Annotated in this window: 58 protein-coding genes and 1 riboswitch (2 of these 59 cut by a window edge); of the genes, 44 read left to right on the top strand and 14 right to left on the bottom strand. The window is 33.5% G+C overall.

What is annotated here, in order from left to right; genetic code table 11:
* The 7 genes from asnB to fsa all read left to right on the top strand — a co-directional run.
* Positions 1-674, top strand: the 3' portion of a protein-coding gene (gene asnB, locus J5Y03_RS11030) for an asparagine synthase (glutamine-hydrolyzing) (RefSeq protein WP_209405538.1). The gene continues 1,222 nt to the left of window position 1, outside the view; the window shows 674 of its 1,896 coding nt (coding positions 1,223-1,896); the start codon falls outside the window, past its left edge; it ends in the stop codon at positions 672-674.
* Between the two features lie 434 nt (positions 675-1,108).
* Entirely contained in the window at positions 1,109-1,246 is a 138-nt protein-coding gene (locus J5Y03_RS11025; protein WP_209405536.1) for a BA3454 family stress response protein, read from the top strand.
* 25 nt (positions 1,247-1,271) lie between these two features.
* Positions 1,272-1,943 carry a ribose-5-phosphate isomerase RpiA gene (gene rpiA, locus J5Y03_RS11020; RefSeq protein WP_209405534.1) on the top strand — a complete coding sequence of 224 codons (672 nt, stop codon included), beginning with the start codon at positions 1,272-1,274 and terminating at the stop codon, positions 1,941-1,943.
* Between the two features lie 703 nt (positions 1,944-2,646).
* Positions 2,647-4,164: a glucose-6-phosphate dehydrogenase gene (zwf, locus tag J5Y03_RS11015; protein WP_209405532.1), complete on the top strand. Its 1,518-nt coding sequence runs from the start codon at positions 2,647-2,649 to the stop codon at positions 4,162-4,164.
* A gap of 33 nt (positions 4,165-4,197) precedes the next feature.
* Complete coding sequence (gene tkt, locus J5Y03_RS11010) at positions 4,198-6,192, top strand: transketolase (RefSeq protein WP_209405530.1); 1,995 nt, start codon at positions 4,198-4,200, stop codon at positions 6,190-6,192.
* 123 nt (positions 6,193-6,315) lie between these two features.
* Positions 6,316-7,209: a phosphogluconate dehydrogenase (NAD(+)-dependent, decarboxylating) gene (gene gnd, locus J5Y03_RS11005; RefSeq protein WP_209405528.1), complete on the top strand. Its 894-nt coding sequence runs from the start codon at positions 6,316-6,318 to the stop codon at positions 7,207-7,209.
* 49 nt (positions 7,210-7,258) lie between these two features.
* The gene (gene fsa, locus J5Y03_RS11000; protein ID WP_209405526.1) at positions 7,259-7,927 is read left to right on the top strand and encodes a fructose-6-phosphate aldolase; all 669 of its coding nucleotides are present in this window, start codon (positions 7,259-7,261) and stop codon (positions 7,925-7,927) included.
* A gap of 405 nt (positions 7,928-8,332) precedes the next feature.
* Here fsa and J5Y03_RS10995 read toward each other — a convergent pair whose 3' ends face one another.
* Positions 8,333-8,650 (bottom strand): winged helix-turn-helix transcriptional regulator, encoded by a 318-nt coding sequence (locus J5Y03_RS10995; RefSeq protein WP_209405524.1) that lies wholly within the window; start codon positions 8,648-8,650, stop codon positions 8,333-8,335.
* A 658-nt stretch (positions 8,651-9,308) separates the two neighbouring features.
* Between J5Y03_RS10995 and J5Y03_RS10990 the strand changes: the two genes are divergently transcribed.
* The gene (locus J5Y03_RS10990; RefSeq protein ID WP_209405523.1) at positions 9,309-9,821 is read left to right on the top strand and encodes a GrpB family protein; all 513 of its coding nucleotides are present in this window, start codon (positions 9,309-9,311) and stop codon (positions 9,819-9,821) included.
* 76 nt (positions 9,822-9,897) lie between these two features.
* On the opposite strand, the gene J5Y03_RS10985 is transcribed toward J5Y03_RS10990, so the two are convergent.
* Positions 9,898-10,509: an HD domain-containing protein gene (locus J5Y03_RS10985; RefSeq protein WP_209405522.1), complete on the bottom strand. Its 612-nt coding sequence runs from the start codon at positions 10,507-10,509 to the stop codon at positions 9,898-9,900.
* 875 nt (positions 10,510-11,384) lie between these two features.
* Here J5Y03_RS10985 and zwf (J5Y03_RS10980) point away from each other — a divergent pair.
* The 10 genes from zwf (J5Y03_RS10980) (at position 11,385) to J5Y03_RS10940 (ending at position 20,166) form a co-directional block, all read left to right on the top strand.
* Complete coding sequence (zwf, locus tag J5Y03_RS10980) at positions 11,385-12,851, top strand: glucose-6-phosphate dehydrogenase (RefSeq protein ID WP_209405521.1); 1,467 nt, start codon at positions 11,385-11,387, stop codon at positions 12,849-12,851.
* 47 nt (positions 12,852-12,898) lie between these two features.
* Positions 12,899-13,792 carry a phosphogluconate dehydrogenase (NAD(+)-dependent, decarboxylating) gene (gnd, locus tag J5Y03_RS10975; protein ID WP_209405520.1) on the top strand — a complete coding sequence of 298 codons (894 nt, stop codon included), beginning with the start codon at positions 12,899-12,901 and terminating at the stop codon, positions 13,790-13,792.
* A gap of 173 nt (positions 13,793-13,965) precedes the next feature.
* Positions 13,966-14,205 (top strand): hypothetical protein, encoded by a 240-nt coding sequence (locus J5Y03_RS10970; RefSeq protein ID WP_209405519.1) that lies wholly within the window; start codon positions 13,966-13,968, stop codon positions 14,203-14,205.
* 402 nt (positions 14,206-14,607) lie between these two features.
* Positions 14,608-15,381 carry a TIGR01457 family HAD-type hydrolase gene (locus tag J5Y03_RS10965; RefSeq protein WP_209405518.1) on the top strand — a complete coding sequence of 258 codons (774 nt, stop codon included), beginning with the start codon at positions 14,608-14,610 and terminating at the stop codon, positions 15,379-15,381.
* A 262-nt stretch (positions 15,382-15,643) separates the two neighbouring features.
* Positions 15,644-16,336 carry a response regulator transcription factor gene (locus tag J5Y03_RS10960; protein ID WP_209405517.1) on the top strand — a complete coding sequence of 231 codons (693 nt, stop codon included), beginning with the start codon at positions 15,644-15,646 and terminating at the stop codon, positions 16,334-16,336.
* Complete coding sequence (locus J5Y03_RS10955; protein WP_209405516.1) at positions 16,320-17,573, top strand: sensor histidine kinase; 1,254 nt, start codon at positions 16,320-16,322, stop codon at positions 17,571-17,573. The genes J5Y03_RS10960 and J5Y03_RS10955 overlap by 17 nt, the downstream gene beginning before the upstream one ends.
* A 147-nt stretch (positions 17,574-17,720) precedes the next feature.
* Positions 17,721-18,293 carry an FMN-binding protein gene (locus tag J5Y03_RS10950; RefSeq protein ID WP_209405513.1) on the top strand — a complete coding sequence of 191 codons (573 nt, stop codon included), beginning with the start codon at positions 17,721-17,723 and terminating at the stop codon, positions 18,291-18,293.
* A gap of 31 nt (positions 18,294-18,324) precedes the next feature.
* Positions 18,325-18,516 carry a hypothetical protein gene (locus J5Y03_RS19835; RefSeq protein ID WP_245208859.1) on the top strand — a complete coding sequence of 64 codons (192 nt, stop codon included), beginning with the start codon at positions 18,325-18,327 and terminating at the stop codon, positions 18,514-18,516.
* Complete coding sequence (locus J5Y03_RS10945; RefSeq protein ID WP_245208858.1) at positions 18,504-19,262, top strand: FAD:protein FMN transferase; 759 nt, start codon at positions 18,504-18,506, stop codon at positions 19,260-19,262. The genes J5Y03_RS19835 and J5Y03_RS10945 overlap by 13 nt, the downstream gene beginning before the upstream one ends.
* Positions 19,246-20,166 (top strand): RnfABCDGE type electron transport complex subunit D, encoded by a 921-nt coding sequence (locus tag J5Y03_RS10940; protein ID WP_245208857.1) that lies wholly within the window; start codon positions 19,246-19,248, stop codon positions 20,164-20,166. The genes J5Y03_RS10945 and J5Y03_RS10940 overlap by 17 nt, the downstream gene beginning before the upstream one ends.
* 95 nt (positions 20,167-20,261) lie before the next feature.
* Here J5Y03_RS10940 and J5Y03_RS10935 read toward each other — a convergent pair whose 3' ends face one another.
* A complete protein-coding gene (locus tag J5Y03_RS10935) occupies positions 20,262-20,969 on the bottom strand; it encodes a class I SAM-dependent methyltransferase (RefSeq protein WP_209405511.1) in 708 nt (235 codons plus the stop codon).
* Positions 20,970-21,272: 303 nt separating this feature from the next.
* On the opposite strand from J5Y03_RS10935, the gene J5Y03_RS10930 reads away from it, so the two are divergent.
* From J5Y03_RS10930 to J5Y03_RS10920, 3 genes are all read left to right on the top strand, one after another.
* The gene (locus tag J5Y03_RS10930; protein ID WP_209405509.1) at positions 21,273-21,890 is read left to right on the top strand and encodes a hypothetical protein; all 618 of its coding nucleotides are present in this window, start codon (positions 21,273-21,275) and stop codon (positions 21,888-21,890) included.
* Between the two features lie 245 nt (positions 21,891-22,135).
* Positions 22,136-22,843, top strand: a complete 708-nt coding sequence (locus tag J5Y03_RS10925; protein ID WP_209405506.1) for a hypothetical protein — start codon at positions 22,136-22,138, stop codon at positions 22,841-22,843.
* A gap of 669 nt (positions 22,844-23,512) precedes the next feature.
* Positions 23,513-24,193, top strand: coding sequence for an RraA family protein (locus tag J5Y03_RS10920; RefSeq protein ID WP_209405504.1), 681 nt, complete (start codon positions 23,513-23,515; stop codon positions 24,191-24,193).
* 224 nt (positions 24,194-24,417) lie between these two features.
* Here the strand turns inward: J5Y03_RS10920 and J5Y03_RS10915 are convergent, their stop codons facing one another.
* Both J5Y03_RS10915 and J5Y03_RS10910 read right to left on the bottom strand, forming a co-directional pair.
* Positions 24,418-25,050 (bottom strand): NAD(P)-dependent oxidoreductase, encoded by a 633-nt coding sequence (locus J5Y03_RS10915; RefSeq protein WP_209405502.1) that lies wholly within the window; start codon positions 25,048-25,050, stop codon positions 24,418-24,420.
* A gap of 71 nt (positions 25,051-25,121) precedes the next feature.
* A complete protein-coding gene (locus J5Y03_RS10910) occupies positions 25,122-25,532 on the bottom strand; it encodes an Rrf2 family transcriptional regulator (protein ID WP_209405500.1) in 411 nt (136 codons plus the stop codon).
* Between the two features lie 201 nt (positions 25,533-25,733).
* Between J5Y03_RS10910 and J5Y03_RS10905 the strand changes: the two genes are divergently transcribed.
* From J5Y03_RS10905 to J5Y03_RS10875, 7 genes are all read left to right on the top strand, one after another.
* A complete protein-coding gene (locus J5Y03_RS10905) occupies positions 25,734-26,732 on the top strand; it encodes a tetratricopeptide repeat protein (RefSeq protein ID WP_209405498.1) in 999 nt (332 codons plus the stop codon).
* Positions 26,733-26,805: 73 nt separating this feature from the next.
* A riboswitch (TPP riboswitch) is annotated at positions 26,806-26,917 on the top strand.
* Between the two features lie 127 nt (positions 26,918-27,044).
* Positions 27,045-27,857 carry a bifunctional hydroxymethylpyrimidine kinase/phosphomethylpyrimidine kinase gene (thiD, locus tag J5Y03_RS10900; protein WP_209405496.1) on the top strand — a complete coding sequence of 271 codons (813 nt, stop codon included), beginning with the start codon at positions 27,045-27,047 and terminating at the stop codon, positions 27,855-27,857.
* A 256-nt stretch (positions 27,858-28,113) separates the two neighbouring features.
* Positions 28,114-28,920, top strand: coding sequence for a hydroxyethylthiazole kinase (gene thiM, locus J5Y03_RS10895; RefSeq protein WP_209405494.1), 807 nt, complete (start codon positions 28,114-28,116; stop codon positions 28,918-28,920).
* Entirely contained in the window at positions 28,917-29,549 is a 633-nt protein-coding gene (gene thiE / locus J5Y03_RS10890) for a thiamine phosphate synthase (RefSeq protein WP_209405492.1), read from the top strand. Before thiM ends, thiE begins: the two co-directional genes overlap by 4 nt.
* A gap of 261 nt (positions 29,550-29,810) precedes the next feature.
* Positions 29,811-31,238: an MBOAT family O-acyltransferase gene (locus J5Y03_RS10885; RefSeq protein ID WP_209405490.1), complete on the top strand. Its 1,428-nt coding sequence runs from the start codon at positions 29,811-29,813 to the stop codon at positions 31,236-31,238.
* Between the two features lie 16 nt (positions 31,239-31,254).
* Positions 31,255-32,454, top strand: a complete 1,200-nt coding sequence (locus J5Y03_RS10880) for a DHHW family protein (RefSeq protein WP_209405488.1) — start codon at positions 31,255-31,257, stop codon at positions 32,452-32,454.
* A gap of 436 nt (positions 32,455-32,890) precedes the next feature.
* Complete coding sequence (locus J5Y03_RS10875) at positions 32,891-33,478, top strand: LOG family protein (RefSeq protein WP_209405486.1); 588 nt, start codon at positions 32,891-32,893, stop codon at positions 33,476-33,478.
* Between the two features lie 108 nt (positions 33,479-33,586).
* Here J5Y03_RS10875 and J5Y03_RS10870 read toward each other — a convergent pair whose 3' ends face one another.
* Positions 33,587-33,823: a transporter suffix domain-containing protein gene (locus J5Y03_RS10870; protein WP_209405484.1), complete on the bottom strand. Its 237-nt coding sequence runs from the start codon at positions 33,821-33,823 to the stop codon at positions 33,587-33,589.
* 182 nt (positions 33,824-34,005) lie between these two features.
* Between J5Y03_RS10870 and J5Y03_RS10865 the strand changes: the two genes are divergently transcribed.
* Both J5Y03_RS10865 and J5Y03_RS10860 read left to right on the top strand, forming a co-directional pair.
* Positions 34,006-35,862 (top strand): methyl-accepting chemotaxis protein, encoded by a 1,857-nt coding sequence (locus tag J5Y03_RS10865; protein WP_209405482.1) that lies wholly within the window; start codon positions 34,006-34,008, stop codon positions 35,860-35,862.
* Positions 35,863-36,019: 157 nt separating this feature from the next.
* The gene (locus J5Y03_RS10860; protein WP_209405480.1) at positions 36,020-36,775 is read left to right on the top strand and encodes a protease complex subunit PrcB family protein; all 756 of its coding nucleotides are present in this window, start codon (positions 36,020-36,022) and stop codon (positions 36,773-36,775) included.
* A gap of 145 nt (positions 36,776-36,920) precedes the next feature.
* On the opposite strand, the gene J5Y03_RS10855 is transcribed toward J5Y03_RS10860, so the two are convergent.
* Positions 36,921-37,103 (bottom strand): DUF1272 domain-containing protein, encoded by a 183-nt coding sequence (locus tag J5Y03_RS10855; protein ID WP_209405478.1) that lies wholly within the window; start codon positions 37,101-37,103, stop codon positions 36,921-36,923.
* A 99-nt stretch (positions 37,104-37,202) separates the two neighbouring features.
* Entirely contained in the window at positions 37,203-37,787 is a 585-nt protein-coding gene (locus tag J5Y03_RS10850) for a TetR/AcrR family transcriptional regulator (protein WP_209405476.1), read from the bottom strand.
* A gap of 159 nt (positions 37,788-37,946) precedes the next feature.
* Between J5Y03_RS10850 and J5Y03_RS10845 the strand changes: the two genes are divergently transcribed.
* From J5Y03_RS10845 to J5Y03_RS10810, 8 genes are all read left to right on the top strand, one after another.
* Entirely contained in the window at positions 37,947-38,825 is an 879-nt protein-coding gene (locus J5Y03_RS10845) for an ABC transporter ATP-binding protein (RefSeq protein ID WP_209405474.1), read from the top strand.
* Complete coding sequence (locus J5Y03_RS10840; protein ID WP_209405471.1) at positions 38,822-39,634, top strand: ABC transporter permease subunit; 813 nt, start codon at positions 38,822-38,824, stop codon at positions 39,632-39,634. The genes J5Y03_RS10845 and J5Y03_RS10840 overlap by 4 nt, the downstream gene beginning before the upstream one ends.
* A gap of 124 nt (positions 39,635-39,758) precedes the next feature.
* On the top strand, positions 39,759-40,199 hold the full coding sequence (locus J5Y03_RS10835) for a hypothetical protein (RefSeq protein WP_209405469.1): 441 nt from the start codon (positions 39,759-39,761) through the stop codon (positions 40,197-40,199).
* Between the two features lie 196 nt (positions 40,200-40,395).
* Positions 40,396-41,670 (top strand): kynureninase, encoded by a 1,275-nt coding sequence (gene kynU / locus J5Y03_RS10830; protein WP_209405467.1) that lies wholly within the window; start codon positions 40,396-40,398, stop codon positions 41,668-41,670.
* Position 41,671: 1 nt separating this feature from the next.
* Positions 41,672-42,301, top strand: coding sequence for an arylformamidase (kynB, locus tag J5Y03_RS10825; RefSeq protein WP_407648419.1), 630 nt, complete (start codon positions 41,672-41,674; stop codon positions 42,299-42,301).
* 23 nt (positions 42,302-42,324) lie between these two features.
* Positions 42,325-43,023, top strand: a complete 699-nt coding sequence (locus tag J5Y03_RS10820; protein ID WP_209405463.1) for a tryptophan 2,3-dioxygenase family protein — start codon at positions 42,325-42,327, stop codon at positions 43,021-43,023.
* 338 nt (positions 43,024-43,361) lie between these two features.
* Positions 43,362-44,018 (top strand): FMN-dependent NADH-azoreductase, encoded by a 657-nt coding sequence (locus J5Y03_RS10815; protein ID WP_209405461.1) that lies wholly within the window; start codon positions 43,362-43,364, stop codon positions 44,016-44,018.
* Between the two features lie 104 nt (positions 44,019-44,122).
* Complete coding sequence (locus J5Y03_RS10810; RefSeq protein ID WP_209405459.1) at positions 44,123-44,383, top strand: zinc ribbon domain-containing protein; 261 nt, start codon at positions 44,123-44,125, stop codon at positions 44,381-44,383.
* Between the two features lie 79 nt (positions 44,384-44,462).
* Here the strand turns inward: J5Y03_RS10810 and J5Y03_RS10805 are convergent, their stop codons facing one another.
* From J5Y03_RS10805 to J5Y03_RS10795, 3 genes are read right to left on the bottom strand one after another with little or no spacing between them, the layout of a single operon-like run.
* Complete coding sequence (locus J5Y03_RS10805) at positions 44,463-45,458, bottom strand: ABC transporter permease subunit (RefSeq protein ID WP_209405457.1); 996 nt, start codon at positions 45,456-45,458, stop codon at positions 44,463-44,465.
* Positions 45,451-46,368 (bottom strand): ABC transporter ATP-binding protein, encoded by a 918-nt coding sequence (locus J5Y03_RS10800; protein WP_209405455.1) that lies wholly within the window; start codon positions 46,366-46,368, stop codon positions 45,451-45,453. Before J5Y03_RS10800 ends, J5Y03_RS10805 begins: the two co-directional genes overlap by 8 nt.
* Before the next feature lies 1 nt (position 46,369).
* The gene (locus J5Y03_RS10795) at positions 46,370-47,170 is read right to left on the bottom strand and encodes a GDSL-type esterase/lipase family protein (RefSeq protein ID WP_209405453.1); all 801 of its coding nucleotides are present in this window, start codon (positions 47,168-47,170) and stop codon (positions 46,370-46,372) included.
* A 455-nt stretch (positions 47,171-47,625) separates the two neighbouring features.
* Here J5Y03_RS10795 and J5Y03_RS10790 point away from each other — a divergent pair, with 455 nt between their 5' ends.
* Both J5Y03_RS10790 and J5Y03_RS10785 read left to right on the top strand, forming a co-directional pair.
* Complete coding sequence (locus tag J5Y03_RS10790; protein ID WP_209405451.1) at positions 47,626-47,874, top strand: YusU family protein; 249 nt, start codon at positions 47,626-47,628, stop codon at positions 47,872-47,874.
* 325 nt (positions 47,875-48,199) lie between these two features.
* Positions 48,200-49,117, top strand: coding sequence for a proline dehydrogenase family protein (locus J5Y03_RS10785; RefSeq protein WP_209405449.1), 918 nt, complete (start codon positions 48,200-48,202; stop codon positions 49,115-49,117).
* Between the two features lie 530 nt (positions 49,118-49,647).
* Here the strand turns inward: J5Y03_RS10785 and J5Y03_RS10780 are convergent.
* Positions 49,648-49,794 (bottom strand): YuzL family protein, encoded by a 147-nt coding sequence (locus tag J5Y03_RS10780; protein WP_209405447.1) that lies wholly within the window; start codon positions 49,792-49,794, stop codon positions 49,648-49,650.
* Positions 49,795-50,082: 288 nt separating this feature from the next.
* On the opposite strand from J5Y03_RS10780, the gene J5Y03_RS10775 reads away from it, so the two are divergent.
* The 3 genes from J5Y03_RS10775 (at position 50,083) to J5Y03_RS10765 (ending at position 55,557) form a co-directional block, all read left to right on the top strand.
* Positions 50,083-52,464: a 3-hydroxyacyl-CoA dehydrogenase/enoyl-CoA hydratase family protein gene (locus J5Y03_RS10775; protein ID WP_209405741.1), complete on the top strand. Its 2,382-nt coding sequence runs from the start codon at positions 50,083-50,085 to the stop codon at positions 52,462-52,464.
* A gap of 21 nt (positions 52,465-52,485) precedes the next feature.
* Positions 52,486-53,661 carry an acetyl-CoA C-acetyltransferase gene (locus J5Y03_RS10770; protein ID WP_209405445.1) on the top strand — a complete coding sequence of 392 codons (1,176 nt, stop codon included), beginning with the start codon at positions 52,486-52,488 and terminating at the stop codon, positions 53,659-53,661.
* A 111-nt stretch (positions 53,662-53,772) separates the two neighbouring features.
* The gene (locus tag J5Y03_RS10765; RefSeq protein ID WP_209405443.1) at positions 53,773-55,557 is read left to right on the top strand and encodes an acyl-CoA dehydrogenase family protein; all 1,785 of its coding nucleotides are present in this window, start codon (positions 53,773-53,775) and stop codon (positions 55,555-55,557) included.
* Positions 55,558-55,619: 62 nt separating this feature from the next.
* On the opposite strand, the gene J5Y03_RS10760 is transcribed toward J5Y03_RS10765, so the two are convergent.
* Positions 55,620-56,039 (bottom strand): NUDIX hydrolase, encoded by a 420-nt coding sequence (locus tag J5Y03_RS10760; RefSeq protein WP_209405441.1) that lies wholly within the window; start codon positions 56,037-56,039, stop codon positions 55,620-55,622.
* Positions 56,040-56,535: 496 nt separating this feature from the next.
* Between J5Y03_RS10760 and J5Y03_RS10755 the strand changes: the two genes are divergently transcribed.
* A complete protein-coding gene (locus tag J5Y03_RS10755) occupies positions 56,536-57,066 on the top strand; it encodes a YceI family protein (protein WP_209405739.1) in 531 nt (176 codons plus the stop codon).
* A 114-nt stretch (positions 57,067-57,180) separates the two neighbouring features.
* Here J5Y03_RS10755 and dltD read toward each other — a convergent pair whose 3' ends face one another.
* Positions 57,181-57,671 carry the 3' portion of a D-alanyl-lipoteichoic acid biosynthesis protein DltD gene (gene dltD / locus J5Y03_RS10750; RefSeq protein WP_209405439.1) on the bottom strand. It continues 685 nt past the right edge of the window, so 491 of the gene's 1,176 nt are visible here — the last part of the coding sequence; its start codon lies off the right edge, out of view; the stop codon is at positions 57,181-57,183.

Here is a 57,671-nt window from a genome sequence, read left to right as displayed (position 1 = left end):
CGGTTAAAGGTAAGAATTATTTACTAAGAGGGTGCACTCCTTTAGAAGAAAGATATATTGGAAACGCCAAAGTATTTGAAGAGATGGAGAAAAAACTTGTTTTAAAAGATTATCATAGTGGAATTCATTATCAAGATATTACTAAGCCGTTTTATCAAAATGCAATAGGGTATCCTGCAATTGACAAAATGCAGTACATTGATATCAATACGTGGCTCAGAGGAGATATTTTATTAAAAGCAGATAAAATGACGATGGCTCATTCTTTAGAGTTACGAGTTCCATTTTTAGATAAGGAAGTATTTCGTGTAGCATCAAGTTTAGAGCCAACATTAAAAACTCGTGAAGGTACTACCAAATTTGCTTTGAGACAAGCAGTAAAAGGGATTGTTCCGGACCATGTATTAAATCGTAAAAAGTTAGGATTTCCAGTACCAATAGGTCATTGGTTTAAAGATGAGTTGTATGATTGGGCAGTAAATTTAATCAAGACAAGTCATACAGACCATTTTTTCAATAAGCAAACAATACTGAAGTTATTAGAAGATCATCGTAAAGGTGAACGGGATAATAGCCGGAAACTATGGACAATTTTTATCTTTATGATGTTTCAAAAAGTATTTATTGAAAATGAGTATGAATTCGATAAAAAGGCAGCGTTACAACTACAATAATACATACTTTGTATTCTTCGTTTAAATAAATATTAGGAAAAACGGACTTGCAAAAAAGTAAGTCCGTTTTTGATATATACGGAATTTCAGAACTAAAAATAGGAAACATTACGTAAGAGAAGATGATAAAAAGGTGCATAAAATAATTGTGGTTAATTGTGTAAATGGCAGGAGTAATTAAAAGATTTTGTTATATGAAACAGTTGATATAGAACTTGATTTCCGCCCCACGGAAAGCGAGCAACCTGGAGCGGAAATCAACTAGATATACGAAAACAGCCAAAAAATAAAACCAAAATATAAAACGAAAACGGTTACAAAATGTTACCTGAATAATAAAAGTTACAAAAATAACAGTAAATTAATTTTATCTTAAAGTTAGTTTTGTATCCTTAAAAAGAGATAGAAATAATTAAAGAAAGGGATGCTATTACATGGTAGAGGTTGAAGTTACGATTAATTATAATGGAAAAAATTACAAAACAAATGTACTTGTAAATAGAGGAGCTACCCGTGATGAAGTCTACAAATTAGCTTTAGACCAAATTAAAAAACAATGGAACTTGAACTAACTCCAATAAATAAGGGGTGAAAAATATGAATGAAAAGCAGATAGTAGGAGAAAAAGCCGCGGAATATGTCAAAGACGGAATGATTGTTGGGCTTGGGACAGGTTCGACGGTTTTTTATACAATAAAAAAGCTAGGCGAAATGGTCAATCAAGGTTTATCAATTAAAGGAATTCCTACTTCAATACAAACAGAAACATTAGCAAGAGAGCTTAAAATTCCACTCGTTAATTTTAGTGAAGTAGATTGTATTGATGTTGCGATTGACGGAGCTGATGAGATTGATTCTGACTTGAATCTAATTAAAGGAGGGGGAGGCGCATTATTGAGAGAAAAGATTATTGCAAAAGCGGCTAACACTTTTATTGTTGTAGCTGATTCAACAAAAATTGTAGAGTCTCTTGGTAGTTTTCCCCTTCCTGTTGAGGTAGTTCCTTTTGGATATGAGATGACAAAAAAACAGATTATACAGTTAGGAATTGAACCTACACTTCGTCAAGTAAACAATCACCCCTATAAAACAGATAATGGAAATTACATTTTTGACTGTGAAATTTCTAGTATTTTTCATGCTTCAGAATTAGAAAAAGGGCTTAATATGATCCCAGGTGTAGTTGAAAATGGATTATTTGTCAAAATGGTTGATGCTGTCATTACATTAGATAGCAAAAAGGATATTGTGATAAAGAAAATTAATTGATAAAATGTATAAAATAAGACAGTTAAAGTAAGCAGATAAAATAGGGTATCACTCCTAAATTATCTGCTATTTTTGTGGAATTAAATGAAGTATTTAGTCAAATTTTAATTAGATTTTATAAAAAATGATTTATATCTATTTCAATAGAGTAAAAATACATTTAGAATGACAAAATAAGGTTAAGAATGTATGTCGAAATATCTGAATAGTTAAGAATAATAATCTGTTTAAAGTGATCTAAGCAATATTAAAACATTGCTCTTTTTTAAAGATTGTTGCTTTTAGGTTATGGAATTTAAAAGACAGAAGTTGATTGGAACGGAAGGGTGAAGGGCTCCTGTGGGAGATGCGGGAAGGCTGAGACCCCACAGGAGCGTATGCGACGAGGAGGCTCAGCTCACGCCCCTAGGAAAGCGAGCATCCTGGAGTGGAAATCAACTTACACATACTAGAATAGCAACAATGAATACGAAAACAGCCTAAACATTATTTAAAAAGATAACTATTCTATTACGAATGCAGTATATTAAAGAGATTATTCTTCTAATATTGAAGGCATTATTTTGAGTTCATAATTTCGACACTTTTTACTTGACGGTAACAAATCTTAGAGTTACTATGGTTACGCAATGTAACCAATATAATAAAAAGTATCTACATATAAATTTTAGTTTAGATTCTTTTCCATCTGAGGAGGAATAACATGGATTCGATGACTTTTGTCTTGTTCGGTGGGACAGGAGATCTGGCAAAAAGAAAAATCTATCCAGCTCTTTACAACCTGTTTATCGAACAGAAAATGCCCTCATCATTTTCTATCATTGGTTTAGGCAGAAGAGGAATGTCTCACAATGATTTTCAAGAAAGTGTAGAAGAGTCAATAAAGGAATTTTCTCGTGGTGAAACAACTAACTCTTTTAAAATGGTAGAGTTTATTGAGTCAATTCGATATGTTCAATTTGACGCAACAAATAAAGAAGATTATAAGAAATTATTAAAGTTTGTTGGGCAGCGAGAACAAGAATTAAATATTCCTGAAAATAGAATGTTCTATCTTTCAGTTGCTCCTGAATTTTTCGATATGATCGCACTCAATATTAAAGAGAGTGGTTTAGGTTCTACAAAAGGTTGGAAACGAATGATCATCGAAAAACCATTCGGACACGATTTAATTTCAGCTCGAGAACTAAACGAAAAATTAAGTAAAGCTTTTGAAGAAGAAGAAATTTATCGAATCGATCATTATCTTGGAAAACCGATGGTTCAAAACTTAGGATCTTTAGCATTTACAAATCCTATCCTTCAAGCTTTATGGAACAATAAATATATCGCTAATATTCAAATCACAGCAAGTGAAATTGTTGGGGTAGAAGAGCGAGCAGGCTACTATGATCATACTGGAGCAATTAAGGATATGTTCCAAAACCATATGCTTCAAATGTTAATGATGACTGCTATGCATCTGCCAAAAGAAATTAGTGCTAAAGAAGTTGCAAATGAAAAAACTAAAGTGATGGAAGCTCTTCGTCCGTTACAAATAGAAGATGTTGCAACGCATGTTATCAGAGGACAATATGGTCCAGGAGTCCTAAATGGTGAAAATGTTGTTGGCTATTTACATGAACCTGGGATTGAAGAAACTTCTAAAAATGACACCTTTATAGCTGCAAGATTATGGATTGATGATGATTTTTGGTATGGTGTTCCTTTTTACATACGAACTGGAAAAAGAATGAAAGAAAAATCTACTCGCATTGTAGTAGAATTTAAAAATCCGTTGAAAGAGCTTTATGGAGATCAAATTGAAGACACTTTACCTAATCTGTTAGTTATTGAAATCAATCCTAATGAAGGTATGTCTTATGTGTTAAATAGTAGAAATCCGGCTAACGGAAAAACTGAATCAATAAAAGTCGATTATGCGAATGATAATAAGGATGTACCTGAGGCATATGAACTTCTAATTCATGATGCATTGCGTGGTGATTCTACATTCTTTGCTCACTGGAAAGAAGTAGAATTGTCATGGGAGTATGTACAACCTATTTTAGATGCTTTTAAAGAACAATTATTACCACTTCATTCGTATCCTTCAGGTTCTTATGGACCAGAGGCTGCACACAGCTTGTTACGAGAAGATGGCTTTAAATGGTGGCTTGATGAAGAAACCATTGAAGAAGTTGTTGAAGTAAAAGAAAAAGAATTAGCTCTACAAGTTTAAAACAAAATCATTAAATATTAGGAGGAAAAACAAATGACTCATTCTATTGAAAATTTATCAGTAAATACTATTCGTACTTTATCTATTGATGCAATTAACCGTGCAAATTCAGGTCACCCAGGACTTCCAATGGGAGCAGCACCAATGGCTTATGCATTATGGGCAAATCATTTACAACACAATCCTGGAAATTCTAAATGGTTTAACCGTGACAGATTCGTACTTTCAGCAGGTCATGGTTCAAGTATGTTATACAGCTTACTTCACCTTGCTGGTTACAAAGTATCAATTGAAGACTTAAAAAACTTTAGAAAACTAAACAGCTTAACTCCAGGTCATCCTGAAGTTGGACATACAGACGGAGTAGAAGCAACAACTGGTCCTCTTGGACAAGGGATTGCTACATCAGTTGGTATGGCAATGGCAGAAGCTCATTTAGCTGCTAAATTTAATAAAGAAGGTCATTCTGTTGTTGATCACTTCACTTACACTTTAGTTGGTGACGGTGACTTGATGGAAGGTGTTGCTTATGAAGCAATGTCTATGGCTGGTCATATGAAACTTGGTAAATTAATTGCATTATATGATTCAAACGATATTTCATTAGATGGAGAATTAAACTTATCTTTCTCTGAGAACATCCAAAAAAGAGCTGAATCAGCAAATTGGCAATACCTTCGCGTAGAAGATGGTAACGATGTTGCTGCTATTACAAAAGCAATCGAAGAAGCAAAACAGAACCTTGATCAACCAACTTTAATCGAAGTTAGAACAATCATTGGATTTGGTAGCCCTAAAGTTGCTGGAACAAACAAAGCACACGGTGCACCACTTGGAGCAGAAGAAGCTAAAGCAACAAAAACTACTTATGAATGGCACTACGAAGAAGATTTCTTTGTACCAGAAGAAGTTAAAGCACACTTTGCAGAATTAAAACAAAATGGTGCTGCTAAAGAAAGCCAATGGAATGAAATGTTCAATGCTTATAAAGCTGCATACCCTGAATTAGCAGATGAGTTAACAAAAGCTATTTCTGGTGAAGTATTAATCGAAGCGAAAGATATTTTAACTTTCGATACAGAAAAAACTGTTTCTACTCGTGTAGCAAGTGAAAATGCAATCAATCATTTTGTGAAACAAGTTCCTGCTATCTTCGGTGGTAGTGCAGACTTATCTCACTCAACAATGACTGATATTAAAGGTGAAGCTGCATTCGCAGTAGAATCTTATGCTGGCAGAAACATTTACTTTGGTGTACGTGAACATGCAATGGGAGCTGCTGCTAATGGTTTAGCTCTTCATGGTGGAGTAAAACCTTTCGTAAGTACATTCTTTGTATTTAATGACTATTTACGTCCATCAATTCGTTTAGCATCACTTTCAAAATTACCTGTAACTTATGTATTCACACATGATTCAATTGCTGTTGGAGAAGACGGTCCAACTCATGAACCTGTTGAACATATTGCTGCTCTTCGTGCAATTCCTGGACTTACAGTAATTCGTCCATCTGATGCAAACGAAACTGCAAACGCTTGGGCTTATGCTTTACAACAAACTGAAGGTCCGGTTGCTTTAATTCTTAGCCGTCAAAACTTACCGATTTATGAAGAAACAAAAGGAAACATTGCAGACCTTTCAAAAGGTGCTTATGTGTTCACTCAAACAAATGAAAATCCAGATGCAATCTTAATCGCTACCGGTTCAGAAGTATCTTTAGCGATGGCTGCTAAATCAGAGCTTGAAAAAGAAAACGTATCTGTTCGTGTAGTTGCGATGCCAAGTTGGGAATTATTTGATAAACAATCAAATGAATACAAAGAAAGTGTTCTACCAGCTAATGTGACAAACCGTGTATCTCTTGAAATGGGTATTTCACTTGGATGGGAAAAATTTGTTGGACCAAAAGGTAAAGTTCTTTCAATCGATACTTTCGGAGCTTCAGGAACTGGCGCTGCAGTAATGGAGTTATTCGGATTCACAACTCAAAATGTTATTAAAATCACTAAAGACGTATTAAACGCTTAATCTATAGATAAGTAAGTATTTCTTAATTGATGATCTAGACTTAGCTAATGAATAAGGTGTTTCCTATTCATTAGCTAAAGATCTTTTATATATAGAAACAATAGTCTTGAGGAGGAAATTTTCATGCAAGTTGGATTAATCGGTTTAGGAAAAATGGGATTAAACTTAGGTCAAAACCTAATTGACAATAAGCACCAAGTAGTAGCATTTGATTTAAATACAAATGCTGTGAAAGAAATGGAACAATATGGTGCTAAAGGTACTTCAAGCTTAAAAGAGCTTGTTGAGTCATTAGAATCTCCAAGAGTACTTTGGATTATGGTTCCTCACGCTGTTGTTGATTCAGTTATCGGCGAAATTGCTCCTTTATTAGAAAAAGGTGACATCGTAGTTGAAGCTGGAAACTCTCATTACAAAGAATCTATCCGTAGATACAATGAGTTAAAAGAATTTGGCATCAGATTTATGGATGCTGGTACATCTGGAGGAATGGAAGGTGCACGTAATGGTGCATGCTATATGGTAGGCGGTGACGCTGACGCTTGGGAAATCGTTGAGCCTATTTTCCATGACACTTCAGTTGAAAATGGTTTCCTATACGCTGGTGAAATTGGTAGCGGACATTTCTTAAAAATGGTTCACAACGGTATTGAGTATGCAATGATGGCTGCAATCGGTGAAGGATTCGAAGTATTAGAAAAAAGCGAATTCAACTACGACTATGAAAAAGTAGCGAAAGTTTGGAATCACGGTTCTGTTATTCGTTCATGGTTAATGGAATTAACTCAAAATGCATTCTCAAAAGACGCTAAACTTGATGAAATCAAAGGTATCATGCATTCATCTGGTGAAGGAAAATGGACTGTTGAAACTGCTTTAGATCTACAAACAGCTACTCCAGTTATCGCAATGTCATTATTAATGCGTTACCGTTCATTAGAGAACGATACTTTCAATGGTAAAGTTGTCGCAGCTCTTCGTAACGAGTTCGGTGGTCACGCTGTAGAAAAGAAATAAAACAAATACAAATACAAAATCGATAATACATCAATGGAGGTAATTTTTCATGAAATTTTTTATTGATACTGCAAATTTAGAAGATATTAAAAAAGCTTATAAAATCGGAGTTTTATCTGGTGTTACAACGAACCCATCTTTAGTTGCTAAAGAAGGCGTAAAATTCGAAGACCGTATTGCTGAAATTTGCCAAGCAGTACCTGAAGTTGAGTCAGTTTCTGCAGAAGTATCTCCTGATGCTGTAACTGCTGAAGAAATGATCGCTGAAGCAGAAGAATTAATCAAAATCAACGGTGGAGACGATAAAGTTACAATTAAACTTCCTATGACTTTAGCTGGTCTAGAAACTTGTCGTTACCTTACTAAAAAAGGTGTAAAAACAAACGTAACACTTATTTTCACTGTTAACCAAGCTCTATTAGCTGCTCGCGCAGGTGCAACATACGTTTCTCCATTCTTAGGTCGTTTAGATGACATTTCTGAAGATGGCGTATTATTAGTAGAAAAAATTGCAGAATTATTCTTAATCCACAACTTAGATGCACAAATTATTGCAGCTTCTGTTCGTCACCCTGACCACGTAACTCGCGTTGCTATGGCTGGTGCTCACATTGCTACAATTCCATTCAGTGTTATTGAGCAACTTTCAAAACACCCATTAACTGATCAAGGAATTGAAAAATTCGCTGCAGACTGGGCAAAAGCTCCTAAAAACTAATTGAATTAAATTAGAGTGTTTACACTCTTAAAAAGAGCGTTAGACTCCTGAATGTAGGATGTCTAACGCTCTTTTTTGATTAGGCTGTTTTCGTATACATTGTTGCTATTTTAGTATGTGTAAGTTGATTTCCACTCCAGGATGCTCGCTTTCCTAGGGGCGTGAGCTGAGCCTCCTCGTCGCATACGCTCCTGTGGGGTCTCAGCCTTCCCGCATCTCCCACAGGAGTCGAGCACCCTTCCGTTCCAATCAACTTCTGACTTTTAAATGACAAATCCTAAAAGAGCTTTTGATTATAAAACTACATTAAACGTTTCAATTTAGTATGTACTGTATTGTAATTGTATTGAATGCTTAAAAACAGAATCCCACTATTTACTTCGAGTGGGATTCATTTTTAGGGACTTAATCTTTTATCCAGCTTTCTGCCCACTGGCTAATTGGTCCAAGTATTCTTCCAAGTTCTGTCCCTTTTTTTGTTAATAAATATTCAGTTCGAACTGGACGTTCAGGGATAACATGACGCACAACTATTCCATGGTCTTCAAGTTCTTTCATTCTCTCTGTGAGCATACGTTTACTTAAATCTGAAATGGTAGCATGAATTTCACTAAAACGTTTAGGTCCGCTCATTAGGACATAAATAATTAAACCTGTCCATCTTTTGCCAATCAGTTCGAAACTATTTATTACTTTAGGACCTAAATTTGGCTGATCATCCATTTGTTCAAAACTCCTTTATACAAAACGGTACGAACTATTTCATATGTATTTTATAAATGCTTTAAATTAAATAACAAAAATAATTTCCTCTTTTAAGTAAATTAAATACTATGAATAAACATGGAATTTAATAGAGAAAAAAACTAAAAAATACTGGGGAATCATATCTGATCATATTTATATAAGAGTGGTTAAATATTAATTAATTTTTAAATTAGATACATTTTCGATAAACAAAAAGTAACTTATATATTAATTGTAACTTTGAATTTCTCATTTGTTATATCAAATATTACAAAGCCTATAAACTAATAATACACCAATATTTCTCTATATGGAAATAAAATGTATGCGCTTTAAAGATGATAAATTAGCCAAAAAATTCTTTTCTAATATTTTTTAAAGGTATAAGGGGGAAATAAGGGAGGTACATTCTAAAATTAAATAAAAAAAGTTACATAAAGTAACAAAGTAAGTATGTCTTAAAGTAGAAATATCTATTGAAGTTTAAAGATACTTCTAAATGTACACATATAAAATAAATGAAGGATATTGTATTCGCATGGAGAAAGTAAATAGTTTGGAATGCAATAGATAATCGTACAGGTACAATGAATAAATTCCGTTTTCTTTAATTTTCAGTCGGGAGGTAATGGATATGAGAAAGGTTGAAGTGACAAAGTATAACGAGGAATGGATTTCGTTATTTAAAGAAGAAGTACATAAATTAAGTAAGGTCTTTGGTGATGAACTAATTGATGTTCATCACATTGGTAGTACTTCAATAAAAGGAATGAAAGCAAAACCAATTATTGATATTTTACCTGTTGTGAAAGACATTAAGAGAATTGATGGGTATGATAACGCCATGGTATCGATTGGATATGAACCAAAAGGAGAAAATGGGATTCCTAAACGAAGATATTTTCAAAAAGGCGGCGATCAAAGAACCCATCACGTACATATTTATGAGCAGGGGAATTCTGAAATTGAAAGACATCTTGCATTTCGTGACTATTTGAGAACGCATCCAGAAGATGTAATTAAATATGGGAATATAAAAGAAAAACTGTCTAAACAGTTTCCTTATGATATTGAATCGTACATTGAGGGAAAAGAAAAAATAGTCATAAAGATTGAGCGAAAAGCATTAGCTTGGTACCGAAGTTGAATAAATTAATAAGCTCAATTTTTTTAAACTTACCCTGTAGAGGGTAAGTTAGCACCCTCTATAGAATAAACAATTACTAAATTGAAATCTCTCCATTGATTTCCATAGCAAACCGTTCCACAAATTTATTATGAAAATCAGCTTTATTGTCGAAAATTTCCTTTGAAAGATCAAAGTTTAATGAGTCTCTTGTTTTTTTATAATAATCTTTAAACCATGTACTATTCCATGTCTCCAATGCCTCAAACACATTTTCCTCGTGGTGAGCACTGTAAAAAAACTTTAACCAAATTTCTCCGCTACCAAAGTGGTCAAGAACATCAGCATCTTGAACGATTTTTAGGTAATATGGAAGGTTATCATTTCCTCTTTGATTATGTAGTCTAACGATTTCGGAAATCATTTGAATTTCTTCGATAGAACAGTAATCTTTTAAAATCTCTTTCACTAATATTGAGCCACTTTCATTATGGGGTTCAATCCCTTTTGTAACATCATGAAATAAGGAACCAACGTAAATAATGTCATCGAATGAATCATCTGAAGGGTGGATGCTCTTTCGTAAATTAATTGCCAATTTAGCAACTCTTTGACAGTGGTAAAATATATAACCTTTTTCCCTTTCAAGATGTGCTTTTCTTTTAGCCATTTTTTTAAAAGCAATTTTTGTGATTTTTTCAATATCCATCCAAAATCTCCTCTCTATGACGGAAATTATTTTTTATTTTCTGACTATTTAGTAAAATGATATCAGAGTTTAAGAATGTTATCTAGAAACTTGAAGTATTAAGGTGAAGAGTTACCTTAGAATTTAGAAAGGGAGTGTATCATGAGGTATTTAAATCTTAAATTGAATTATAGTAAATTCATGATGACACACCTATCTCCATATTCCTCAGACTTAAATATGCTGACCTACTTGAACAATCATCATATTAGGGCATATGAATTGAATAAAAATCAGTATTTGTAACAGGAAATAGGGAATAGTTAGTTAAAAAAAATAAGATGAGACCGTTATGCTGAACACATAACGGTCTTTTTTGTGGTTCGAACTAATATTGCGGAAGTATAACGGGGAATGGCCCATATAATGTGGAAAACGGCCCATATAAACCGGAAAATGGACCATAAATAACCGAAAATGGCCCATAAAAAGTCAGAAATGGACCATATATAAAGAAAAATGGACCATAAATAACAGAGTTGGCCGAATAAAAGTGAAAAGTGGTCGAATTAATGCTGAGAATGGCCGAATAAAAGAAAAAATGGCTGAATTAATACGAAAAATGGTTGAATAAATGAAAAAACGGCTGAATTAATACGAAAAACGGTTGAATTAACCCAGAAAACGGTCGAATTACGACAAACGTGAATTGTAAAAATTTAGCTTTTCCATTTTAAAATGAATGTTTAAATCTATATCACAAATAATAAGAAATGATTATTGTGCTTTAGATGAGATTACATACGGCATTCCTTTTTATCTGATTAAGCCCTGTATTTAGATGCGTTTTATATAAAAGGGAACAGTGAAGAATTCTAAAAATGGAGGGAAGTACAATGGATTCAATGACGTTTGTCTTATTTGGAGCGACGGGGGATTTAGCAAAACGAAAAATTTTCCCGGCTTTATATAATTTGTACTTAGATCACAAATTACCGGAATCATTTTCTGTCATTGCGTTAGGTCGAAAACCATATTCAAATGACGAATTTCAAACGCATGTTGAAGAAGCATTAAAAACTTTTTCAAGACGTTTTATAGATGATCATGTTCAAGTAGCTGATTTTATCAAAACGATTCGCTATCATATTTTAGATGCAACTAATGTTGAAGGATATCAAGGTTTACTTGAACTGGTTCAACAAAGAGAAAAGGAATTCAATCTTCCTGAAAATCGTCTATTTTATTTATCAGTAGGACCAGAATTTTTTGATGTGATTACGTTAAATATTAAAGAAAGTGGCTTAGCGAATACGAAAGGTTGGAAGCGTCTAATTATTGAAAAGCCATTTGGTCATGATTTACAATCGGCACAAGATTTAAATGAAAAATTAAGTAAAGCTTTTGATGAGAATGAAGTGTATCGAATTGATCATTATCTCGGAAAGCCAATGGTTCAAAATATAGAAGCATTAGAGTTTGCCAATCCTATTCTACAAACATTATGGAACAATGAATACATTGCCAATGTACAAATTACAGCTAGTGAAACTGTAGGGGTAGAAGAAAGAGCAAGATACTATGACACTTCTGGTGCTATTCGAGATATGGTTCAAAATCATATGCTGCAAATGCTAATGGTGACTGCGATGCACTTACCAAAACGAATCAGTGCAAAGGACATTCGTTATGAGAAAAGAAAAATTATGGAATCTCTTCGACTTTTAGAAAAAGGTGAAGTAGGTTTACAAGTAATCCGTGGTCAATATGCTGCAGGTGAAATTAAAGGGGAAGCAGTGATTGGCTATAAAGAAGAGCCGGGTATTGAAGAAACTTCAACGAATGATACATTTGTTGCTGCTCGTTTATGGATTGATGATAGTTTTTGGAGTGGCGTACCATTTTATATCCGTACTGGAAAAAGAATGAAAGAAAAGTCTACACGAATCATTATTGAATTTAAAAATCCGTTAAAGGATTTATTTTTAAATCAAAATCACAATGAAGAAACTGCTCCGAATTTATTTATTATTGAGATTGGCCCAAATACCGGGGTTTCCTTGCAATTAAATAGTAAGAACCTGGTAAATGAAGGGAAAGTTGAGCCTGTACGTGTAGAATTTTCAGCTGACCAAAAGGAAGTACCAGAAGCATACGAGCTGTTAATTTTCGATGCTTTACGAGGTGATTCTACTTACTTTGCTCATTGGAGAGAAGTTGAACTATCTTGGAGATGGGTACAACCTCTTTTAGAGGCATTTGAGGAGAATAGTATCCCTCTTCATTCCTATCCTTCAGGTTCAATGGGACCAGATGCTTCACATCAATTATTAGAGGAGGATGGATTTGTTTGGTGGGATTGAATCAGTTCAGGGCTTACAAACAATAAACTTTATAGGAGGAAATGAACATGAAAATAGGATTAATCGGTTTAGGAAAAATGGGATTAAACTTAGGTCAAAACTTAATCGATCACAAGCATGAAGTTGTGGCCTTCGATTTGAACACGAATGCCGTTGAAGAAATGAAACAATTTGGTGCACAAGGTGTCTCAAGTTTAAAGGAACTTGTACAAACATTAGAGACACCAAGAATTCTTTGGATAATGGTTCCACATGGTGTTGTTGATTCTGTTATAAATGAGGTTAAGCCATTATTAACAAATGGAGATATCGTGATTGAAGCTGGAAACTCTCACTATAAAGAATCTCTACGTCGCTATAATGATTTAAAAACAGCCGGAGTACATTTTATGGATGCTGGAACATCAGGTGGAATGGAAGGAGCTCGCCACGGTGCATGTTACATGGTTGGTGGAGATGCTGAAGCCTGGAGCATTGTTGAACCTATTTTCCGAGATACAGCAGTTGAAAATGGCTATTTATATGCTGGCGGAGCAGGTAGTGGTCACTTCTTAAAGATGGTTCATAATGGAATTGAGTATGGAATGATGGCTGCCATTGGAGAAGGATTCGAAGTATTAGAGAAAAGTGAATTTGACTATGATTACGAAAAAGTAGCAAAAGTATGGAATAATGGTTCAGTTATTCGTTCATGGCTAATGGATTTAACAGAACGAGCATTTTCGAAGGACGCAAAACTGGATGAAATTAAAGGAATCATGCATTCTTCAGGTGAAGGAAAATGGACAGTTGAAACAGCATTAGACTTACAAACAGCTACTCCTGTTATCGCGCTGTCACTGTTAATGCGCTATCGTTCGTTAGAAAATGATACATTTACAGGTAAAGTAGTAGCAGCATTACGTAATGAATTTGGTGGACATGCTGTTGAAAAGAAATAAATAAAAAGCCCTGTTTAATTAGAACAGGGCTTTTTATTCTTTGAATAACTTTTGAAATAAGAATTGGTTGTTAAAAAAACTAGATTAAAATAATATGAAATACACCTTTTGATGTTATAATAAAAACGAAACCAAAAGGTGTTATAATTTTATTTCTTTAGGAGGCAACAAAAGTGGATAAACAGGGTCAAGAAATGTTTTTAAATTTTATTTTACAAAGAGTTCAAGAGGGCAAGGAGAACGAAGCAAAAGAAATTCTTATTGAAAACTTCAAGAAGCAAAATGAAGGCACTTTTTCACAAGATGATATTCAAGAGTTCGTCCCTAAGATGATTAGCTTAATAAAACCAGATAAATTAGATGAAATAATAGCAGTTGTGAAACAATTTTCTGGAAGTTTCGGCATTAAATAAGTTATAGGAGAACCGAGATTGTGTTGTTTAACACGATTGGTTCTCTTTTTTTTTCTTCATGATGTTTGTACACTCGGCCTATCCATTGTTTCATATCATTCTTTCTAAAAAGTTCACATTTAGTATGAAATTTAAATTCATTATACAAGTAAAATTAGTATGCAACAGCTAAACGAGTCTTCTTCACATTTATTCAGTAAATGTAATTATTAGTAAATTACTTCACAATATAAGATAATAGGATTGTACTTTTTAACACGTAGTTTGTTAAGTCATTGTCTATGTTAGTGTTAAGGGGTATAAGAGGATTACTGATGTGAAACATTATTACTATATAATAAATAGTTGAGATCATTTCGCTAAGAAAGTATATCTAAGCAGCCAGATTAGGGGGAGAATATGATGAAAAAATATAGAGGATTTTTAATTGACTTAGACGGAACTGTCTATCGTGGTACTGAAATAATTGAAGAAGCCGTTACTTTTGTAAAGGAATTAGAAAGAAGAAATTTACCATATTTATTTGTAACGAATAATTCTACAAAACATCCAGCGAAAGTAGCTGAGACGTTAGTTGAAATGGGTGTTCCTGCAACTGCTGATCACGTTTTTACAACAAGTATGGCTACAGCAAATTTTATTTATGATGAGAAAGCCGATGCTAAAGTTTATGTGATTGGTGAAGAGGGAATTCGTCATTCCTTAAATGAAAAAGGATTCGAAATCGTAGAGCAAAATGCGGACTACGTTGTAATCGGTTTAGACAGATCCATTACATATGAAAAGCTTGTAGGTGCAACATTAAATGTTCATAACGGAGCAAGATTCATTGCGACAAACGGTGATGCAGCGCTCGTTACGGAAAGAGGATTTCTTCCTGGAAACGGCTCTCTTGTTTCAGTCGTGACTGTCGCTACGGGTGTTCAACCAGTCTTTATCGGAAAACCAGAGTCAATTATTATGGAACAAGCAATAGAAGTATTAGGAACATCTAAAGAAGAAACACTGATGATTGGTGACAACTATCACACTGATATTTTAGCTGGAATCAATGCTGGTATTGATTCATTACTAGTTCATACTGGTGTTACAATGAAAGAACATTTAAAAGACATAGAAGTCCAACCAACGTATGCACTCTCTTCACTAGCAGAGTGGGTTTTTGACGAGGAGTAAAAAGTAGAAGTACTTGGATAAAAAAGAAAGTGTGTCCTGAAATATTTTTGGACATGCTTTTTTTGTGTGTGGATAGTAATTTATCAGTACAAATACGCTCTAAAGTTTGCAACCAGAATAGATTTCGTGGACATAGTAATAATACAAAGATTGTAAAACTGCCGATTTTACGAATCTTTCTTTTCGTTTTAATTAAATTTTAAAAAAATAGTGATATTTTATTTTTAAGTGAAGCTTAGTCTTCTTTTAACAGGAGGAAGATATGAAAATATTAGTTGTAGAAGATGAAATAGGAATTTTAGAAGGAATTGTCAGCATTTTAAAAGAGGAACAGTATGATGTTGATACTGCCCAAAATGGTTATGATGGAGTAGAATTAGCTAATCAAAATATATATGATGCAATCATTTTAGATATTATGCTGCCTGAAGTTGATGGTTTTACGATTCTAAAAACAGTAAGAGAAAATGGGATAAAAACACCGATTATTCTTTTGACTGCTAAAGATCGAGTAGAGGATCGGGTAAAAGGGTTAGATTTAGGGGCGGAAGATTATTTGATAAAACCTTTTGCGTCACCAGAATTATTGGCAAGAATTCGTGTCCTGATTCGTGGGAAGGGAGAAAGAAACGAGAATGTTCTTTCATACGGACCAATCAAAGTAAATGAAAGTGACCATGACGGCTATATTAATGAGGACAAATTAAATTTAACATTGAAAGAATATTTGTTATTAGAATTTTTTATTCGTAATAATGAACAAATCTTATTAAGAGATCAAATATTTAATCGAATATGGGGATTTAGTTCAGAATCTGGATTAAATGTTGTAGATGTATATGTTCATCATCTTCGAAAAAAATTGGCAAATTACGAATGTGATTATTTTATTAAAACAATTCGTGGAATAGGCTTCATGCTAAAAGGAGATGAGCAGGATGTTTCGAAAAACTAAAATCAGACTCGTTTCCTTATATACGCTTGTCTTCTTTTTTATATTAACTTTTTTAGGAGTATTCTTATATTTCTATATGTACCGTATTACATATAAAAATATTGATGATAGGCTTTCTACAGAGGCTGTTGAACATAAGCAAGGTGTTGAATCTACTTTAGAAAACAAGCGAGAATCAGAAAGAAAAATCATTTATTTATTTTGGGACAAAAATGGAAACTTCATAAGTAGTTATCCTCAAAAGGAATTCTATAAAAAAGAAATTGCGTTTCTGTCTCCTAAAGAACAGGATGTAAGACTACGTACACAAGCTATTCAGACCCATACTTATCGAATTTTAACGGTAAAATCAAATGAAGTAACGATCGGTAAGACACATAACACGAGAGTTAAGACAATTGAATTAGTTTATAATATTGATCCTGAAGTAGCTATGTTAAATAATTTACTTGTCATCATTTGCGTTGGTATTGGAGTTAGCTTAATTTTGTCTTATTTAGTTGGTCTTTTTTTAGCAAGTAGGGTACTTGTTTCCATTCAGAGATCATGGGAAAAACAGTCTCAATTCGCCGCTGATGCTTCACATGAGCTTCGAACGCCTTTATCAGTCATTCGAACCCACTTAGAACTGCTATTCAGGCATCCTTCAAATACGATTGAACAAGAAAGTTTATCGATTTACAAAAGTTTGTCTGAAGTTGACCGAATGACAAAACTAGTAGAAGATTTGCTTACGTTAGCTAGAACAGATTCAAATGATCAATTAATTAATCCATCTACATTTTTCTTAGATGAACTTCTTACTCTTATTGTCCAACAATTTGAACCCATTGCAGAAACAAAAGACATTTTGTTATCAGGAAAAATTGAAGGCAACATAATGTACTTTGGTGATAAAGAACGTCTTCATCAACTATTTGTCATCCTTTTAGACAATGCTCTAAAATTTACACCATTAGAAGGGAAAGTCACTCTTTTTTGTCGTAAAGAAGGGAATTCTATAAAGTTATCAATTGAGGATACAGGGGTTGGAATTCCATCAAAAGATTTACCAAGAGTTTTTGACCGCTTTTATAGAAGTGATAAAAATAGAGAAAGAAAAACTGGAGGAACAGGACTCGGATTATCCATTGCGAAGTGGATTGTAGAAGTACACGAAGGAACAATTAAAATAGAAAGTAAGGAAAATGAAGGAACGAAAGTATTAATAAAACTTCCGATTAAGGATCACTTTTAATGAACCCACCGTTTGAATGGTGGGTTTTATTTATATCTCAATTAAAATAAAATCCATTTTAAAAAAAATTTAAAAGTAAGCTGGTTTAATATAGTTAAGACATTTTATATGTAAAAAAAAAGCGAAATCCTACTAGGAGGAATTTAAATGGCAAAGATGAACAAAAAAATGATTACGTTATGTTCAGCAGCAGTAGGAGCTGTGTACATGTCAGGATATTTTGTTACTCAATCAAGTGCATCAACTATAGATCAAACGGCAGCTCAAGTTCCAACTGGGCCAAATGATAATCAAAGTCAAATAAAAATAGATCCACAGTCAAAAGGATCAAACGTGGCATCGAAAGACAGTGGTGATCAAGGAAAAATCACTATTCAACAATCGAATAAAAGTCAACATCATGTGGTTATTCACAAGAGTCATCATTCATCTCAAGTCAAACAACATACTTCAAGTATTTATAAAGATGGAACCTACTATGGTGTAGGGATGAACCGAATTGGATCTGTTCAAGTAGCTGTAACTATCAAAAATGATCGTATTACAAATGTTGAAATTGTAAACTGTCATACACGTTATTCAGAATCGTATATTATCCATTTGCCAAGTCAGGTAATTGCACGTCAAAGTGCAAATGTAGATGTTGTATCTGGTGCAACAAAAAGTACAGAAGATTTCCAAAATGCAGTAGAGCAAGCCCTTCAAAAAGCAAGAAACTAATCAGCGGATTTTAAGAAAAGGGGGTATTAAAATGTTAACTGAGAACAAAAAAGTAAGTTACACGAAATCCAGCCTTTTCATGGATACGGTTGTTAGTCTTAAAGTAATTACAACAAAATCATCTAATGAAGTAAATAATTGTATGAATATGGCTTTTCAGGCATTCCGAACAGTAGAGGATGTTTGTAGTCGATTCAAGAAAGTGAAGTTATGCAACTATTGAATCATGCTAGGGTACCTGTTGTAGTAAGTGACATTTTATTTGAAACAATACGATTTGCATATGAAGTTGCAAAATTGACAAAAGGTGTATTTGATCCCACTGTTGGATTCACGCTTGAATCTTACGGATTTAATCGTCATTACTTAACAAGAAACAAGATTGAGTCAAACCTAGATCTTACTACTCCTGTTTCCTATAAAGACATTGTTTTAAACAATGAATATAAAACTGTTCTATTAAAAAAGCCTTTAATTATCGATCTTGGTGCTGTAGCAAAAGGATTTGCAATTGATTTGGCTGCGAAAGCATTAAGTCAGTTTGAGGGATATTTAGTAGATGCAGGTGAAGATATTTACGCAGGGGGATTGAATGAAGATGATGAATTGTGGAATATCGGGATTCGCAATCCTCTAAATACAGATCATATAATTCACACATTAAAGGTTTCGAATATGGCTGTGTGTACGTCTGGAAATTATGAAAGAGTAAGTCCGAAAGATGAAAATAAGCAACATTTGATCAATCCTTATACAGGAAAAACAGCAAAAGATTCTATTAGTAGTACTGTTTTAGCTCCATTTGCTATGATGGCAGATGCTTTTTCCACGGTAGCATTTATCCTTGGGAAGGAAGATGGAATAAAGTTGCTTGAAGATCATGGCATAAATGGAATTATCATTACACCGTCCCTTTCATCCTATACGACCAAGGAAATGGAGGATTATCACTATGATGAAAACAAATAAAAGAGGTGGCTCGACCTTTCAAATGGAAAATAATATTTTATCAACACCTAAAGGTAGCGTTACTGTTGGAGAAAGTGAGATTCGAAGCAATCGTCATCAAACGAAACAAAAAGGAATTAAGCTGAAGAAGCCTAAAAGCATTCTCATTGCAATCCTATTGATTATTATGGGAATTACTGCAATTGGTTCAGGTGGGAAAGAAGGAATATTAAACACCAGCGTTGCTGTGTTAGCAGCGGTAATCGTTGATTTAATTTTAGCGGTTATTCTAAAGCATAAAATAAAAGTTCCTGACGGAGCAATTCTGACAGGATTAATTATTGGACTAGTTTTAAGTTCGTCTATTCCGTTTTACCAAACAGCTATAACAGCAACTGTTGCTATATTATCAAAGCATTTCTTGAAAATTAAAAAGAAGCCTATTTTTAATCCTGCTGCTTTTGGGTTATATTTCGCAATTTTAATTTTTTCAAGCGGTCAAAGTTGGTGGGGAGGATTTTCACTACTACCATCTTGGTGTATTGTCTTACTTTTAATAAGTGGTTATCTAATCACTGAAAAGGTTAATAAATTCCCTCAAGTATTTGCATTTTTAGGGACCTATTTTTTAATCTATCTAATTTTAGCTCTTACACCGTATAACAATACCGTTGATGCGTTAGACGCTCTTCGAAATCCGTACATTAACTCAGTATTATTTTTAGCATTTTTTATGCTTACAGATCCACCTACTTCTCCTGCAAAGTATAAGGACCAAGTATGGTTTGGAATCATTGTAGCGGTTGTTAGTATAATTGACTTCGCTCTTTTCCAAGGATTAGCTTATTTACTAGTTGGCCTACTTTTCGGAAATGCATGGAAAGCATGGCAAAGTAATTGGAAAGCAAAAGGGAGTAGGAATTAGGAAAATAGTTTTTGAGTATATTGCCAGTAAAGTAAATTTAGGACACCGTTCGAAGATGAACGGTGTTTTTTGTGGTTTTTCTGTTTTCCTAAATCCTATTTTCTTCCAACTATAATTCGTACAGGAGGGAACATATTGAAATATGGACCTTCTATATGTACCTCTGAAACGCCTGCTTTTTGAAATACTTTATAGTATAGGGTAGTAGATTTTATATCTTGAATGACAAAACGTCCATTTGGCTTCAATACTCTTACAATTTCTCTAATTGCTTTAATTCTTTCTCTTTCTGTAGGAATATTGTGTAAAGCCATACTGGAAAAAACAACATCAAAAGAAGTAGCTAAAAATGGCAATTGTCTAGCATCGCCTTCAACAAATTCTACTTTATTAAACACATTTTCAATTTTAGCGTTTTCTTCTGCTGCATCCTTTGTATTCCCTGTAAGATCTTCACTTTCCCATATATCTAACCCAATTGCTTTTCCACTTGTTAACTGTTTTGCTGCCTCGATTAAAATTAAGCCTCGACCACAACCGATATCTAATATTTGCTCATCCCCATTTAACTGTCCAAGGGAAACCACAATTTTTCGTTGTTTTAATTTTGATATTTTACTTGTGTAAAGCATCAGAACTGATTTTAAAAGTAATATAATTCCACTTATCCCTAAAAAAATTGCAAACATTCCAAATGAAAATTGCATGTAGATAATTAAGGATAAAAAAATGATAACAATGCTAGCAAAAACAAGATTTTTTATGATATATAAGGCATCTATTCCATAATTTACTTTTTTCATGATATGCCTCCTAATTTATTTAAATGTTGAATCGAAATTTCAATTTCTACTAGTGAATAGTCTTATTCTTACACGAGATATCCTTCTAAATACAAATTTTGATTTTATTTCCTAATTATTTATAGGATGGCTCTGTTAACCTACATTGTTGATATTGACTAATGGACAGTTGAATAAGAAAAGGACTATTTAACTGTTACATTGAATAAATAAAAGAGAATTATACATTTTTTGTAATAAAAAATGATATTTGCTCTAATTAGAAAATCTATATTTTGTTTAAATATAAGTGGGAGGGATCGTTTGAAAAAGCAATTTGTAATTTATTTCTTTTTGGGAGCTGGTTTGTTACTTTTTTTATTATTATTTATCCATTCAGAAAAGGAAAAAAGGGCTTATGAAAGCTATCTTTCTGTTGTCTTAGTTAATAAAATCGTTGGTATTTCACAATCTGCATTATATAACCTGGGAATTCTTCAAGATGTAATAAAAACTGGAAAGTTAACTAAAGTGCAAGCAGGAGAACTTGAGAATGGTTTTAACGATATAGCAATGGATACACAGGATTTAAGAGGAATGGGTGAAGAGACTGATTTATTAAGAGATTATGATGGTAATGATGTAATTCAGATAAATTCAAACTATTCCTTTTTTTTATATAGAATAAGCATAGATCACGATGAAATAAAATTAACAGAAGAACAAATTGAGAACTTAAAGAAGATGGAAAAATTGATGCAAGAATATCATAAAGTTGTTAAAGACACATTCGAAATTACAGGAAAAGTTGGAGAAAAAGGTGTTTCATCTGAATTCTGGGAATTGTATCGTGAAAAAGGAATAACTGACGATTACTGGATTAAATTGCTCAAAGGTTATGCCAGGGTTACTGATAGAAGTTATAGTGTGATATTACAGTAACAATATATTAAAAATTATTAAACTAACACATGCATATAGTTAAGAACATGAAGGTCTGCCTATGCAGATCTTTTTATTATGCTAAAGGGCAGGATCGGTGAATAAGAAAAGGGATATTCAATTAAGTATTGAATATTGATTTTGTATGCAAGAAAACAAAACAATATAAATTAACAAAGTCTAAAATTAAACAGACTGTCCCAATTTATATAGTAGGTATGTCATTTTATTGTAAGGGGGATCTGATGAGAAGATCAAATATGCATTTATTAATGTTTATAATATTGCTTTTACTATTAGTAGGTTGTCGCTCTATACCTATAGGTGGTCATGCAATCATAGATTGGGTTGATTTTATTAAATGGGATGGAAAAATGTACTATGGTATACATTCGGGAGTAGTATCTGATGGAAATTTCATTGGAAAGAAACTAGGAAAAGTAAAGTTTCAAGTAGCAGATAACGTCACTAATTCACGCTACAAAATAAAAGATGGAGATGCTGCGTTCCACGAGAAGGGGACAGAAATTTATAGGATCAAAGGAAATCCTGATCTACTAGCAGTAAAGGATACTCGTTCAATAAACGGTTATCGAATTTATTACGAAAGAGATAAATATGAATATCAATGGAATTTTAAGAATGTACCTATTGAAAAAGTGAATGCGATTGAAATCTATCAAGGCTATGTACCAAATACGAAAAAGATTACAAGGATTAATGACAAAGAAAAAGTGAATCGTTTCCTCAAAATCTTGAAGAACAGTGAAGAAAAACCCGACTTCCAACCCGATACAACAAAAGGTGACCCTACTGATTATGAAATGGTTTTATATACAGACGAACCAATTGCTTATAAGTATAACATGCAGTTTGACGGGACAACTTATTTCTGGTATCCGTGGGAACCATCTATTTTGTCGGAAGAAATTGGAGCATTTATTCCAAACTAATATTCCTTATCTAACTAGAGGCATGCGTAATTTGTAATCATCAAGGACTGTTAAAACAGTCTTTTTATAATGCAAAACGGACAATATAGTCATAATGAACGAAACGGCTCCGTTTTGCTTATCGTAGGTTGCACTTGGCAATAATGGGAGTGATAAAAAACCTACCCAAACCAAATGTAGAGCTACAAACAAAAGGAACCGTGTATTATGAAGTATAGTCAAAAATTTGTTGGTTTAAACGTTTCAAAAATAACCATTTTGGATATGGTAATTCAGTAAGGAAATTTTTATTAGAAGTAAAGACATTAAAAAGGATGAATCCGATCGAATACCGGATCCATCCTTTATTTGCTTGATTTTTTCAGGGATATTTTATTAAACTGTCCATTTTATATATACTTTCTACGATACTCTTTCCCAAACTGTTCTAGCAGAATTAGTTGGCGAAACACTTTCTACTTTCACAATGAAAGGATTGATTTATATTATTGATCAAACAGATTTTGAACAAAGAATTAGAAAAGCTCCACACGCCCTATCTTTTACTATATTAAAATGATAATATATACACCTAGTTATATTAAATTCATCTTTTTATTTCCTTTCATAAAAAGGCTTTGAAAAGATGTAGACATAAAAAAATTATTATTGTTCGAAGGGGATATAGTTATGGCAAACATTGGTTTTCGTGTGTATGAAAATGTTAATCGACCAGAGAAAGAGTTGATTGAAGGGTTTAAAGGGATTCAAACAGCAAATATTGGAGATTGTATGAACCGAATGGGCGCAATTAACGGCTCAATTCGTCAAATGAATGAGAAAAACATACTTGGACCTGCTTATACAGTGAAAGTACCAAGCGGAGATAATTTAATGATCTTCCTAGCTGTTGAAAAAGCGCAGCCAGGTGATGTCCTTGTGATTGATGGAGAAGGTTGTATGGACCGTGCACTAGTCGGGGAAATTTTAGCGAAATTCGCCGAATCAAAAAAATTAGGTGGGTTCTTAGTTGATGGGTGCATTAGGGATTCTGAAATATTAACGGAAATGGATCTTCCTATATTCGCAAAAGGAACGAACCCAAATGGTCCATACCGAAATGGTCCAGGTGAAATCAACGTCCCTGTTAGTATTGGCGGGAAAGTTATTCATCCTGGTGATATCATCATTGGAGATGGTGATGGTGTAATCGTTGTGAAACAAGAAGAAGCGAAAGAATTACAAAGAAAAGCACATGAAATCGAACAAAAAGAAGTAGCTATCTTTGAAAATATAGCGAATGGAAAAGGGCTTGACCTAACTTGGATGTATGAGAAACTAAAACAAGAAAAATGTGAGTTCATCAAATAATAAACGTCCAAAAAAAGACTCGATAAGAGTCTTTTTTATTTTAAATTTTTCATTTCGTCTTTTACCACCTTATAAGAAGTAACCCCAAAACTATCTTTTCAATCTCGAACTATGTAGTAAATAAAAAAAAGAAGAGGTACTATGTCCTCGTATTGAACAAAGTATCATCTTCTAATTGTAGTATATTTAACAGTACGTGTTCTAATTTACAAATAAATTAATCCTTATTTTGAACCAACAGTGAATCGTTCGTTTAAGTGTTTTGGATTTTCAATTTCATCTACTAAAGCAATTGCATAGTCCGGGTAGCTAATATAGCTTTTACCTTCTGAATTAGCAAGTAAATGGTCTTTACCAGTTTGATAAGCTCCAGTTCTTGAACCTTGTGGGTCAAAAAATGCAGAAGGGCTGATATAAGTCCAGTTTACTGAAGTAGAATTTTGCAGTTCTTTTAAATTTTCACCCATGTTTTTTGCTGTTGCAAAGTATAACTCTGGGAATTCTGGTGTATCGAATAATTGTACTACTTTTGCTTCGTCAACATAAAGACTACCTGCGCCGCCAACAACAATTAAACGAGTTTTTAATCCACTTAGAATGTCGATTAATTTCTTTCCTGCATCAACATGAAGATGTTCTTGTCCGTGAGGAGCATTAAATGCGTTTACAACAACGTCAAATGATTTTACATCTTCTGCAGTTAGATTAAAAACGTCTTTTTCTAATACAGCTACTTGATCATTTGTAATTTTAGAAGCATCTCTTACAATTGCAGTAACTTCCTGACCTCTTTCAACAGCTTCCTTTAAAATTAAACTTCCTGCTTTTCCGCTTGCACCAATAATTGCGATTTTCATTTTCTATTCCTCCAATTAATTGTTTATTTGTAACTAATTTGGTTACAACTTGGTGATAACAGGGCATCTCTTTATTCAAAGAGATGATCCATTACATCTTTAAGTGTTTTGCTTGCTAGCTCATTTTCCATTGCTTGTTGAACACTTTCAAACGTTTTATCAAGTGTCGATTGAATTCTCTTCCCAACATCACAATTAGGATTTGGTTTATCATGAATAGCAAATAACTCTGTTTTGTCTTCAATTGCATGATAAACGTCGAGTAGAGAGATCTCAGAAGGATCTTTTGCTAAAGTTGATCCGGGTACACCAACTTGTGATGTAATTAATCCTGCCTTCTTCAATAAACTACTCAATCTACGAACAACAACAGGGTTTGTATTAATACTTCCTGCCATCAATTCTGAAGTAATTGGATTATGAGAATTTGATCCTACCAATGTTAAAATGTGAATAGCAACAGCAAGACGACTATTTTTCATAATCAATCACCACCGTTGTAACCATTTTAGTTACAAATCAAAAATTTGTCAATCATAACTATTTTGTTTTTTTTAAACCCAGATTATACGATTGTTGTTTTACTTTCCAACCAACTACTCTACCTCATAATTAAACAGTTTGTTATAATACTATTTAGAATTTTGTTATTTTTGCAAGGGACGTAGTTAAGAGGTGAGCATTTGAATAGAAAAGTAAATAGTGGCCATATTTATCTTGAACAATATAAAGAAATATACGGAATCTACCAACAAGCTACACGATTAATGAAAGAAAATAATTTCGATAGTGCAGAATTAATGCTACGGGAAATTTTTGTAGATTATGAGCACTTACAAATACCAATTGAAATTTATAAAGCATATATCCTTTTGTTATTATCGAATGAAAAGCGAAAAGAAGCTGAACGATTTTTAGCAGCTTCCCCTGAGGATATCCAGTCTTCTGGCGAGATTCTTCAGTTGATGCAAAAGTATTCATTAAACATAGAATCAAATAAAAAGAGGAAATTACCATTTTCCTTACAAAAATTTTCTAAAGTAATAGGGATCTGTGTAGTAATCGGTGGAGTTGTTTTTTTAGGAAGCTATTATTTTAAAGATCTCTCTACTAAAGAAAACTCAACTGTAAAGGAACAAAAATTAAACAAACAAGTAAGTGAGTTAACAGAAAAAAATAATACGATTAATAATGAACTTAAAAAAGTACGTGAGAAAATAAAAACAAAACCAGTCTCAAATCAACCTGTAGATAAAAAAGGAGAACCAACATCTATTCAACTAGATCTTTCTAATGATGCAATACAAGCATATAAAAAAGGGTACGAATTGTTTAAAAAGAAACAATATAAAGAAGCAAAACATCAATTTGCTTTAAGTTACTCGCTTCATCAAACAAATTATTTAAGTGATGATTCACTCTATTTTTTAATTAAATCAGAACAAATTACTAGTCATAAAATGCCATCATCATATGTAGATGAATTTTTAAGTCAGTCAAACCCTTATTTCACAAAATCACCTTACATCGATGAAATTATGTTGATGAAAGCAGAAATATTGTTGAGTGAAAAGAAAAACAGTGATGCGCTTGATCTTTTACATAAGATACAAAAGAATTATCCACATTCTTGGACAGCAGATCGTGCATCCTATCTTGAAAAGCAAATTTCCAGTAAATAGTATGTTAGTCAAATGTCTAATTACTTGAATTTGTAAAATAGATAAACTATCATGAAGTAAGAAATAATTAAATAAATAGTACTAGGGGTGCCGAATATGGTCGGCTGAGAGTAAGAACCGTAAAGTCTTTGACCCTTTAACCTGATCTGGATTATGCCAGCGTAGGGAAGTGAGCGAAAATACATTCTTTGTATTTATACCATTGATTTGTTCGAGCACAAGTCCTTACTAGGATTTGTGCTTTTTTGTATTTTAAAAACAAAATGAAACTGTAGTTTTAATAGTTTTTTACATTTGAAAGGGAGGATAAACATGAAAAAAGTATTAACGATTGCTGGATCTGATTCAAGTGGTGGAGCAGGAATACAGGCTGATTTAAAAGCTTTTTCAGCTCATGGTGTTTTTGGAATGAGTGTTATTACAGCCGTGACAGCTCAAAATACTCAAGGGGTTTTTGCAGTACAGGACATGACGCCTGAAATGATTGCTAGTCAACTAGATGCTATTTTTAGTGATATTGAAGTAGATGCAGTGAAGATTGGAATGGTGTCTCAAATCGAAACGATTAAAATAATTGCCGAAAAGCTAAAACAATATTCTCCAAAGAATATAGTAGTCGACCCAGTAATGATTTCGAAAAGTGGATATGACTTACTAAGTCCGGATGCGAAAGAAACACTTATACAAGAATTAATTCCTTTAGCAACGGTCATCACTCCTAATCTTCCAGAAGCTGAAGTCATAACTGGAAAGAAAATCGAAACGATTGAAGAGATGAAAGAGGCTGCAATTGATCTTTATTCAAAGGGTGCAAAAGCTGTACTTGTTAAGGGTGGTCATTTAGAAGATGATGCCACTGATATCAGCTATGACGGAAAAACTTTCACATATTATCATGGTAAACGAATTGAATCAAATAATACTCATGGAACAGGTTGCACGTTATCATCAGCAATTGCTTCAAACTTAGCAAATGAACTCAGTTTAACAGAGGCTATCCAAGAAGCAAAAGACTATATAACAACTGCAATTAAACACTCATTCCCAATTGGAAAAGGAGTAGGTCCTGTTCATCATTTTTATACTTTATATGAAAATGCGGGAATGAATAAAGTAAAAAAATAAGGTGTTTTTCTATAAGATTGTTGTTTTTTTAAAGGTGAATTGTTGATTACTAAGTTGATTGGAACGGAAGGTGCGAGACTCCTGTGGGAGCAGCGGGACAGGTGAGACCCCGCAGGAGCGATAGCGACGAGGAGGCTCACCGCCCGCCCCACGGAAAGCGAGCATCCTGGAGTGGAAATCAACTTAACTCATTCTAAGTTTACGACAACAGCCAAAAATAAATTAATTTCTATCCAATTAATTAGGGGGAATAATTATGACAATTCTAAATGAAATTAGTAAATTATTACAATTAGTAAAAGAAAACAAGCCATTAGTTCATCATATTACAAATTATGTGACGGTGAATGAATGTGCAAATATGGTTTTAGCTTTAGGAGGATCTCCTGTAATGGCAGATGATCTTGCAGAAGTAGAAGAAATGGTTTCATTTGCATCTGCATTAGTCATTAATATTGGTACTTTAAATGAGCGAACAATCCAATCGATGATAACTGCAGGGAAAAAAGCAAATCAATTAGGTGTCCCTGTCATTTTAGATCCTGTAGGGGTTGGTGCAACATCACTTCGTACTGAGACAGTTACAATATTATTAAAAGAAGTACGATTTGCTGTTGTGCGTGGAAATATGTCTGAGATTAAAATGATTGCTGGTTCAGATGTTGAAATTAAAGGTGTAGATTCAATTGCTGATGATGAAAATGGTGTAGAAATTGCGAAATTGTTGTCTGCAAAACTAGGATGCGTTGTTGCGATTACAGGAGCAGTTGATATCATTGCAGAAAAAGACAGAGTATGTACGATTTCAAATGGAGATAAAATTTTAGCTGATGTAACAGGAACAGGTTGTATGAGTACTTCATTGATCGGAACATATGCAGGAGCCACTTCTGATTATTTTCTTGCAGCAGCAGCGGGTATTACGACAATGGGATTAAGCGGTGAATTAGCAAAACAAAGATTAACTGACGGGCAAGGAATTGGTACATTCCGCATTAATTTATTTGATGAAGTTTCAAAAATGAATGCTGAGACGTTACTAAATGGAGGCAAAATACAATGAGTACTAAGAAATCAATCGATTACAAACTTTATTTAGTAACTGACCGTAATGTATTAGGGAATCGAGATCTAATCCAATCAGTGGAAGAAGCGATCCAAGGTGGAGCGACTGTTGTTCAACTAAGGGAGAAAAATTGTAGTAGCCTAGATTTTTACAATTTAGCCATTAAATTGAAGAAAGTTACTTCGAAATATGGCGTTCCGTTAATAATAAATGACCGTCTTGATATTGCACTTGCAGTAAAAGCTGATGGTTTGCATATTGGTCAAGAGGATTTACCTCTTACAGTTGTAAAAACAATTGTAGGCGATGATATGATCATTGGTGTTTCTGCAAATACGTTAGAAGAGGCACTTCTTGCAGAAAAGCAAGGAGCAGATTATGTAGGAATCGGCGCAGTTTATCCAACAGATACAAAGCTAGATGCAGATTACTTAACACTCGATGATTTACGTTCAATTCGTAAAGCAATCTCAATTCCGATTGTAGGGATTGGAGGAATTAATGAAAAGAACGCAGTAGAGGTAATGGGAACAAATATTGAGGGAGTAGCTATTGTGTCTGCGATATTGGGGAAACAAGACGTAAAACAAGCTGCACAAGAATTACTTCGAAAAATAAATAATTAGTCAAAAAAACTAACTATTTGAGGTTGCTCTTTAGTTAGTTTTTTTGTTGAAAGCAATTAATTATTTATTAACTATTTTTAATCAGTTTGTTAACATAAGGTGAAAATGTGAAAAAAAGCCTGTATTTACGGGCTTTCTAGCCTGTCACTCTACAAAAATAGTAGAATAGAAACTTTTTAAATAGTGTGTAATAATATAAAAGATTTTATGGTGAAATCACATAATGATTGGTAGAAAATAATTTGCAGAAAGGAACATTCAATGTTATTTAGTTCAACAGTATTTTTATTTCTATTTTTACCTATTGTACTAGTTGTCTATTTTATATTACCACGCACTTTTCGTAATTTATGGCTACTTATAACTAGTTTAATTTTTTATGCTTGGGGAGAACCACGTTTTGTATTAGTCATGCTATTCTCTATTATAATAAACTACTTATTTGGACTAATTGTTGATGCAAAGCGTGATCAAAAAACATCAATAAAGTGGATCATGACCGCAATGGTTATGGCTAACCTTGGATTACTTGGATTTTTTAAGTATTCAAATTTTATAGTAAATAATATCAATACATTATTAGATACAACTATTCATTATCCAAAAATTCCTCTTCCTTTAGGAATTTCGTTTTTTACATTTCAAGGAATGAGTTATGTAATTGACATATACCGTAAAACGGGTGCAGTTCAAAAGAATCCTTTTAATATGGCAGTTTATAAAACATTTTTTCCACAGCTAATCGCTGGACCTATTGTTCGTTATGAAACAGTTGCCCATCAAATTACAGGAAGAAAAGAAACGTTCGATAAATTTGTATATGGCACAAAACGATTCATCATAGGGTTAGGTAAGAAAATGTTCTTAGCAAATAATTGTGGATGGGTTGCAGATCGAGTTTTCTCACAAAATCCTAGTCATATTTCAGTTTCTCTAGCATGGATTGGAATAATTGCATACACACTTCAAATATATTTTGACTTTTCAGGCTATTCAGATATGGCTATTGGTTTAGGGAAAATGTTTGGTTTTGATTTCTTAGAAAACTTCAATTATCCTTATATTTCTAAATCAGTTACTGAGTTTTGGAGACGTTGGCATATTTCATTAGGTACGTGGTTTAGAGACTATCTTTATATTCCAATGGGTGGAAATAGAGGATCGAAATTTAAAAATTATCGTAATATTTTTGTAGTTTGGTTAGCTACTGGGATATGGCACGGTGCAAGTTGGACATTTATTGCATGGGGCTTGTATTATGGAGTTTTTATCATGTTGGAGAAAGCTTTTTTAGGAAAACTATTAGTGAAATTACCTTCCGTAATCCAACATATTTACACATTATTATTAGTTATGATTGGATGGGTATTCTTTAGATCTGAAACATTTGGATATGCATTCAGCTATATTAAAACTATGTTCGGAGCAAATGGTACAGCACTTTGGGATAATTCTGCTGGTTATTATATTGCAGAATATGGAATCTTGATTATATTAGCGGTTATTGGATCAACGCCACTTGTTAAAATTATATGTGATAAAATTGTTCAAGCTTCAGAAGAGAACATATTTATACGGATATTTGGCCGAAATTTTGGTCTGACTGGTTATTACTTATTTGTATTTGGATTATCAATTATTTGCGTTGTCTCAAGTACATTTAACCCATTTATCTATTTCCGTTTTTAACGACTGGAGGATCAAAATGAAGAAAGGTAGATTACAAGATATCATTTTAATTGTTTTGTTCATGGGAATCCTCATAGGGATCGGTATCCTTGAATGGGTGAGACATGATATGCATTTTTCTACTATTGAAAATAGAGCCTTAGCTCAAGAACCAAAAGCTACCACTGAATCTATTATTAGTGGGAAATATACAAAACAATTTGAGCAATATTTTAATGATCAAATTCCTGGTAGACAAAAAATGATTGAAGCTAATGCAACTGTGAATAAAGATCTTTTAAAACAAAATGTTGTTCGTAATGTTTATGTAGGTGATGATTGTTATTTATTAACTCCTATTCCGAAAGAACCAAAGAAAGTTGCTCAAAAAATTGCTGATCATATAAATAAATTTGCAAGTGATGCAAAAAAACTGGGTGCTACGACTTATTTTGCATTAGCACCAAATAAACCAACAACTATGGAAGGTAAGTTTCCATCATACTATCCTAGTTATGGTAATTATAATACAAACCAATTACTGTCTCTAATCAATTCAGATGCACATCCGATTGATTTGCGTATAGCTTTGAAACCACATTTAAATGAAAGTCATTTATACTTTTATACTGACCATCATTGGAAGGCTAAAGCGGCTTTTTATAGCTATCAATCTGTTATTAATACGATTAATAAAAATACTGGTACAAATCGTAAGGTACTGGGTACGAATGATTTTACGTGGAAAGAAGAAGGCCTGCCATTTTATGGGTCAGATGCACGGGAAACTACTGAAAGTTATGCTACGAAATCTGATACCATTACCGTTGCAACTCCTAAGTTCAAGGAAAAAACAATTTCTATTTCGTATAATGGAACAAAGAAAAATTCATTTTACTTTGACAACTATTTAACTAATTCATCCATCTATGTAAATCGTTATCTGGCTTATGTTGGTGGGGATTATCCTGAAATAAAAGTTGTAAACCCAAATGTGAAAAGTGGTAATCTTTTAATCTTAAAAGATTCATATGCAAATGCTGCATTGCAATTTTTTGCACGTAATTTTCATAAAACATATCAAGTTGATTTAAGGCATTTTAATAAAATGAAAATTACTGATTACATTAAACAGAATCATATTGATACTGTAATTCTGTTAAATAATGTTAACTCGATTTATGTTACACCGGCATTGACAAACTACGATCATCCAGGTCAAGGTGATAATCAATAGTGGATTGGAAAAATGGGCTGTTTATCTATTAAGGTAACAGCCCATTTTTAATTGAACGTTATTTACATATTTAATAATCTTTATTTGTTGTACTAATCTAATTTGTAGCACCATATTTTAGTAAAAATATAAACTGTTTTCTAAAAAATTATTATTTTAAAAGGATTTTGTTAAAGCAAACAGGTGATAAAGAGTTGGTTGGAGTGGAAGGTGCGAGAAGAGATCAGGGAATAGGAAACAAGGAAACAAGGGAACTAGGCCCGGGCGCAAAACCTACCCCAGGGAAAGCGAGCATCCAGGAGCGGAAATCAACTATTCACATTGTAAAATAGCAATAAAGTTTACGAAAACAGCCAAAAAATAAGCAGAAAGACCTTTAAAAGAATTTAAAAAGTGTATGATAAAATAGAAGAAAAAGAAAAGGTGGGAGAAATTTATGAGAAAAGTATGTGTGTATGCTGGAGCAAACTTGGGAGATAGAACTTCTTACGCCAATGAGGCACGTGAACTTGGGAAAATTTTTGCCACTGAAGGAATCGAATTATTATATGGCGGTTCGAGATTAGGATTAATGGCTGAAATTGCTAATCAAGTTTTAGAACTTGGGGGGGCTGTTACAGGTGTAATGCCAAGAGGATTATTCAGGGGAGAAGTTGTCCACCAAGGTCTTTCTCAATTAATAGAAGTCGATAGTATGCATGAACGAAAAAAACAATTAAGTGATCTAGCTGATGGATATATCGCATTGCCAGGAGGAGTTGGTACATTCGATGAGTTATTTGAAATCATCTGCTGGGGACAAATTGGATTACATGAAAAGCCAATTGGCTTATTAAACGTAGATGGCTATTATACACCAGTTATCACTCTTCTTGAACATGCTGTGAAAGAAGGATTTATGAATGAAAGTAATCTTGGTCTAGTGGTTGCTGCTGATAATGCTGTAGACCTATATAAAAAGATGAAAGAGTATGAAAGACCAACTATGGGGAATAAGTGGAAGCAACTAGATGACCAAAATTAGATTAATTTAAGGGATGCCCATTAACTATGATAGGCATCCTTTTTCTATTGTCTAATTCAAAGATTATCTATTTTTAAAGGGCTGTGAGACTCATAACTTATGAAAGTTTCATTTTGTTTTTCGCTTTTTTAACCAATTCATTGGATTAATATATCCTCGGTAGTGCTTTATGACTTCTTTTCCTACGATTAATCCTCCGACCCAAAACATTCCTTCACCTAATATAACAAGCACTGGAACGAAACTAGTTTTAAGTGAATTTGAAATCGGTAAAAAAGGTAACACAAAAATAAATAAATATGGAACAAAAGAACCAAATACTAGGTAAATTGCTAATTTTTTCATAGAATTTCCTTTCTTTTTTCATGTACTTCCATTATACACCACAAAAAGTACTAGCTATAAAAATAGATGCTAGCTAAATTTTACCATTTTTTTACAAAAAATTAAGAATAATGACATATTTTTATGAATAGTTTGACTATATGATGTAACTAGAAAGAAAAAATGGGTGGAGTGAAAAAGAGATGTTATGGAAAAGATTATTGTTTAGCTATGCGACTATTTTATTGTTTACAATTATGATTTTCTGCGTGAATATGTATTCTCTTCAAAAGCTTTATGGAAAAACGGATGAAATTGTACATAAAGTATTTCCACTAACAAACGCCGTCAATGGACCAGAAAAAAGCTTGTTAAGCCTCCAAAATGCAACCGACTCCTATGTTATGACTCAAAATGATGCATCAATTGTAAATGTAAATAAAGATATTGAAAATTTAAAAGTTGATCAAGAAAATATACATAAGTATTTTAGTGTTTATCCAGAAATTAAAAAGGACGTATTACAACAAGAAACGCAAGTAACGAATTTAATAAACTTTTACCAACAACAAATTAAACTTGTAGATACTTTTGATGTCGTTCAAGCCCAATTAAATATTGGGAAAGGCAAGAAAATGTTTGAAGAATATAGAAAGCTAAAAGCACAAACAACAAATAAAATTAATGATATAAACCAAAAAGTATTAAATGAAGCAAAACAATTAAAAACTCAAAATTTGATTTTAAGTCTAGGGGTTAGTCTAGTTGTATTTATTTTGATTATTCTAATCGCAATGAAAATGATGAGAGACATTATTAAACCAATTAATAAAGTTTCGGGAGTATTACATCGAATTTCAAATGGTGATTTAACTGTAAAAGAAATTAAAGTTAAAAAATTAGATGAAATTGGGAAAATGATGATTACGTTGAATAAGATGATTGGCGATTTACGTCATACAGTCTCAGAGGTTAGTTTATCAGCTCAGCAAGTAGCTATGCAGTCTGAGGAATTGTCTGCAAGTACTGAACAAGGCAGTCAATCAGCTCAAGTGACAGCGACTATTTCACAAAATACAACGCAAGACTTCGAACAACAATTAAATGCAGTTGGACAAATGTCTGATTCGATTCATTCTGTTTCAAATGCAATTGAAGAAATTACAAATAATTCAACACAAATGATTCAAATGATGGAAGAATCTACTAATCAAGTTGATAATGGTACTCGAGCTGTTGTAAATGTTGTTAATCAAATGAATGAAATTAGTGAATCTGTAGAGCATACTACTCATAGTATTGAATTACTTGGTGAGCATTCAAATCAAATTACAAAAATTGTTCATATGATTACAAGTATATCGGATCAAACAAATCTTTTAGCATTAAATGCTGCCATTGAGGCTGCCCGCGCAGGTGAGTATGGTAGAGGTTTCGCTGTAGTTGCAGATGAAGTGAGAAAGTTAGCTGAGGAAAGTCGTAAATCAGCTGAAGAAATTCATAAAATGATTTCTGATGTACAAATTGAAACAAAACAAGCAGTTGTTTCTATGAATACAAGTATCGAAAAAATACAAACTGGGTTACATTATACGGATAAAGCAAACCATGCTTTAAATAGCATTCAAACGACAATACATGAAACTTATAAAAAAGGAAATAGTGTTCGAAATTCAGTACTTGATGTAGATCAACTTACTGAAGGAATATTAAAGTCCCTAGAAGAAGTTCAAACAATTGTTGAAAAAAGTGTAGTCAGTTTACAAGAATCAAATCAAGCATCGCAGCAGCAGCTTGCTTCAATCGATGATATATCCAACTCTACCGTATCGTTAACAACTCTTGCACAGCAATTACAAAAAGCAGTAAGTGTATTTAACTTGCAAGAAAGTAAAGAGGTCATCAATCAACATGAAACAGTGATTGATTTAAGTCAAAAGGATGTTTCTCAAAAAGTAAAAAGAGTTAGAAATGTAACATCAAAAAATAAGAAGAATCAACGGGTGTTACAATCCATCAAAGAGTTTTTAAAATTAGATCGAATAAAGAAGAGTGGTTAATAAGGAAAAGCATAGTACTGATTCACTTAATTGTGAACAGGCTATGCTTTTTTAGAATTAATTGGATAATTATGTGGAAATATTTGTAATAGGTTGTAACCAATATTCCATGGGGTACGTCTATATAGATGAAATGATTTGGAAAGGGGAAATTTAGTTGAAAAAATTTGTATTAATGATATTGGCTTCACTATGTTTATTTTCAACTACTCCAAGTGTTTTTGCGGATGATGCAAAAAAGCAGTCTGAAATAAGTAATCAATTTCAATTAGTCGATCAGGCGAAATTATCTGATGTAGAAAAAGCCTTTGTTAAAATTGCTAGGGAACATAAGGGAGTACATAAATTTGGAACCCTATATGTCATAGCAGCAGGACCAAAAGCCAATTTGGGATACGGTTTAAAGTATGAAAAACAAGAACAATTACTTGAACGTTTGATTATTTATGTAAAGGAGACTACACCAGAACCAGGAAAAGCTTATGCGGATGTGATAAGTTATCCATGTATTATTGGGAGAGTTAATTTGCCACCATACACAACATTATCAGTATATGATGTTGACATTAAGAAGGCATTTGGTGATCATCAAAACTTTTTACTCGATTTCAAGGAGAAACAAATTACAAATGATCGTAGAAAAGTATGGTCTATCAATTTAGAAACACCAATTACACAATCTGAATTAGACACATATAAAGTATCTATAAAACAGCTTGGTAAGAATGAAAAAGAAGTGCCTGTCACGATTCTATTGGATAAGAAGAATAGAAAAACGATAAAAGTTATTCCTCGTATAAAATTCGAACCAGGTTCATTCTATCTTCTTGAAATAGTATATGTTACGAAGAAGGATACAAAAATGACAGTAATTCCTTTTGAAGTTAAAGGAAAAAAAGGTAAATGGAAATAGTAGGGGTAAATAACTTATTCTGTTAGAGATGAAATTAACATAATAAGTTATGAAATAATGAAAGAAACTTCAAAGTGCAATTAATCGTGCAAATTAATAGAAAGCAGGGAGTATGTTATACTCCCTGCTTTCAGTAAAGTTATGTTTAAGTATTAAGTTTTTTTCTTGGTCTTCTAACAAGTTCGCCACCACAGTTTGGGCAAATATTTTGCATTTCTTCAGTGCAAGGTTCACAGAAAGTACATTCATAAGCACATATGTGAGCAAGTGATTCATTTGAAAGCGGGGAATTGCAACGTTCACATTCATTTCTCATTTCCAGCGCCATATGATAACCTCCCTTTGTTCTTACAGGTAAAATATAACATTTTTAATGAATGTGAAAAAGAGGACTTCATTTATTTGAAGTCCTCTTTTGCTGTCTCTACTATTTAAGAATCCCGTAAAAGAATAAGTTCAAAATGTCGTCTAAAATCGTTTCTTCTTGCATCATTGCTAGTGATTCTTCAGTCAGACTTTCAAGTGATTGACTAAATAAATTGAGATACACTAGCAATGCATTAGGATTAATCGTTTCGCGAATTTTATTTAACTGCTTTCCTTCTTCAATTAGTTTGAAGAAAAGTGGAATCGATTTTTCGTTTGACATAGCAGTGATATACTCCGACAGTTTTTGATCCGAATGCATCAGTTCATAAAGTGTAGTAGGATGAATAGTTTTTGCACTTTCTTTTTTCTGCAAGAGAATCATTTTTAATTTCTCATCAAAGGCTACCTTGCTATTGATGGTTTTTTCGAATCGTTTAATTTGATCGTCTAAATACTTTTTTAGTGCTGATTTTAATAAATTTTCTTTACTTTCATAGTAGTTATAAATGGAAACTTGAGAAACATTTGCTAATTTCGCAATATCTGCAATTTTTATCTCATTGATAGGCAGTGATAAAAGTTTAATAGTGTGTTGTTCGATTGTTTCCATTTTTTGTTGTGTTCTTTTTTTAAATCCGTCCATGGAAATCACCTTTTGTTTTTGTTGATTAATGTAAGTATATCATTTTTTGAAATATTTTATGAAATTTATTTCAAAATTTATTCTCATTTTTGATTGTAAGGTATATAATAATTTTGAAATCATTTAAATGAATTATTTCAAAAATCGAGGGGTGGCAAGATGATTCACATATCACAATTAACTCGTGAATTTAAGAATGGAAAAGGGATTTTTGATGTTACATTTGATGTGAATGAAGGGGAAGTATTTGGTTTTATTGGACCAAATGGAGCTGGGAAATCTACAGCAATACGTCACTTAATGGGGTTTATGAAACCTGATAAAGGAACAGCAATTATCAATGGTTTAGACTGCTGGAAAGATGCAACGGAAGTTAAAAATCTTGTTGGGTATTTACCTGGAGAAATCTCGTTTATAGAAGGGATGACAGGTACTGAATTCTTAAAAATGCTATCAGAGATGAGAGGCATGAAGGATGATAAAAAACAAAAAAAATTAATCGACCTTTTGGAGTTTGATCCAAAAACACCGATTCATAAAATGTCTAAAGGGATGAAACAAAAAGTAGGGATTGTTGCAGCTTTCATGCATGACCCTCAAGTATTAATTTTAGATGAACCAACTTCAGGGTTAGATCCACTCATGCAACAACGATTTGTTGAATTAATTTTACAAGAAAAAGGTGAAGGGAAAACCATCTTAATGTCGTCACACATTTTTACCGAAATGGAAAAAACATGTGACAGGGCAGCAATGATTAAAGATGGGCGCATCATTTTAGAAGATACAATTGAATCAATTCGAACAAAAAGAAAACAAAAATGTCAGGTTACATTAGTGAATAAAGAGGACATAGAAAAATTACGTCAATTTGATGTATCATCTGTGACAGATAATATAATTGAAATTATTGTTCATCAAAATTGGAATGAATTGATCCAAGTGCTGTCGCAAATTGATGTTCGTAAGTTGCATTCTGCTGAGGAAGATTTAGAAGATGTTTTCTTGAAGTATTATCAAAAGGAGGAAGTAAAATGAATGCCACGTTATATAAAAGTTTACTAAAGAAAAATAGTAAACTTATACTTGGTTATGCTCTAGGCTCCTCACTATTTTTACTGGCAATGACAACGATTTTTCCAAGTATGAAGACTGTGATCAATGAAAAAATGTCTATGCTGAAGGATATGCCAAAAGGAATGCTTGCAGCTTTTGGACTTGAACAAGGGTTGAGCATTACATCCGTACCAGATTTTCTATCAACAGAATATTATAGTATGATTTTTCTTGTTTTAATGACGTTATTCACTTTATCCTTAGCAGCTAAGTTACTTTCACATTTAGTAGAACAAGGAAGTATGGCATATATTCTTTCTACTCCTGTAAGTCGTATCAAAGTAGTACTGACAATAATGGGTGTTTTTATAACGGGATTATTCTTTACCCTTTTTTGTAATTTTACGTTTAGCTATTTAGGGGCCGTTCTCGTAGGTGAGAAAATAAAGGATTTAAGTGCATTTTTTAATTTGCATTTAGTTGGATTCTTATTTTTCTTTGCCATTGGTGGTTACTGTTTCCTCTTTTCTACTTTGTTAACAGAAGAAAAAAAAGCAGTAGCATATGCAGGAGGATTAACTCTTCTATTTTATCTATTAGACTTAATGGGACGTCTTAGTGATAAATTTGAAATGGCACGATATGTATCGGTTTTTTATTTATATCAGCCTTCAGAAATCCTAAAAAACAATATTAATATTCTTTCAGTATCACTTATTTTATTCATCATTGGTTTTATCACTTATTTTGCTGCATTATTTGTTTTTAAACGTAGAAACTTATATATGTAATATAATAGACGATATTCTAGATAGGAACTCCTTATTATTTAAGGGGTTCTTATTTATGTATAAATAAAGTATGTTTAATCTAAAGAAAGAAGTGATAGACATAGATTAGTAAGGGGGGATCTAGATGAAATGTAGGAATTGTCTATTATTAATTCTTTTGTCGGTGACGATCTTCATTGGTGGATGTTCTTTTGATGTCATTACGTCTGAAAAAACAGTACCAAAACTTAAAGTTAGTAACCATTCATCAAAAAAGATCCAATTAATGAAGGAATCTATGTTTTGTCGTAGGTATTGTTCAAAACACTACATTGTAAATTTAGTTAACGACCCTACTAATTCAAACGATGTAATACTTTCTTGGAAGGGAATGAATCCTTCTCCAACAGTTATCACAATAAAAAATTATAAAACTGGGATAGAGTATCCAATTAATAGTAAAGCTTCTGAGGCAAGTCTAGAGATATCTAATTCTAAAAAAGATAATGAATTTCAGATCCACTTTGAATGGGGTCATGAAAAATTTGGGGACCAAGTGACGAGAGTTATAAAAATAGAAAGATAGAGTTATGGAGAATCTTAAAACTTTAATTTTTAACAATAAACTTGAATAGAACTTAATAAGTAAATGATTAAAGAGTTCAGCAATTATGTTGAACTCTTTTTTTATATCATAAATTATATTCAGAAAATATTGACAATTAGTATCTTACTGTCCTACGCTTTAAATAGATGTTCGATTTTTTGTGGGAGGTTAAATGATGACTGAGTTAACGAGAGAATATGCTGAGTTATTAGACAAACAAGATCAATTAAGCCACTTTAGAGACGAATTTTATTTGCAATCAAATACGATTTATTTAGATGGAAATTCACTAGGATTGCTTTCAAAACGTGCTGAAGCATCGTTATTATCAATTGTAGACTCTTGGAAAACGTTAGGAATCGATGGATGGATGCAAGGAGAACACCCATGGTATTACTTTGCCGAAAAACTTGGTAAGTTAAGTGCCCCTTTAGTAGGAGCAAAACCAAGAGAAATCATTGTAACGGGATCAACTACAACTAACCTACATCAACTAGTTGCAACTTTTTATAAGCCTCAAGGTAAAAGAAGCAAAATATTGGCTGATGAGTTAAATTTTCCGAGTGATATCTATGCATTACAAAGTCAATTGACTATAAAAGGTTATGATCCAAAAACACATCTTGTCCAAGTGAAGAGTAGAGATGGGCGAACAATTTATGAGGAAGACATTATTGATGCAATGACGGAAGAAATAGTTTTAATTATTCTACCAACTGTACTTTATCGAAGTGGTCAGTTACTAGATATTGAACGATTAACGAAGGAAGCACATAAAAGGGGCATCGTAATTGGATTTGATGGGTGCCATTCAGTTGGCGCAATTCCACATTACTTTAGTGAGTGGGACGTCGATTTTGCTTACTGGTGCAACTATAAATATGTAAACAGTGGACCAGGTGGGGTTGGTGGTTTATACGTCAATGAAAGACATCATGGAAAAACTCCTGGCTTAGCAGGATGGTTTGGTTCAAATAAAGAGAAGCAGTTTGACATGAAACATGAATTTACACCAGCTGCTGATTCGGGAGCATATCAGATTGGAACACCACATATTTTAAGTATGGCTCCGTTATATGGATCTCTTCAGCTGTTTAAAGAAGCAGGAATAAATGAGCTTCGAAAAAAATCACTACGTAGTACCACTTATTTAATGGAATTAATTGATCAAGAGCTTAGTCAATTTGGATTTCATATGGCTAATCCAAAAGAGGATAGTCGCCGAGGTGGTCATGTTTCATTAGAGCACGAGGAAGCAGCACGGATTTGTAAAGCATTAAAGAAAAACGGTGTCATTCCTGATTTTCGATCTCCAAATGTTATTCGTCTAGCACCAATGGCTTTTTATACTTCCTATGTAGAAATTTGGGAAAGCGTACAAATTTTAAAGAAAGTCATGGTGGAAAAACAGTACGAAGAATTTAAAAACGAAAGGGAAGTTATTGCATAGGGTGAGAAGGGTGACCATTATTGATATCTCAAGAAAACTAGAAATTGGAATGCCTTCTTGGCCAGGTGATACTCCATTTTCATATGAAGTTAGTTGGTCAAAGGAAGAGAGTGGCTCTGTTAACGTTGGGAAACTGACGATGAGTATACATATGGGGACTCATATTGATGCACCATTCCATTTTGATAATGATGGAAAACGTACATATGACTTGGACCTTTCTGTGTACATCGGCACTGCATATGTAGTCGATCTTACTGGAAAAGAAAAAATATCAAGAAGTGATTTAGAAAGTTTACCGATTGATGGGATTGAAAGATTGCTAATTAAAACGAATTCTTGGAAGGATAGCACAGTCTTTCCTGAAACAATAACTTATTTAGATGCAGATGTTGGTGAGTTTTTGGCTGAAAAGGGAATTGTTCTAATTGGTGTGGATGTTCCGTCCGTTGATCCATTAGATAGTAAAGAGCTAGCCGCACACCATTCACTACATGCAAATGGGGTTCATATATTAGAAGCAGTCAATTTAGAGCACGTAGATGAGGGAGTTTATGAATTAATTGCCTTACCTTTAGCGATTGTAGAAGGCGACGGCAGTCCTGTGAGAGCAATATTACGTTCAATTTAATAAATTGTTAGGGGGATTAAAAAATGAGCAATGAACAACATAAATTAACTGATTATGAAAAATATATTCGTACAGAAGAGTTATTTAGCTTACAAAAGAAAGAGGATGAATTGTTTTGTCCGGATGAATTAACTTTTCAAACAATCCATCAAATCTCGGAGCTACATTTTAAACTAATTATTCAATCAATTCATTCTGTTGATCAGCATATGAAGTCAAAAGAACTAACGAAGGCAACACACCACTTGGAACGAATTAATGGACACTTAACTCATTTGCCATCTGTATTTGATATGGTAAAGGTCATTAGTCCAAGAGACTACCACACAATTCGACTAGCATTAGGAAGAGGGAGTGGTCAAGATTCACCAGGCTTTAACGAAATACTCCGATTAGGTCCAACACTTTGGGCACCATTTAAAGCTTTATTGGATGAGCAATTGCTTACACCATTAGAGCTTCATAAAGATGCGAATAAACATATTGAGTTGTTTGTATTAATGCAGGAATTAATTAGGTTTGATGAAAAGTTTCAAGTATTTAGACATCTACATATTCAACTCGTGCGCCGTATGATCGGTATGAACACAAAGAGTTTAAAAGGCGTACCAGCACAAGCGCTTGAAAAAGGCGTCCGATTTGAATTTTTTCCAGAACTTTGGCAAGCAATATGTGATTTGACTGACTGGACAGGGTCGAGCTATAATCCAAAGCCACTTTAAGTGGCAGGAAAAGATAGGGAGTAAGGGATAAGGGAGTAAGGGATAAAGCCTAAAACCTAAAACCTAAAACCTTCGGAGATGATCTTTAGGATTGTCTCTTTTTTTGTTGGAAAAATATCTCGTATTTAGGATAATTTGTTTCACTTATAGTTATATTTTACTACTATTGAATCAAAGGATTATAATATCTTCATTTTAAAATAATTGAGAATTTATTTGTTGTAATACGAAATCTTTTTCTTTGACATTTTTAATTACTATCGATATTATAAAAATATAAACTATCTCGAATTCGAGGTAATTTCGAAATTAATCATTTGAAAAGGGAGTTGTACGTAATGAAAAAATTACTTTATATCACAGCAAATCCAAATGCAGTTGAAAACTCTTTTGGTTTATCAGTTGGAGAAGCATTTATTGAAGAATACAAACGTGTAAATCCTACACATGAAGTTGTTCATTTTGATTTATTTAAAGAAAACGTTCCAGCAATAGATGGTAACGTATTAGATGCTTGGGGTAAATTAGGAAGTGGCGTTGATTTTGCTGAATTATCAGCTGAACAACAACAAACTCTAGCTGCAATGAACAAAAACTTAGAATTATTTATGGGTGCAGATGAGTACGTATTTGTTACGCCAATGTGGAATTTAAGTTTCCCTTCAGTAGTGAAAAACTTTATCGACAATTTCACGATTGCTGGTAAAACTTTCAAATACTCTGAAAATGGTCCAATGGGATTATTAGAAAATAAAAAAGCATTACACATTCAAGCTAGCGGTAGCGTATTTTCTCATGGCCCAATTACTGCAATGAATTTCAACAGTCCATATTTAAAAACTATGCTTAACTTCGTAGGTATTACAGATGTTTCAAACATCTTTGTTGAAGGTATGGCTGCAATGGCAGATCAAGCTCAAGAAATCAAAGCAAAAGCAATTGCTGAAGCAAAAGAACTTGCTGTTAACTTTTCTAAAGAACTTGTTATGAACTAATTGTTTTTGAAGTAAAGACAATCCCTTATGAATTGAGGGATTGTTTTTTTATGGAGAAAATTTTTAGAGTATAATAGGGAAAAAGGTTGTAAGGGGGAGTTAGAATGAAATACAAAAATTGTCAAAGCTGTGGTATGCCATTAAAGAGAGATGAGAATGGTGGAGGTACTGAAAAAGATGGTTCAAAGAGCCATAAGTATTGCAGCCATTGTTATGTGAATGGTGAGTTTACACAGCCTAATTTTACGATGAACGAAATGAAAGAGTTAGTAGAGGAGAAAATTAAAGAATTTAGAATGCCTACATTTTTGGCAAAGTTTTTCACACGTAATATACATAAGTTAGAACGTTGGAAGAATAATTAAATGTTTTGGCGCTAAAGAAAAAAGAATCCTAAAAGGTACAAGGATTCTTTGGTTTTTTATATTTATCAAGTCCCACATTTTAGGCTAACATGTCTTGGCGAGTGAAAACAAAAAACGCAACGATGAGAGCAACGATTCCCCATATAGATAAGTTCATTATGGAGAACTGCATATTCAGGCCATTAATCATTGGAAGTTGCCCGGCTAAATAATTAGTTAAGTCCATGTTAACACTGAAAAAGTATTTCGCACCTTTCCATGAAGTTGCTAAACCACTTAGGACATTTCCTGTAATTAAGGAAGCAAGCATAATTCCCATAGCAGCGGGAGTTGTTCGAACTAAAACTGATACTGTAAATGTTAGTGTACCAATAATAATGCAAACAAACCATGTTAATCCAAAGGCCATTAAAATATATTGCCATTGCGGTATTAATTGTACCGAATCTGTTACTAGATGTCCGTTCCTGATAACAAAACCAGATAAAACTGGGAGTCCCCATCCCTTGTAGGTAAATGCAAAACCTGAAATCAAATAGGCTAATATACCAAATAAAACAACTGAAAATGAAATAAGTAAACAAATTGCAATGTACTTACTAAGTAAAACCTTCCATCGTTTTATCGGCCTAGTTAGCAGTAATTTTATTGTGCCTTCCCCCCGTTCTCCGGAGACAATATCGATTGAAATTACCATAACTAATAGTGGGAGAAGGAGCCAATCGATACTTTGCTCAACTAATTTTCTGATGAAAGTCGGTGCTCCTGGTGCTGTTGGATTGATATTATGATCAAGATAATACTGCTCTTGATCAATTTGAACTTTTAACCAATTGCGCCACTCGTTTGGGATACCCGAAGAATTTACGCGATTTTGTTGATCAACAATTTTTTGTTGTAGGACAGTTCGCCAATTATCCGTTCCAAGTCTCTTAATTAATTCCTGAGTATCTTGCAGCTGTGCATAGACAAAAATGGGCATTAGGACTAGTAAAATTAGAAAAATGACTCGTATTCTCTTTTTCCTAATCATTTTTTCAATTTCATTAAAAACCAGTTGAAATAACTCAAGCATGTAGATCACCGCCTGTCATTTGCATAAATAAATCTTCCAATGTAACAGTAAGCGGACGAACACTATTAATATCAACACCTTCTGAAACGAGCTTTTTAGTGGCATATTTTATTAAAGTTAAAGGCATACGGCAAATAATTTTATCATCTATCAAAGTAAGTTCTTTCAACTCATCAAAAGTATTGAGTAATCTTTTCGCTTTTTCAATTGGAGAGACGTTCCATTCTACTTGTTCAGCAGCAGTATTTACTAGTTCTTCTACAGAAGAGACACGTACAATCTTTCCTTTATGTATAATACCAACCCGATCACAAATCATTTGAATTTCACTTAATAAATGACTTGAGATAAACACACTAATATTTTGCTCTTTTACTAGTGAATGGATAAATTCTCTAAGTTCACGAATACCAGCTGGATCTAATCCATTAGTTGGCTCGTCTAATATTAACAACTTTGGTGCACCAAGAAGAGCTTGTGCAATTCCAAGTCTTTGTTTCATTCCGAGTGAGTAATTTTTAACTTTTTCGTTTATTCTTTCGTCAAGGTGAACCATTTTCACTACTTCTTCAATTCGTCTTTCATCCACTGTTCCGAGCATCCGGCCAAATTGAATGAGATTTTGATAGCCTGTTAAATAGCTATAAAGCTCCGGATTTTCAACAATGCACCCAACTTGTCGCATCGCATCTTTAAATTCAGTCGTTATATTATAACCGCCAATTTTAATTTCTCCAGAGGAAGGAGAAATAAGTCCAACTAGCATACGAATCGTCGTCGTTTTTCCAGCACCATTTGGACCTAAAAAACCAAAAACTTCTCCTTGATTTACACTAAATGAAATGTTGTCAACGAGTGTCTTTCCTTTAATAACTTTAGAGACATTTTGTACTTGTAATACAGTCTCCATTTTACCCTCCTCCAAGCTCTAACTGAGTGCCAAGTTTCGTTGAAAGACGGTTTGCCATTTGGATATATCCATCTTTATTTGGATGAAAATGATCTGTGTTTAAATACAACTGTTCTTCATTGTAAAAAATGTCAAAAGTAGGAATGACGTATGCCTGGTTAACCTGCAAGGCCGCATTTTCAAGTATGTTATTCCAGTTTGAAACAAATGAAGAGGATGCATCTAATCCTTCTACATTATGAAAAGGATTATAATATCCGAATACGTAGATTGGTGCCTCCTCATTTTTTAAACGGATTGTTTTAAATATTTCATTTAAATTTGCAGAAAATGTTTTTGCATCAGGTCGATATTTTTCTAAGTATTGTTGATTTAAGTTATCTGCACCTGGAAACAAATCATTTCCACCAATCGTTAAAAAGATAACATTCGCTTCTTGAATATCTTGTTGAACGCTTTTCTTTTGGAGTACTTGAAGCAGATCGGAAGTCTTTGCTCCACTTACAGCTAAATTCGTTACGGATGAAGCTTGTTTATAGTTTGTTTTTAAATCTTTTTGAACTCTACGAACATAACCTTCTCCATCTTCGTCACCAACACCACGAGTCAATGAATCTCCAAATGCAAGAATTCGGATACTTGATAGATGTTGTATAGGTACTTGAGGAGCTCCTTGTATTTGACTAGTATGTTTCTTAGGATTTAATACCGTTAAGGTTCCTTTTGCAAAACCAGTTAATAGAAGGAGAAAACAAAAGGTCGAAAAGAACAAGATGACTAAGACAAATTTATTGAGTTTCATTGAAACACCACCAAATTATGAAGAATTTTCTTTTGTATCCCGCATCAATGGGAAGTAAGACCCTCACCTCAAGATTGTGAGAGGTGAAGAAGATAGCTTGGAAATAACTGCCTGTAAAAGCCCGATTGAGCGGGCAAACCATCAGCCTTAGAGAATGACACTGATGGAAGTTTCACTTTATATTAAGGTATTATTACCATATCACCACAATAATTGCATTTAATATGTTATTGAATAATAAAAATAATAAAGGAAAATTTCGGTAAGTAGAATCCTTCGATGTGATTAAATGTGGAAAAAATTTAGTAGTCATGAAAGGCTATACTATTTAAATTACTATTCAATAAATAATATATTTAAATAAAATACGATTTTTATTTAATAGGACGTTTTACTTTGAATATGATATTGTATAAAGATAGTAAAACTAGGAATAAAAATGCGAGGTGTAAGTGATGCAATCTCAGTTTGATCAACAATTTGATTCATTGGTAACAAAATATACAGAGCTATTATTAGGAGATGCCTCTGATGAACGAATCGAACAAGTGAAAAAATGGGTGTTATACACATATATGTCAAAATCAATGCCAGCTCTAGTTAAACATTGGAATGAATTATATCCAGATGCGAAAAACGGAATGGTTGAATTAATAAAAGAAATTAAAGAATTAAACGACAAAAACCGACAGAATCAAAAATAATAAAGTTAGTAAATAATTGGTTAATTATTTTTAAAGACGAAAGCGCTTTCTTCTGGTAAAATAGTAGCAAGAACTAATAAAATAGGTATTTATATTTATTATTAAACCAATTTTCGACATTTTTTTAAAAGTTTTAATTTTAAAGTTTGTCTAAAAATGGTACATTAAGATTAGAGAACGATTCTTAATTTAGCACGGTAGGTTAAATTGAAAATGGTTAAAAAAATAGGATTAGTTAAAGAAGTTTTTCTTTATAGGGGTGTAAAGAAAGTTACTAGCTTCTTTAAAAAAGAGAAAAAGAATTGTTTTTATTGGGGGAGAAATAATGGAACAATTAATGCGTAACTCATTTTTATTTTTATCTAAAAATAAAGCGTTAACAAAGATGGCTAAAAAATACGGCCTTCGTTTTGGAGCATCACGTTTTGTTGCAGGGGAAACAATTGAATTAGCTACAAATGTAATAAAAGAATTGAACAAAAAAGATCTATGCGTAACAATTGATTATCTTGGGGAATTTGTTGATACGATTGAAGAAGCAAATGAAATGGCAGATAACTGTATCATTGCAATTGAAGCAATTGGTAAAGAAAATTTAGATTCTCAACTTTCTTTAAAAATGACTTCAATGGGTTTAGATATTTCTGATGAAATCGTATTGAACAATATGCGCCGCATTTTAGAAGCTGCTAAAAAGCATGGTGTGTTCGTAACAATTGATATGGAAGATTATACTCGTTGTCAAAAAACGATCGAGATTTTCAAAGAATTACGTAAAGAATTCGATAACATTGGAACAGTAATTCAAGCATACCTTTACCGTACAGTAGATGATATTACTGACTTAAATTCATTAAGTCCAAATCTTCGTCTAGTTAAAGGAGCATATAAAGAACCTGCTGAGGTTGCTTTCCCAGAGAAAAAAGATGTAGATGATAATTACAAAAAAATTATTAAAATGCATTTATTAAATGGAAACTATACAGCAATTGCATCACATGATGAAGCAATGATTGAATATACAAAACAATTAGTAAAAGAACATAACATTCCAAATAGCCAATTTGAATTCCAAATGCTATACGGTATTCGTACAGAGCGTCAACAAGAACTTGTTAAAGAAGGCTACAAAATGCGTGTTTATGTACCATACGGAACAGACTGGTATGGATACTTCATGCGCCGTCTAGCAGAACGCCCTGCAAACGTTGCTTTCGTATTAAAAGGAATGTTTAGTAAATAATAATGTAGAAAAACGCTTGGATGCAGTTGATGTGATCCAGGCGTTTTTTTTTTGATTGGGTGGGAACTGATGGCCAGGTTGAAAAAAATTTGGATTAATAGGTGTTCTGGCCAGGAATAGGAGGGTTGGTCGAATTAACAGGTGTATTTGCTAAATAATTGATGAAATGGTTGAATTAATTGGAAAAATGGTTGAATAAAGTAAAAAACGGTTGAATTAATTGCAAAAACGGCTGAATTAATAGTCAAAACGATTGAAAAAACAATGAAACGGCCGAATAAAGTGGAACTGACTGATAAAATTACTAAACAGACTGATAAAATCAGAAAAGAGACCGATATAAATCGAATTTTGATCGATAAAAAATAAAACTGACTGATATAATTACAATTTTGACTGATAAAAGATGAAATGGCCCATATAACAAGGAAAACGGACCATATCCAGAACAACCCCACCCATAAACAATCAAAACTCCCTCACAACACTCCTATCAATACAAAAAAGTGCCTCAAAAATGAGGCACTTATCTATTTTCCCATATTTTCTTTACCATATTGTTCATTGCTACCGTGTCTACCTTTTTTTTGTCTATTTGCTGCACCAGGATCTGCATTTCCTTGCATACTTGCCGCACTAACAGCAGCACTTGATGGATTTTTTTCTCGTTTCAACATTAATCACCTCCACAGTAAATAGGTTTTCCATAAAAAGTGGAACTATGAGAGAAAGAGGCTTTCAATTTTTTTTCCTTACCCCTAATTTCCTAAATTCTATCGGTGTGTCTAAAAGATAAGAAAAGTGTCATTATTTTTTCTACAGAAAATTAATATTTTTAACTTTTTGTTTATTGCGAAAAATTAGAATTTAGCATATAGTGAGTGTAGAGGCTCATTTGCTAGGCTAGTCTGTGCTTTGAAAGTGAATGAGTATTCATTCAAAGGAACAAGGGGGAGAAATGCATGATCCAAAGAATCAAAAAAGCTGCTGTATTGGGCTCGGGTGTAATGGGTTCTGGTATTGCTGCGCATTTAGCAAATATCGGTATTCCGACTTTACTTCTTGATATTGTACCAAGGGAGTTAACAGAGGAAGATAAAGCAAAAGGTTTAACTGAAGAAAGCAAAGAATTTCGTAACCGCTTTAGTGCGACTGCAGTTCAAAAACTTTTGAAGCAAAAACCAGCTCCTCTTGCATCAAAAAAGAATCTATCTTTAATTGAAGTAGGTAACTTTGATGATGACATGGTACGTTTAAGTGAAGTTAACTGGGTCATTGAAGTAGTTGTTGAAAACCTAGCAATTAAAAAGCAAGTTTTAGCAAAAGTTGATGCAGTCCGTAAGCCAGGATCAATTGTTAGTTCAAATACTTCTGGAATTTCAATTGAAGCAATGTCAGAAGATTGCTCAGAAGATTTTAAAAAGCATTTCCTAGGAACACACTTCTTTAACCCACCACGTTACTTAAAACTTTTAGAAGTTATTCCTACACAACATACAAGCGAAGATGTAGTAACATTTATGAAGCAATTTGGTGAAGATGTATTAGGTAAAGGTGTCGTATTAGCAAAAGATACGCCAAACTTTATCGGAAATCGCATTGGAACATACGGTTTATTAGTCACAGTACAAGAAATGATCAAAGGTGGCTACAGTGTTGGTGAAGTTGACTCGGTTACAGGTCCACTTATTGGACGTCCAAAGAGTGCTACATTCCGTACACTAGATGTTGTTGGTCTTGATACGTTCATTCATGTAGCAAATAACGTATATGAAAAAGTAGAAGGTGCTGAAAAAGAAGTATTCGAAGTACCAGATTTCATGAAGGAAATGGCTGACCGCAAATGGTTAGGTAGCAAGTCAGGACAAGGCTTTTTCTTAAAACAAGGTAAGGAAATCCTTGAGCTTGATCCATCTACTTTCGAGTATGTAGAAAGAAAGAATTTACGTACTGCATCAACTGAACAAGTGAAGCAAGTAAAAGGTCTTTCAAATAAGTTGAAAGCGCTTGTATATGCTGATGATCGTGCAGGCTCGTTATTATGGAACATTATTAGCCCAGTATTAGTTTATTCAGCACAATTAACTGGGGAAATCTCTGATGACATTATTGGCATTGATCAAGCAATGAAATGGGGATTTGGATGGGATTTTGGTCCATTTGAAATTTGGGATGCGATTGGCGTTTCAAAATCAGTTGAACTTATGGAAAAAGAAGGAGTTTCTATTCCTGAGTGGGTAAAAGACTTCCTTGCTGCTGGAAATGAAACGTTCTATAAAAAGGACAATGGTTTAACAAGCTTCTATCATAATGGTGAATACAAACCATTAATTGAAAACGAAAAGGCTGTACGACTTAGCGTCTTAAAAGAGAAAGGACACATTATTAAACAAAATTCAGGTGCAAGTTTAATCGACCTTGGAGATGGCGTAGCCTGTTTAGAATTCCATACTAAGAGTAATGCAATTGGAATGGATATTACACAAATGATTAATTTCGCAGTTGATGAAGTTGCTAAAAACTATAAAGGTTTAGTAATAGGAAACCAAGCGAAAAACTTCTGTGTAGGTGCGAACCTTGCAATGATTTTAATGGAAGCACAGGATGATAACTATTTTGAAATTGAAATGGTTGTTAAAGGCTTCCAAGATGCAATGATGAAAATCAAGTACTCTGACAAACCGGTTGTTGTAGCACCATATGGTATGACACTTGGTGGCGGTGCTGAAGTTTGTTTACCAGCGGCTAGCATTGTAGCTTCTTCTGAAACTTATTTAGGCCTAGTTGAAGTAGGTGTTGGTTTAATTCCTGGTGGCGGGGGAAATAAAGAGCTTTATATTAAACAATTAAAGCAATTTCCTGAAGGCGTTGAATTTGACCTTCAAGCCCTTGCAAATCGTGTGTTTGAAACAGTTGCGATGGCAAAAGTATCAACATCAGCACAAGAGGCATTTGAAAATGGTTTCTTAAATCATGATGATCGCAAAGTATTTAATGCAGATCATTTAATTTATGAAGCGAAACAACGTGTTCTTGAACTTTACGAAGCAGGCTATAAAGCACCGATTCGTGAAAAAGTTCCTGTAGTTGGAGAAACAGGTTATGCAACATTAGTTTTAGGTGCTCATGCGATGTATAAATCAGGTTATATCAGTGAGTATGACTTAAAAATTGCGAAAAAATTAGCGTATGTCATCTCTGGTGGTAAAGTTCCATTCGGTACAAAAGTAGATGAACAATACTTATTAGATATAGAACGTGAAGCATTTTTAAGCTTAGTGAGTGATATGAAATCACAGGCACGTATGCAGCACATGTTAGTAAAAGGAAAACCATTACGTAACTAATCAAGAGATGGAGGTAAGTTCATGAGAGAAGCTGTCATTGTAGCGGGTGCAAGAACACCTGTTGGTAAAGCAAAAAAAGGTTCACTTGCAACAGTACGTCCGGATGATTTAGGTGCGTTAGTTGTAAAAGAAACATTAAAACGTGCGGGAAATTATGATGGACCAATTGATGACTTAATTTTTGGATGTGCAATGCCAGAAGCAGAGCAAGGCTTAAATATGGCAAGAAATATTGGTGCACTTGCTGGTTTACCAAATACTGTTCCGGCAATCACAATTAATCGTTACTGTTCTTCTGGTTTACAAAGTATTGCTTATGCAGCAGAAAAAATCATGTTAGGGCATGCTGAAGCAGCAATCGCCGGCGGTGCTGAATCAATGAGTTTAGTACCAATGTCAGGACATGTGATTCGTCCAAACAGCCGACTAGTTGAAACTGCTCCTGAATACTACATGGGCATGGGGCATACTGCTGAAGAAGTTGCAACACGTTATGGAATTTCTCGTGAAGACCAAGATGCTTTTGCAGTACGTAGTCATATGCGTGCAGCAGCAGCAATTCGCGAAGGGCGGTTTGTAGATGAGATTGTACCTGTTGATGTAACACTTCGTACAGTTAATTCTAATCATAAACTGGTAGAAAAATCATTTGTATTTTCACAAGATGAAGGTGTTCGTGAAGGCACAACATCTGAAGTGTTAGCAAAGCTACGTCCAGCATTTAACGTACAAGGTTCTGTTACAGCTGGTAATTCTTCACAAACAAGTGATGGAGCAGCTGCAGTTCTTGTGATGGATCGTGAAAAAGCAGTAGCTGAAGGGCTAAGTCCATTATTAAAATTCCGTTCATTTGCAGTAGCAGGTGTTGCTCCGGAAGTAATGGGGATTGGTCCAATTGAAGCAATTCCAAAAGCACTTAAATTAGCTGGATTAAGTATTTCTGATATCGGTTTATTTGAATTAAATGAAGCGTTTGCTTCTCAATCAATTCAAATTATCCGTCACTTAGGTTTGGATGAAGAGAAAGTAAACGTAAACGGTGGAGCAATTGCCTTAGGTCATCCGCTTGGATGTACCGGAACAAAACTTACATTGTCACTATTACATGAAATGAAACGTCGTGGTGAGCAATTTGGTGTTGTCACAATGTGTATCGGTGGCGGCATGGGCGCTGCGGGTGTATTTGAATTAATCTAATAGATTTTGATAAAGCGATTTTAAGAGATTGTAAAGGAAGCTCTGACTGGCCAGCAGAACTTCCCTTGGTCTCTTCGTAAAAGATAAATTACATTAGGAGGAAATTTTACCATGGAAAAAACAGCTGGTAACTTAATTAAAGGTGGAAGTTTTTTAACAAGTGAAATTACATTTGATAAAGTGTTTACACCAGAAGATTACACTGATGAGCAAAAATTAATTGCGAAAACTGCAGAAGATTTCATCGTAAATGAAGTATTACCAGAGTTAGAATACCTTGAGCAACATGAGTTTGAGCGTAGTGTTCGTCTATTAAAGCAAGCTGGTGAATTAGGTTTATTAGCTGCTGATGTACCAGAAGAGTTCGGTGGAATTGGATTAGACAAAATCAGTTCTGCATTAATCTCTGAAAAATTCTCACTTGCTGGTGGTTTCGCGATTTCTCATGGAGCACACGTAGGTATTGGTTCATTACCAATCGTTCTTTTTGGTAACGATGATCAAAAGAAACGTTATTTACCAGACTTAGCTTCTGGTGAAAAATTAGCTGCATATGCATTAACGGAGCCAGGTTCAGGCTCAGATGCACTAGGTGCAAAAACAACTGCTAAATTAAATGCTGAGGGTACACATTACATCTTAAATGGTGAAAAACAATGGATTACTAACTCTGCATTTGCTGATGTATTCGTTGTTTACGCAAAAGTGGATGGAGAGCATTTCTCTGCATTTATCGTTGAAAGAGAATATCCAGGCGTATCTACTGGTCCTGAAGAGAAGAAAATGGGTATTAAATCATCTTCAACTCGTACGTTAATTCTTGAGGATGTAGCAGTTCCAGTTGAAAACTTATTAGGCGAAGTTGGTCGTGGACACGTTATTGCGTTCAATATTTTAAATATTGGTCGTTATAAATTAGCAGTAGGTTCTGTTGGTTCATCAAAACGTGCTCTTGAACTATCTGCAACATATGCAAACCAACGTCAACAATTTAAAACACCAATCGCAAAATTTAGTTTAATTCAAGAAAAAATTGCGAACATGGCAACGAAAATTTATGCAAATGAAAGTGCTGTTTACCGTACAGTAGGTCTTTTCGAAGATCGTTTTAGCCAATTAACGGAAGAACAATTAAAAGATGGCAAGGCTGTAGGTGATGCAGTTGCTGAATATGCAATTGAATGTTCATTAAACAAGTTCTTCGGTTCTGAAGTATTAGACTACGTAGCTGATGAAGGCGTTCAAATTCACGGTGGTTATGGATTCATGGCGGAATACGAAATTGAGCGTATTTACCGTGATTCACGTATTAACCGTATCTTTGAAGGTACAAATGAAATTAACCGTTTAATCGTACCAGGCACATTCTTACGTAAAGCAATGAAAGGTGAGCTTCCATTACTTCAACAGGCTCAACAAATTCAAGAAGAGCTAATGACATTAATGCCTACAGAAGTAGGAGATGCTCCGCTTGAGCAAGAAAAGCACTTATTACGCAATGCTAAGAAAATCGGTATCATGATTGCTGGCTTAGCTGCTCAAAAATACGGCAAAGCATTAGAAAAAGAACAAGAAATCCTTGTTAATATTGCGGACATTGCTAGCAATATTTATGCAATGGAATCAGTAATCCTACGTACTGAAAAAGCAATTAACAAAGTAGGTTCAGAGAAATCAAACCAAAAACTTCTTTACACTCAAGTGTTCTGTCAGGAAGCGTTCAACGAAATCGAAGCTCACGCAAAAGAAACATTAGTTGCTGTTGAGTCTGGTGACATGCTACGTATGATGACATCAGCACTTCGAAAATTTACTCGTCATACTCCGATTAACGTCATTGCGAAAAAACGTGAAATCGCTGCAGGTGTGTTAGAAGTAGAACGCTATACAGTTTAAGTGAATCAAAAAAAGCATGTACCTTTTAATCGTTTGATTAAGGGTGCATGCTTTTTTATGTTTTATTTCCATTCTACTAAAGAAAACACATCATTGTTCTCAAAATCATTTTGGATTTCTGGAGTAATCAGTAATCTAAATTGATCTTTTGTTACCCATTGGTAATCACTATGTTCGTTAGATAGAAAAACATTTCTATTTTTACATCCACATAAGTAGGTAAGAATGACAATTTGTCTTGATGGGTTAGTTTTGAAAGTTGTGGCATATAAAATTTTATTCACTGTAACATCAAGACTAACTTCTTCTTTAATTTCTCTAATTAACGCAGATTCTAGATCCTCTCCAAATTCTATTTTACCTCCAACACATTCCCAAGTTCCTCCACCATATTCATCATCAATAGATCGTTGTACAATTAAAATATTTCCTTCGTTCAATACAACGCCTTTTACAACAACAACAATTTTATTTTCGTTCATAGTAAACTCCCTTCAATTTTTTTAATCTAGTAATTTTTATCCATTCTTTAGAATAGTCTGTTTATGATGATTCAACCTCAAATTAGTTATTAAATCAAGTCTCTAAAAAAGTTTTAAAATAAAAATGCTTTTTTCGTAAACTTAATTGTTTTTGAGATTTTAATTTTAAAGATAGAAGTTGATTACAACGGAAGGTGCGAGACTCCTGTGGGAATAGCGGGAAGGCTGAGACCCCACAGGCTTGCCGAGGAGGCTCAGCTCACGCCCCACGGAAAGCGAGTATCCTGGAGTTGTAATCAACTAACGCAATCTAAAACGGCAACAATGTATACGAAAACATAATTAATTAAAAGTTGACAGAAACAATTTGATTGTATAAAATTATAAGTAACTTACAAATAGTAAGTAAATGAATAAAAGTAATTAATAGAACAACAGCATTTAATTTTATTAAATTTAAAAATAGGGAAAAAAATCGGAGGGATTTATCATGACAATGACAAAAACAAAATGGATAGTAGATCAAACGCATAGTAGTGTGGATTTTTCAATCAAGCATTTGATGATTTCAAAAGTAAAGGGTTCATTTAATGAATTTACTGCATCAATCGAAGCAGATGTAAATGATTTAACAAGTGGATCAATTCAGTTTACAGTGGATGCAAATAGTATTGATACGAGAAATACTGATCGTGACAACCATCTTCGTTCAGCTGACTTTTTCGATGTTGAAAATCATCCAACAATGACATTTGTATCTAAGCAAATTGAGAAAAAAGCTGAAAATGAATACATTGTAACAGGAGATTTAACAATACGCGGAGTAACAAATACAGAAAAATTTGAAGTTACTTATGAAGGACATGGAGTAGATCCTTGGGGAAATGAAAAAGTAGGATTTAGTAGTGTTGGTTCAATCAACCGAAGTGAATATGGTTTAACTTGGAACGCGGCTTTAGAAGCTGGTGGTGTTCTTGTTGGAGACCAAATCAAGTTTGATATTCAAGTTCAAGCTGTAAAAGCATAATAATAAAACACTCTTAAAATACATCAAAGATAAACAGAAAATCGTTTTAAGTTTCTGTGGAATGTATATTAAATCAAAAACGGGTATTCTACAATTTGCAGAATACCCGTTTTATTATTTTTCATTCATGTACTTTTCAATTGCCTGATCGATATAAATCCATCCTTTTAAACGGATATGGATTGAATCTTCAAAGAAATATTTATCATATTCGTGTCCAGATAAATCAGCGACCTCGAATCCATTTTTTTCGATTTGATTACGAACTTTATTGTAGTAGACTTCTCGTTTTGCTTTATTGAATCCTGTATAGTCATAAAAATAACCATTAACAGGCAGAGAAATAAATAGCGGCTTGGCTCCAGAAGATTTTAATAAATCTAATACTAGCTGTAAGTCTCCATATTCAGGTGATTTTCCATAGGAAATGTCCGCTTTTGAATTTTTTAATTCCTTTAGATTTGCAAAATGAAATGAGTATACACTATTTTTCATACCAAATCGATTGTTATTGGAAGTTTTCTTCCCTTCTTCATCCGCCCTCTTTAACATGTCATCAAATGAAATACCCTTTGGTAAAGGTTTAATCGAATTAATCGAATGGA

The organism is Gottfriedia endophytica (genome assembly GCF_017814275.1).
Lineage (GTDB): Bacteria > Bacillota > Bacilli > Bacillales > Bacillaceae_G > Gottfriedia > Gottfriedia endophytica.
Note: the sequence above shows the minus strand (reverse complement) of the source record. Positions and strands in the feature narration are given on the sequence as shown.

Coding starts and splice junctions, on each gene's coding strand:
- J5Y03_RS10785 (WP_209405449.1), top strand. CDS start 48,200: ATGGAACAATTAATGCGTAACTCATTTTTATTTTTATCTAAAAATAAA.
- J5Y03_RS10910 (WP_209405500.1), bottom strand. CDS start 25,532: ATGAAAAATAGTCGTCTTGCTGTTGCTATTCACATTTTAACATTGGTA.
- J5Y03_RS10880 (WP_209405488.1), top strand. CDS start 31,255: ATGAAGAAAGGTAGATTACAAGATATCATTTTAATTGTTTTGTTCATG.
- J5Y03_RS10755 (WP_209405739.1), top strand. CDS start 56,536: ATGACAAAAACAAAATGGATAGTAGATCAAACGCATAGTAGTGTGGAT.
- J5Y03_RS10985 (WP_209405522.1), bottom strand. CDS start 10,509: ATGGATATTGAAAAAATCACAAAAATTGCTTTTAAAAAAATGGCTAAA.
- kynU (WP_209405467.1), top strand. CDS start 40,396: ATGACTGAGTTAACGAGAGAATATGCTGAGTTATTAGACAAACAAGAT.
- J5Y03_RS10940 (WP_245208857.1), top strand. CDS start 19,246: ATGATGAAAACAAATAAAAGAGGTGGCTCGACCTTTCAAATGGAAAAT.
- J5Y03_RS10995 (WP_209405524.1), bottom strand. CDS start 8,650: ATGGATGATCAGCCAAATTTAGGTCCTAAAGTAATAAATAGTTTCGAA.
- thiM (WP_209405494.1), top strand. CDS start 28,114: ATGACAATTCTAAATGAAATTAGTAAATTATTACAATTAGTAAAAGAA.
- J5Y03_RS11025 (WP_209405536.1), top strand. CDS start 1,109: ATGGTAGAGGTTGAAGTTACGATTAATTATAATGGAAAAAATTACAAA.
- J5Y03_RS19835 (WP_245208859.1), top strand. CDS start 18,325: ATGTTAACTGAGAACAAAAAAGTAAGTTACACGAAATCCAGCCTTTTC.
- J5Y03_RS10855 (WP_209405478.1), bottom strand. CDS start 37,103: ATGGCGCTGGAAATGAGAAATGAATGTGAACGTTGCAATTCCCCGCTT.
- J5Y03_RS10960 (WP_209405517.1), top strand. CDS start 15,644: ATGAAAATATTAGTTGTAGAAGATGAAATAGGAATTTTAGAAGGAATT.
- J5Y03_RS10780 (WP_209405447.1), bottom strand. CDS start 49,794: ATGTTGAAACGAGAAAAAAATCCATCAAGTGCTGCTGTTAGTGCGGCA.
- J5Y03_RS10955 (WP_209405516.1), top strand. CDS start 16,320: ATGTTTCGAAAAACTAAAATCAGACTCGTTTCCTTATATACGCTTGTC.
- J5Y03_RS10820 (WP_209405463.1), top strand. CDS start 42,325: ATGAGCAATGAACAACATAAATTAACTGATTATGAAAAATATATTCGT.
- J5Y03_RS10965 (WP_209405518.1), top strand. CDS start 14,608: ATGAAAAAATATAGAGGATTTTTAATTGACTTAGACGGAACTGTCTAT.
- J5Y03_RS10795 (WP_209405453.1), bottom strand. CDS start 47,170: ATGAAACTCAATAAATTTGTCTTAGTCATCTTGTTCTTTTCGACCTTT.
- J5Y03_RS10935 (WP_209405511.1), bottom strand. CDS start 20,969: ATGAAAAAAGTAAATTATGGAATAGATGCCTTATATATCATAAAAAAT.
- gnd (WP_209405520.1), top strand. CDS start 12,899: ATGAAAATAGGATTAATCGGTTTAGGAAAAATGGGATTAAACTTAGGT.
- J5Y03_RS10760 (WP_209405441.1), bottom strand. CDS start 56,039: ATGAACGAAAATAAAATTGTTGTTGTTGTAAAAGGCGTTGTATTGAAC.
- fsa (WP_209405526.1), top strand. CDS start 7,259: ATGAAATTTTTTATTGATACTGCAAATTTAGAAGATATTAAAAAAGCT.
- J5Y03_RS10800 (WP_209405455.1), bottom strand. CDS start 46,368: ATGGAGACTGTATTACAAGTACAAAATGTCTCTAAAGTTATTAAAGGA.
- J5Y03_RS10850 (WP_209405476.1), bottom strand. CDS start 37,787: ATGGACGGATTTAAAAAAAGAACACAACAAAAAATGGAAACAATCGAA.
- zwf (WP_209405521.1), top strand. CDS start 11,385: ATGGATTCAATGACGTTTGTCTTATTTGGAGCGACGGGGGATTTAGCA.
- J5Y03_RS10945 (WP_245208858.1), top strand. CDS start 18,504: ATGCAACTATTGAATCATGCTAGGGTACCTGTTGTAGTAAGTGACATT.
- zwf (WP_209405532.1), top strand. CDS start 2,647: ATGGATTCGATGACTTTTGTCTTGTTCGGTGGGACAGGAGATCTGGCA.
- J5Y03_RS10990 (WP_209405523.1), top strand. CDS start 9,309: ATGAGAAAGGTTGAAGTGACAAAGTATAACGAGGAATGGATTTCGTTA.
- J5Y03_RS10915 (WP_209405502.1), bottom strand. CDS start 25,050: ATGAAAATCGCAATTATTGGTGCAAGCGGAAAAGCAGGAAGTTTAATT.
- J5Y03_RS10840 (WP_209405471.1), top strand. CDS start 38,822: ATGAATGCCACGTTATATAAAAGTTTACTAAAGAAAAATAGTAAACTT.
- thiD (WP_209405496.1), top strand. CDS start 27,045: ATGAAAAAAGTATTAACGATTGCTGGATCTGATTCAAGTGGTGGAGCA.
- J5Y03_RS10875 (WP_209405486.1), top strand. CDS start 32,891: ATGAGAAAAGTATGTGTGTATGCTGGAGCAAACTTGGGAGATAGAACT.
- J5Y03_RS10770 (WP_209405445.1), top strand. CDS start 52,486: ATGAGAGAAGCTGTCATTGTAGCGGGTGCAAGAACACCTGTTGGTAAA.
- J5Y03_RS10885 (WP_209405490.1), top strand. CDS start 29,811: ATGTTATTTAGTTCAACAGTATTTTTATTTCTATTTTTACCTATTGTA.
- J5Y03_RS10920 (WP_209405504.1), top strand. CDS start 23,513: ATGGCAAACATTGGTTTTCGTGTGTATGAAAATGTTAATCGACCAGAG.
- J5Y03_RS10815 (WP_209405461.1), top strand. CDS start 43,362: ATGAAAAAATTACTTTATATCACAGCAAATCCAAATGCAGTTGAAAAC.
- J5Y03_RS10925 (WP_209405506.1), top strand. CDS start 22,136: ATGAGAAGATCAAATATGCATTTATTAATGTTTATAATATTGCTTTTA.
- rpiA (WP_209405534.1), top strand. CDS start 1,272: ATGAATGAAAAGCAGATAGTAGGAGAAAAAGCCGCGGAATATGTCAAA.
- gnd (WP_209405528.1), top strand. CDS start 6,316: ATGCAAGTTGGATTAATCGGTTTAGGAAAAATGGGATTAAACTTAGGT.
- J5Y03_RS10870 (WP_209405484.1), bottom strand. CDS start 33,823: ATGAAAAAATTAGCAATTTACCTAGTATTTGGTTCTTTTGTTCCATAT.
- J5Y03_RS10810 (WP_209405459.1), top strand. CDS start 44,123: ATGAAATACAAAAATTGTCAAAGCTGTGGTATGCCATTAAAGAGAGAT.
- J5Y03_RS10950 (WP_209405513.1), top strand. CDS start 17,721: ATGGCAAAGATGAACAAAAAAATGATTACGTTATGTTCAGCAGCAGTA.
- thiE (WP_209405492.1), top strand. CDS start 28,917: ATGAGTACTAAGAAATCAATCGATTACAAACTTTATTTAGTAACTGAC.
- J5Y03_RS10765 (WP_209405443.1), top strand. CDS start 53,773: ATGGAAAAAACAGCTGGTAACTTAATTAAAGGTGGAAGTTTTTTAACA.
- J5Y03_RS10790 (WP_209405451.1), top strand. CDS start 47,626: ATGCAATCTCAGTTTGATCAACAATTTGATTCATTGGTAACAAAATAT.
- tkt (WP_209405530.1), top strand. CDS start 4,198: ATGACTCATTCTATTGAAAATTTATCAGTAAATACTATTCGTACTTTA.
- J5Y03_RS10865 (WP_209405482.1), top strand. CDS start 34,006: ATGTTATGGAAAAGATTATTGTTTAGCTATGCGACTATTTTATTGTTT.
- J5Y03_RS10835 (WP_209405469.1), top strand. CDS start 39,759: ATGAAATGTAGGAATTGTCTATTATTAATTCTTTTGTCGGTGACGATC.
- J5Y03_RS10845 (WP_209405474.1), top strand. CDS start 37,947: ATGATTCACATATCACAATTAACTCGTGAATTTAAGAATGGAAAAGGG.
- J5Y03_RS10805 (WP_209405457.1), bottom strand. CDS start 45,458: ATGCTTGAGTTATTTCAACTGGTTTTTAATGAAATTGAAAAAATGATT.